At 46.6% G+C, this 57671-nt stretch carries 55 protein-coding genes and 1 pseudogene (2 of these 56 cut by a window edge); 46 read left to right on the top strand and 10 right to left on the bottom strand.

The features are described from left to right. From OO774_RS04060 to OO774_RS04210, 31 genes are all read left to right on the top strand, one after another. A protein-coding gene (locus OO774_RS04060; protein WP_264904937.1) for a flagellar hook-length control protein FliK crosses the window boundary here: on the top strand, nucleotides 1–459 show its 3' end. It extends 1569 nt beyond the left edge of the window; only the last 459 of its 2028 coding nucleotides appear in the window; its start codon lies beyond the left edge, outside the window; its stop codon occupies nucleotides 457–459. Between the two features lie 76 nt (nucleotides 460–535). Beyond that, complete coding sequence (gene fliL / locus OO774_RS04065; protein ID WP_264904938.1) at nucleotides 536–1039, top strand: flagellar basal body-associated protein FliL; 504 nt, start codon at nucleotides 536–538, stop codon at nucleotides 1037–1039. Between the two features lie 7 nt (nucleotides 1040–1046). Beyond that, the gene (fliM, locus tag OO774_RS04070; RefSeq protein ID WP_264904939.1) at nucleotides 1047–2093 is read left to right on the top strand and encodes a flagellar motor switch protein FliM; all 1047 of its coding nucleotides are present in this window, start codon (nucleotides 1047–1049) and stop codon (nucleotides 2091–2093) included. Between the two features lie 57 nt (nucleotides 2094–2150). Then, the gene (fliN, locus tag OO774_RS04075) at nucleotides 2151–2561 is read left to right on the top strand and encodes a flagellar motor switch protein FliN (RefSeq protein ID WP_005448377.1); all 411 of its coding nucleotides are present in this window, start codon (nucleotides 2151–2153) and stop codon (nucleotides 2559–2561) included. After that, nucleotides 2561–2986, top strand: a complete 426-nt coding sequence (gene fliO, locus OO774_RS04080) for a flagellar biosynthetic protein FliO (RefSeq protein ID WP_264904941.1) — start codon at nucleotides 2561–2563, stop codon at nucleotides 2984–2986. The genes fliN and fliO overlap by 1 nt, the downstream gene beginning before the upstream one ends. Beyond that, on the top strand, nucleotides 2973–3842 hold the full coding sequence (gene fliP / locus OO774_RS04085) for a flagellar type III secretion system pore protein FliP (protein ID WP_264904943.1): 870 nt from the start codon (nucleotides 2973–2975) through the stop codon (nucleotides 3840–3842). The genes fliO and fliP overlap by 14 nt, the downstream gene beginning before the upstream one ends. 25 nt (nucleotides 3843–3867) lie before the next feature. Further along, the gene (gene fliQ, locus OO774_RS04090; protein ID WP_264904944.1) at nucleotides 3868–4137 is read left to right on the top strand and encodes a flagellar biosynthesis protein FliQ; all 270 of its coding nucleotides are present in this window, start codon (nucleotides 3868–3870) and stop codon (nucleotides 4135–4137) included. Between the two features lie 8 nt (nucleotides 4138–4145). After that, nucleotides 4146–4928: a flagellar biosynthetic protein FliR gene (gene fliR, locus OO774_RS04095; protein ID WP_264904945.1), complete on the top strand. Its 783-nt coding sequence runs from the start codon at nucleotides 4146–4148 to the stop codon at nucleotides 4926–4928. 1 nt (nucleotide 4929) lies between these two features. Continuing rightward, nucleotides 4930–6060 (top strand): flagellar biosynthesis protein FlhB, encoded by a 1131-nt coding sequence (gene flhB / locus OO774_RS04100; protein ID WP_264904946.1) that lies wholly within the window; start codon nucleotides 4930–4932, stop codon nucleotides 6058–6060. Between the two features lie 205 nt (nucleotides 6061–6265). Further along, a complete protein-coding gene (flhA, locus tag OO774_RS04105) occupies nucleotides 6266–8365 on the top strand; it encodes a flagellar biosynthesis protein FlhA (protein WP_264904948.1) in 2100 nt (699 codons plus the stop codon). A 29-nt stretch (nucleotides 8366–8394) separates the two neighbouring features. Continuing rightward, nucleotides 8395–9915, top strand: coding sequence for a flagellar biosynthesis protein FlhF (gene flhF / locus OO774_RS04110; protein WP_264904950.1), 1521 nt, complete (start codon nucleotides 8395–8397; stop codon nucleotides 9913–9915). 14 nt (nucleotides 9916–9929) lie between these two features. Next, complete coding sequence (locus OO774_RS04115) at nucleotides 9930–10817, top strand: MinD/ParA family protein (RefSeq protein WP_264904951.1); 888 nt, start codon at nucleotides 9930–9932, stop codon at nucleotides 10815–10817. Further along, on the top strand, nucleotides 10810–11544 hold the full coding sequence (locus OO774_RS04120; RefSeq protein ID WP_264904953.1) for an RNA polymerase sigma factor FliA: 735 nt from the start codon (nucleotides 10810–10812) through the stop codon (nucleotides 11542–11544). The genes OO774_RS04115 and OO774_RS04120 overlap by 8 nt, the downstream gene beginning before the upstream one ends. A 45-nt stretch (nucleotides 11545–11589) precedes the next feature. Beyond that, nucleotides 11590–11958 (top strand): chemotaxis response regulator CheY, encoded by a 369-nt coding sequence (gene cheY / locus OO774_RS04125; RefSeq protein ID WP_020333593.1) that lies wholly within the window; start codon nucleotides 11590–11592, stop codon nucleotides 11956–11958. Between the two features lie 115 nt (nucleotides 11959–12073). Then, nucleotides 12074–12814, top strand: a complete 741-nt coding sequence (locus tag OO774_RS04130) for a protein phosphatase CheZ (protein WP_264904954.1) — start codon at nucleotides 12074–12076, stop codon at nucleotides 12812–12814. Nucleotides 12815–12823: 9 nt separating this feature from the next. Further along, nucleotides 12824–15013: a chemotaxis protein CheA gene (locus OO774_RS04135; RefSeq protein WP_264904955.1), complete on the top strand. Its 2190-nt coding sequence runs from the start codon at nucleotides 12824–12826 to the stop codon at nucleotides 15011–15013. A 28-nt stretch (nucleotides 15014–15041) separates the two neighbouring features. After that, a complete protein-coding gene (locus OO774_RS04140) occupies nucleotides 15042–16154 on the top strand; it encodes a chemotaxis response regulator protein-glutamate methylesterase (protein WP_264904957.1) in 1113 nt (370 codons plus the stop codon). An 8-nt stretch (nucleotides 16155–16162) separates the two neighbouring features. Then, nucleotides 16163–16939, top strand: a complete 777-nt coding sequence (locus tag OO774_RS04145) for a ParA family protein (RefSeq protein ID WP_264904959.1) — start codon at nucleotides 16163–16165, stop codon at nucleotides 16937–16939. Further along, entirely contained in the window at nucleotides 16932–17945 is a 1014-nt protein-coding gene (locus tag OO774_RS04150; RefSeq protein WP_264904961.1) for a chemotaxis protein CheW, read from the top strand. The genes OO774_RS04145 and OO774_RS04150 overlap by 8 nt, the downstream gene beginning before the upstream one ends. Nucleotides 17946–17980: 35 nt before the next feature. Further along, nucleotides 17981–18475 (top strand): chemotaxis protein CheW, encoded by a 495-nt coding sequence (locus OO774_RS04155; protein ID WP_264904963.1) that lies wholly within the window; start codon nucleotides 17981–17983, stop codon nucleotides 18473–18475. A gap of 14 nt (nucleotides 18476–18489) precedes the next feature. Further along, nucleotides 18490–18981: a DUF2802 domain-containing protein gene (locus OO774_RS04160; RefSeq protein WP_264904965.1), complete on the top strand. Its 492-nt coding sequence runs from the start codon at nucleotides 18490–18492 to the stop codon at nucleotides 18979–18981. 244 nt (nucleotides 18982–19225) lie between these two features. Further along, a complete protein-coding gene (ccmA, locus tag OO774_RS04165; RefSeq protein WP_264904967.1) occupies nucleotides 19226–19843 on the top strand; it encodes a cytochrome c biogenesis heme-transporting ATPase CcmA in 618 nt (205 codons plus the stop codon). Between the two features lies 1 nt (nucleotide 19844). After that, nucleotides 19845–20513, top strand: coding sequence for a heme exporter protein CcmB (gene ccmB / locus OO774_RS04170; protein WP_264904969.1), 669 nt, complete (start codon nucleotides 19845–19847; stop codon nucleotides 20511–20513). A 119-nt stretch (nucleotides 20514–20632) separates the two neighbouring features. Then, the gene (locus tag OO774_RS04175; RefSeq protein WP_014232641.1) at nucleotides 20633–21376 is read left to right on the top strand and encodes a heme ABC transporter permease; all 744 of its coding nucleotides are present in this window, start codon (nucleotides 20633–20635) and stop codon (nucleotides 21374–21376) included. 11 nt (nucleotides 21377–21387) lie between these two features. After that, on the top strand, nucleotides 21388–21594 hold the full coding sequence (gene ccmD, locus OO774_RS04180; RefSeq protein WP_014232640.1) for a heme exporter protein CcmD: 207 nt from the start codon (nucleotides 21388–21390) through the stop codon (nucleotides 21592–21594). Continuing rightward, nucleotides 21591–22076 carry a cytochrome c maturation protein CcmE gene (ccmE, locus tag OO774_RS04185; RefSeq protein ID WP_264904972.1) on the top strand — a complete coding sequence of 162 codons (486 nt, stop codon included), beginning with the start codon at nucleotides 21591–21593 and terminating at the stop codon, nucleotides 22074–22076. The genes ccmD and ccmE overlap by 4 nt, the downstream gene beginning before the upstream one ends. After that, nucleotides 22073–24058: a heme lyase CcmF/NrfE family subunit gene (locus OO774_RS04190; protein WP_264904974.1), complete on the top strand. Its 1986-nt coding sequence runs from the start codon at nucleotides 22073–22075 to the stop codon at nucleotides 24056–24058. Before ccmE ends, OO774_RS04190 begins: the two co-directional genes overlap by 4 nt. Continuing rightward, nucleotides 24051–24605, top strand: a complete 555-nt coding sequence (locus OO774_RS04195; RefSeq protein WP_020334587.1) for a DsbE family thiol:disulfide interchange protein — start codon at nucleotides 24051–24053, stop codon at nucleotides 24603–24605. The genes OO774_RS04190 and OO774_RS04195 overlap by 8 nt, the downstream gene beginning before the upstream one ends. Further along, nucleotides 24602–25087, top strand: coding sequence for a cytochrome c-type biogenesis protein (locus OO774_RS04200; RefSeq protein WP_264904977.1), 486 nt, complete (start codon nucleotides 24602–24604; stop codon nucleotides 25085–25087). Before OO774_RS04195 ends, OO774_RS04200 begins: the two co-directional genes overlap by 4 nt. Beyond that, the gene (gene ccmI / locus OO774_RS04205; RefSeq protein ID WP_264904979.1) at nucleotides 25087–26301 is read left to right on the top strand and encodes a c-type cytochrome biogenesis protein CcmI; all 1215 of its coding nucleotides are present in this window, start codon (nucleotides 25087–25089) and stop codon (nucleotides 26299–26301) included. Before OO774_RS04200 ends, ccmI begins: the two co-directional genes overlap by 1 nt. Nucleotides 26302–26474: 173 nt before the next feature. After that, the gene (locus OO774_RS04210; RefSeq protein ID WP_264904981.1) at nucleotides 26475–27245 is read left to right on the top strand and encodes an MlaA family lipoprotein; all 771 of its coding nucleotides are present in this window, start codon (nucleotides 26475–26477) and stop codon (nucleotides 27243–27245) included. Nucleotides 27246–27311: 66 nt separating this feature from the next. On the opposite strand, the gene OO774_RS04215 is transcribed toward OO774_RS04210, so the two are convergent. The 4 genes from OO774_RS04215 to OO774_RS04230 all read right to left on the bottom strand — a co-directional run bounded on the left by OO774_RS04215 (nucleotide 27312) and on the right by OO774_RS04230 (nucleotide 31808). Continuing rightward, nucleotides 27312–28610, bottom strand: a complete 1299-nt coding sequence (locus OO774_RS04215; RefSeq protein ID WP_264904983.1) for an outer membrane protein transport protein — start codon at nucleotides 28608–28610, stop codon at nucleotides 27312–27314. 309 nt (nucleotides 28611–28919) lie between these two features. Next, nucleotides 28920–30206: an outer membrane protein transport protein gene (locus OO774_RS04220; RefSeq protein ID WP_264904985.1), complete on the bottom strand. Its 1287-nt coding sequence runs from the start codon at nucleotides 30204–30206 to the stop codon at nucleotides 28920–28922. Between the two features lie 305 nt (nucleotides 30207–30511). After that, a complete protein-coding gene (locus OO774_RS04225; protein WP_264904986.1) occupies nucleotides 30512–31240 on the bottom strand; it encodes a DUF3379 domain-containing protein in 729 nt (242 codons plus the stop codon). Continuing rightward, nucleotides 31233–31808 carry a sigma-70 family RNA polymerase sigma factor gene (locus OO774_RS04230; RefSeq protein ID WP_176291671.1) on the bottom strand — a complete coding sequence of 192 codons (576 nt, stop codon included), beginning with the start codon at nucleotides 31806–31808 and terminating at the stop codon, nucleotides 31233–31235. Before OO774_RS04230 ends, OO774_RS04225 begins: the two co-directional genes overlap by 8 nt. A gap of 739 nt (nucleotides 31809–32547) precedes the next feature. Between OO774_RS04230 and fadI the strand changes: the two genes are divergently transcribed. Together fadI and fadJ are read left to right on the top strand one after the other, a co-directional pair. Next, a complete protein-coding gene (gene fadI, locus OO774_RS04235) occupies nucleotides 32548–33855 on the top strand; it encodes an acetyl-CoA C-acyltransferase FadI (RefSeq protein ID WP_264904988.1) in 1308 nt (435 codons plus the stop codon). Continuing rightward, the gene (fadJ, locus tag OO774_RS04240) at nucleotides 33855–35966 is read left to right on the top strand and encodes a fatty acid oxidation complex subunit alpha FadJ (RefSeq protein WP_264904990.1); all 2112 of its coding nucleotides are present in this window, start codon (nucleotides 33855–33857) and stop codon (nucleotides 35964–35966) included. The genes fadI and fadJ overlap by 1 nt, the downstream gene beginning before the upstream one ends. An 88-nt stretch (nucleotides 35967–36054) precedes the next feature. Here the strand turns inward: fadJ and OO774_RS04245 are convergent, their stop codons facing one another. Beyond that, complete coding sequence (locus OO774_RS04245) at nucleotides 36055–38832, bottom strand: insulinase family protein (protein ID WP_264904991.1); 2778 nt, start codon at nucleotides 38830–38832, stop codon at nucleotides 36055–36057. Nucleotides 38833–39207: 375 nt separating this feature from the next. Between OO774_RS04245 and sixA the strand changes: the two genes are divergently transcribed. Continuing rightward, a complete protein-coding gene (gene sixA, locus OO774_RS04250; RefSeq protein ID WP_264904993.1) occupies nucleotides 39208–39672 on the top strand; it encodes a phosphohistidine phosphatase SixA in 465 nt (154 codons plus the stop codon). Nucleotides 39673–39740: 68 nt separating this feature from the next. Here the strand turns inward: sixA and smrB are convergent, their stop codons facing one another. Next, nucleotides 39741–40271, bottom strand: a complete 531-nt coding sequence (gene smrB, locus OO774_RS04255; protein ID WP_065300027.1) for an endonuclease SmrB — start codon at nucleotides 40269–40271, stop codon at nucleotides 39741–39743. A gap of 62 nt (nucleotides 40272–40333) precedes the next feature. On the opposite strand from smrB, the gene prmB reads away from it, so the two are divergent. Then, nucleotides 40334–41266, top strand: a complete 933-nt coding sequence (gene prmB, locus OO774_RS04260) for a 50S ribosomal protein L3 N(5)-glutamine methyltransferase (RefSeq protein ID WP_264904995.1) — start codon at nucleotides 40334–40336, stop codon at nucleotides 41264–41266. A gap of 190 nt (nucleotides 41267–41456) precedes the next feature. Continuing rightward, complete coding sequence (gene aroC / locus OO774_RS04265) at nucleotides 41457–42542, top strand: chorismate synthase (protein ID WP_264904996.1); 1086 nt, start codon at nucleotides 41457–41459, stop codon at nucleotides 42540–42542. 223 nt (nucleotides 42543–42765) lie between these two features. Here the strand turns inward: aroC and OO774_RS04270 are convergent, their stop codons facing one another. Beyond that, entirely contained in the window at nucleotides 42766–43389 is a 624-nt protein-coding gene (locus tag OO774_RS04270; protein WP_264904998.1) for a trimeric intracellular cation channel family protein, read from the bottom strand. Nucleotides 43390–43814: 425 nt separating this feature from the next. On the opposite strand from OO774_RS04270, the gene OO774_RS04275 reads away from it, so the two are divergent. From OO774_RS04275 to OO774_RS04285, 3 genes are all read left to right on the top strand, one after another. Further along, nucleotides 43815–44345 (top strand): elongation factor P hydroxylase, encoded by a 531-nt coding sequence (locus tag OO774_RS04275; RefSeq protein WP_264906066.1) that lies wholly within the window; start codon nucleotides 43815–43817, stop codon nucleotides 44343–44345. A 15-nt stretch (nucleotides 44346–44360) separates the two neighbouring features. Beyond that, nucleotides 44361–44624, top strand: a complete 264-nt coding sequence (locus tag OO774_RS04280) for a YfcL family protein (protein ID WP_014232619.1) — start codon at nucleotides 44361–44363, stop codon at nucleotides 44622–44624. A gap of 147 nt (nucleotides 44625–44771) precedes the next feature. Continuing rightward, nucleotides 44772–45296, top strand: coding sequence for an NADPH-dependent FMN reductase (locus OO774_RS04285; protein WP_264905001.1), 525 nt, complete (start codon nucleotides 44772–44774; stop codon nucleotides 45294–45296). A 194-nt stretch (nucleotides 45297–45490) separates the two neighbouring features. Here OO774_RS04285 and mnmC read toward each other — a convergent pair whose 3' ends face one another. After that, the gene (gene mnmC / locus OO774_RS04290) at nucleotides 45491–47509 is read right to left on the bottom strand and encodes a bifunctional tRNA (5-methylaminomethyl-2-thiouridine)(34)-methyltransferase MnmD/FAD-dependent 5-carboxymethylaminomethyl-2-thiouridine(34) oxidoreductase MnmC (RefSeq protein WP_264905002.1); all 2019 of its coding nucleotides are present in this window, start codon (nucleotides 47507–47509) and stop codon (nucleotides 45491–45493) included. Nucleotides 47510–47638: 129 nt separating this feature from the next. Here mnmC and fabB point away from each other — a divergent pair, with 129 nt between their 5' ends. After that, nucleotides 47639–48850 carry a beta-ketoacyl-ACP synthase I gene (fabB, locus tag OO774_RS04295; RefSeq protein WP_264905003.1) on the top strand — a complete coding sequence of 404 codons (1212 nt, stop codon included), beginning with the start codon at nucleotides 47639–47641 and terminating at the stop codon, nucleotides 48848–48850. Nucleotides 48851–49079: 229 nt separating this feature from the next. Here the strand turns inward: fabB and OO774_RS04300 are convergent, their stop codons facing one another. Next, complete coding sequence (locus tag OO774_RS04300) at nucleotides 49080–50903, bottom strand: alpha-L-fucosidase (protein WP_264905005.1); 1824 nt, start codon at nucleotides 50901–50903, stop codon at nucleotides 49080–49082. Nucleotides 50904–51235: 332 nt separating this feature from the next. Between OO774_RS04300 and OO774_RS04305 the strand changes: the two genes are divergently transcribed. The 4 genes and pseudogenes from OO774_RS04305 to OO774_RS04320 all read left to right on the top strand — a co-directional run. Further along, nucleotides 51236–51988 (top strand): DeoR/GlpR family DNA-binding transcription regulator, encoded by a 753-nt coding sequence (locus tag OO774_RS04305; protein WP_264905006.1) that lies wholly within the window; start codon nucleotides 51236–51238, stop codon nucleotides 51986–51988. A gap of 38 nt (nucleotides 51989–52026) precedes the next feature. After that, entirely contained in the window at nucleotides 52027–53058 is a 1032-nt protein-coding gene (locus OO774_RS04310; protein WP_264905008.1) for a glycoside hydrolase family protein, read from the top strand. 7 nt (nucleotides 53059–53065) lie between these two features. Beyond that, entirely contained in the window at nucleotides 53066–53500 is a 435-nt protein-coding gene (gene fucU, locus OO774_RS04315; protein ID WP_264905010.1) for an L-fucose mutarotase, read from the top strand. Nucleotides 53501–53602: 102 nt separating this feature from the next. Then, a pseudogene (locus tag OO774_RS04320) lies at nucleotides 53603–53758 on the top strand (L-fuculose phosphate aldolase); the annotation flags it as partial. 248 nt (nucleotides 53759–54006) lie between these two features. Here OO774_RS04320 and OO774_RS04325 read toward each other — a convergent pair. Beyond that, a complete protein-coding gene (locus tag OO774_RS04325) occupies nucleotides 54007–55926 on the bottom strand; it encodes an ABC transporter substrate-binding protein (protein ID WP_264905013.1) in 1920 nt (639 codons plus the stop codon). Nucleotides 55927–56405: 479 nt separating this feature from the next. Between OO774_RS04325 and OO774_RS04330 the strand changes: the two genes are divergently transcribed. Then, nucleotides 56406–57539 (top strand): 4-phosphoerythronate dehydrogenase, encoded by a 1134-nt coding sequence (locus OO774_RS04330; protein ID WP_264905014.1) that lies wholly within the window; start codon nucleotides 56406–56408, stop codon nucleotides 57537–57539. Then, nucleotides 57536–57671 carry the start of an aspartate-semialdehyde dehydrogenase gene (locus tag OO774_RS04335; RefSeq protein WP_264905016.1) on the top strand. Its footprint extends 878 nt past the window's final position, so 136 of the gene's 1014 nt are visible here — the first part of the coding sequence; its start codon is at nucleotides 57536–57538; its stop codon lies off the right edge, out of view. Before OO774_RS04330 ends, OO774_RS04335 begins: the two co-directional genes overlap by 4 nt.

Consider the following 57671-nt stretch of genomic DNA (forward strand, 5'->3'; position numbering starts at 1 on the left):
GCCGCACAGCAAGCGCAATTGCCGTTACAGCTGACCAAAGAGTTGGCTAACGATCAGGTCGCGGAAAAAGTGCAAATGATGATGTCGAAGAATTTAAAGAGCCTCGATATCCGCCTTGATCCGCCCGAGCTTGGCCGTATGCAGATTCGTATGACTATGAACAGTGATTTGGCCAATGTGCACTTCACGGTAACCAATCCGCAGGCACGTGACATCATAGAACAAACACTGCCTCGATTAAGAGAAATGCTTGCCCAGCAGGGAGTGCAGTTAGCTGACTCTTCGGTTCAACAGCAAAATAGTGGCCAGCAGCAACATGGATATTCTGCGGCGGAGCAAAATAAGCAGGGTGGTTTTGGGCGAGGTTTCTCACGTCAGACTGAAGAGGAGTTTGATGGCGGCGTTGAACTCAATGTGAAGGTATCCTCGCCGCGTGATGGGATTAGTTTCTACGCATAACATTATTGAAATGGCCTGATGAGCATAAAGATTTTTATCTGCCAGATTACATAAAACAAAACAATAAGAGAAAAGAATGGCTGAAGAACAGTTACAAGGGGTGGGCGCACCAAAAGGCAAAGGTAAGCTACTGATTATCATCGCAGTCGTGGTTCTTTTGTTGGGAGGCGGTGCAGCCGCGTTCTTTTTCATGGGATCGGATGATTCTAAGCAGTCGACAGAATCCGATCCGCAACAAACTCAGGTGGTTGCAGCCGAAGTTCCGATTGCGTACGTAAACATTCCTCAGCCGTTTGTTTTCAACGTGACAGGTGACAGCCGCGATCGGCTGGTACAAATCAAAGCTCAGTTGATGGTACGTGGCTCAGAGAGTGAGCAACTGGCACGTTATCATTTGCCACTGATTGAGAGTTCACTGCTGTCAACGTTCGCTTCGGCAACCGTTGAGCAGTTGCGCTCACCAACGGGACGAGTGGAGTTACGTGATCGTGCGTCTGAAGATATTAAAGCCGCACTGAACGCCGCTGTCGGAAAGTCAGTGATTGAAAAAGTACTGTTTACAGATTTTGTTATTCAATAGGTAAAACGTGACCGATCTATTAAGCCAAGACGAAATTGATGCGCTACTGCATGGCGTTGACGATGTGGATGACGTTGACGAGTCTATCGATGACGATCCCAATGGTGCAGTCAGTTTTGACTTCTCATCTCAAGACCGAATAGTCCGTGGTCGTATGCCGACGCTCGAGCTTATCAACGAGCGTTTTGCGAGGCACATGCGCATTAGCCTGTTCAATATGCTACGCAAAACGGCAGAAGTGTCGATTAACGGCGTTCAGATGATGAAATTCGGCGAGTACCAGAACACCTTGTATGTTCCAACCAGTTTAAACATGGTTCGCTTTCGACCGCTAAAAGGTACGGCGCTGATCACCATGGAAGCGCGCTTGGTATTTATTCTGGTAGAAAATTTTTTTGGTGGCGATGGTCGATTCCACGCCAAAATTGAAGGCCGCGAATTTACGCCTACTGAGCGACGCATTATCCAACTGCTGTTGAAAGTCGTCTTTGAAGATTACAAAGAAGCATGGTCGCCAGTGATGGGGGTGGAGTTTGAATACCTCGACTCGGAAGTCAACCCGAGCATGGCCAACATTGTCAGCCCAACAGAAGTGATTGTGGTCAGTTCTTTTCACATCGAAGTCGATGGCGGTGGCGGTGATTTCCACGTGGTCATGCCGTACTCCATGGTTGAACCGATCCGCGAACTGCTGGATGCCGGTGTGCAGTCAGACAAGATGGAAACCGACGTTCGCTGGAGCTCTGCTCTGCGCGAAGAGATCATGGACTGTCCGGTTAACTTCCGCGTGAACTTGTTGGAAAAGAATATTTCGCTGCGTGATCTGATGGAATTGCAACCGGGAGATATCATCCCAATAGAAATGTCGGAGCATGCAACCATGTTTGTCGAAGATTTGCCGACCTATCGAGTGAAAATGGGCCGTGCCGAAGACAAACTGGCGGTACAGATTTCACAAGAAATTGAGCGCCCTCACGTCGTGAAAACCGATTTAGCCTTCTTGAGTAAAGACATCATGTCAGAACTTGAGAATGACAACCAAACAGAAGATTAAGACACCTTACAGCGCGCATCTGTTGTCGATAAGTAAGGCAAAGCACAGGATAGGAAAATGGAACCAAGTGACGATCAAAAGCTAGCAGATGAATGGGCAGCCGCTCTTGGCGAAGACCCGTCTGCACCGTCAATTGATGTAGATGAAGTGTTGGCAGCACCTCTGGAGGAGTTGAAAGACACCTCAAGCCCAATATCTGATGATGAACGTCGTAAACTCGACACCATCATGGATATTCCGGTAACGATTTCTATGGAAGTGGGTCGTTCGCAAATCAGTATCCGCAATCTATTGCAATTGAACCAGGGATCGGTGGTGGAACTGGATCGTCTGGCGGGTGAATCACTGGATGTGTTGGTGAATGGCACTCTGATTGCTCACGGTGAAGTGGTTGTGGTCAACGACAAGTTCGGTATCCGTTTAACAGACGTAATCAGCCAAACTGAACGCATTAAGAAGCTTCGCTAATGAGCACTAGTTCAAAAAGATGGAAGCAAATGGCTGGTGCACTGAGCTTCACGTTGAGTGCGCCACTGGCGTTTGCTTCTTCTGCTTCGATGTCTGCGCCAAGCAGTTTCGATCTGCTGACCACCCTCGGCTCGCTTGTGCTGGTTATCGGGGTGATATTGCTGCTTGCCTGGTTGCTAAAACGCATGCAAGGTCCGGTATTCGGCCAACAGAAAGGTTTAAAAATTGTCAGCCAACTGCCAGTAGGGACCAAAGAGCGAATTGCTGTTATTCAGGTCGGTGAAGAGCAGCTCTTAGTCGGCATCACGAGCCAATCTATCCAAACGCTTGCCAAACTCGAGAAGCCTCTGAAAGAGGAAGAGTTGGCGAATAATGCTTTTGCCAATCAATTTAGCCAGCTGATAAAGAAAAATGACCAACGCTAACCCAATTCGTCTCATCATGAGCACCTTTATTTTGCTGGCGAGCGTACTGTTTTCTTCACTTTCGCTTGCTCAGGTCGAGGAGTCTTCACTGCCTGCCAACTTGGCAGAAGGGAACAGCGTAACCGTTCAGGCGATGCAGAGTGATACAGGCGCTAGCCGCACGATGTCGGTCACCAATGGCGGTGGAATACCAGCGTTTACCATGACCACCAATCCGGATGGTAGCGAAGATTATTCCATCACGCTGCAAATCCTCGCCTTAATGACCATGCTTGGCTTCTTGCCAGCAATGGTGATTTTGATGACGTCATTTACGCGCATTGTCGTGGTCATGTCGATTCTTCGTCAGGCGATGGGTCTGCAACAAACGCCTTCCAATCAGGTGATCATTGGTATCGCACTTTTCCTTACCTTCTTTGTGATGTCACCGGTGCTGAACGAGATAAACGATACCGCCATTCAGCCTTATATGAATGAGCAAGTGACTGCCAGAGAAGCGTTTGATGCCGCGCAGGTGCCAATGAAAGCGTTCATGCTCAAACAGACTCGAATCAAAGACCTAGAAACCTTCGTCAATATGTCGGGAGAGCAGGTGACAAATCCAGAGGACGTTTCGATGGCCGTACTGATTCCTGCGTTTATTACCTCTGAGCTGAAAACCGCCTTCCAAATTGGCTTTATGTTGTTCTTGCCGTTTTTGATCATCGACCTTGTCGTCGCTTCAGTACTTATGGCGATGGGTATGATGATGTTGTCTCCGATGATTGTATCGTTGCCGTTTAAGCTGATGCTGTTCGTACTGGTCGATGGCTGGAATTTGATATTGTCGACGCTCGCTGGCAGTTTTGCCCTTTAGATTGGCGCAGGTTAGAGGATAAGACATGACTCCAGAAATGTTTGTCGAGCTGTTCCGTGAAGCGTTGTGGATGGTGTTGATCATGGTCTGCGCCATTATCATTCCAAGCTTGCTTATCGGCCTTGTTGTGGCCATTTTTCAGGCGGCGACGTCTATTAACGAACAGACTCTAAGCTTTTTACCGCGTTTGATCATCACTTTGCTTGCTCTGATGCTCTTTGGTCACTGGATGACACAAATGTTGATGGAGTACTTCTACGGCTTGATTGAGCGTCTGCCTCAAGTGCTGTACTAGGGACGCGCATGGAATACCCATCTGGTATCATTTTGGAGTGGATAGCCAATTACTTTTGGCCGTATGTTCGCATCTCCTCTATGTTGATGGTGATGACCGTCACTGGGGCACGTTTTGTGTCGCCTCGAATTCGCCTCTACCTGGGGCTCGCAATCACGTTTGCAGTTATGCCTGCCATTCCTACTGTTCCGCAAGATATAGAGCTGGTCTCATTTCGCGGTTTTATGACCATTGCCGAGCAGATGATTATCGGCATTGCGATGGGCATGGTGACTCAATTTATGATTCAGACCTTTGTCTTGTTAGGTCAAATTCTCGGTATGCAATCCAGTTTGGGCTTTGCTTCGATGGTTGACCCGGCTAACGGACAAAGTACCCCGTTGCTCGGTCAGCTGTTTATGTTCTTAACCACCATGTTCTTTCTTGCCACAGACGGGCACTTGAAAATGTTGCAGCTGGTGGTTTTCAGTTTTAAAACACTGCCAATCGGCTCTGGCACATTAACGGCAGTGGATTTCCGTGAGTTGGCGGGGTGGCTGAGCATCATGTTCAAAACGGCATTAAGTATGTCTCTATCAGGCATTATTGCTCTGTTGACCATCAACTTATCGTTCGGTGTCATGACACGTGCCGCGCCGCAGTTAAATATCTTTTCACTTGGCTTCGCGTTTGCCTTGATGGTCGGTTTGTTAATTTGTTGGTACATCTTGGCTGGCTTGTACAGCCATTACGAGTTGTACTGGGCTGTGGGTGAGGAGCAGATTTGTCGCCTCATTCGCTTGGAGTGCTAATTTGGCAGAGTCAGACGGTCAGGAACGCACCGAAGAAGCCACGCCCCGACGGTTACAACAAGCCAGAGAAAAGGGGCAGGTTGCTCGGTCTAAAGAGCTCGCGTCAGCGTCGGTACTGATAGTTGGTGCCATTTCGCTGATGTGGTTTGGTGAGGCATTAGCGCGTGCACTATTTTCCATCATGAGTCGCCTATTTAACCTGACCCGTGATGAAATTTTTGATACCGCAAAGTTGTTTGATGTCGCGCTAGGCGCAATGACGGAATTACTTTTCCCACTCTTTCTTATTTTGGCCACCTTGTTTGTCGCCGCGATGATAGGTGCAGCGGGTGTAGGTGGCATCAGTTTTTCTGCCCAGGCGGCCATGCCTAAGCCGTCAAAAATGAACCCGCTTAGTGGCCTTAAACGTATGGTTGGCATGCAAAGTTGGGTTGAGCTGATCAAATCGATCTTAAAAGTCGTATTGGTCACCGGATTCGCTATCTATTTGATTCAGGCGTCTCAAGCCGATTTGATTCAATTGAGTATGGATGTTTATCCGCAGAACATTTTCCATGCCCTTGAAATCTTGCTCAACTTTATCTTACTGATCAGTTGCTCATTGCTGATAGTGGTTGCCATCGACATTCCATTTCAGATTTGGCAACACTCCGATCAATTGAAAATGACCAAGCAAGAGGTCAAAGATGAATACAAAGAGACGGAAGGGAAACCCGAGGTAAAAGGGCGAATCCGTATGTTGCAGCGGGAAGCAGCACAGCGCCGAATGATGGCTGACGTACCTCAAGCCGATGTTATCATCACCAACCCGGAACACTTCTCGGTCGCGCTGCGCTATAAGCAGAAAACGGATCGTGCCCCTGTAGTTATCGCCAAAGGTACCGACCATATGGCAATGAAAATCCGTGAAGTGGCTCGTGAACATGACATTACCATTGTCCCTGCGCCACCATTAGCTCGTGCGCTCTACCACAGTACGGAACTGGAGCAAGAGATCCCGGATGGTCTGTTTACCGCAGTGGCGCAAGTACTCGCATTTGTCTTCCAGTTAAAACAGTACCGCAAGCGTGGTGGCCAGCGGCCTAAACTTCAGGACTATGATTTGCCTATCCCACCGGAACATCGTCACTAGGCTGAGTTACGCGTCAAATAAAAGTTCTTTGATTCAATGATTTGTGACCTGTTGAGCCTTTAGTCATTATTTTGGCGTAAATCATGGTACGCAGATTGCTAAGAATGAGGTAAATATCAACAATTCCTAAACCTTTAGGCTAAAGCCGTCGCGCATAATCTCGTTATCAACGCGATGCTTTCATTCGATTGAGATACCTTGCAGTATGAAGTTAAACCTGCCATTTGCAGATAAATTGCCACGAATTCCTCAGCGTGAAATGCCAGCCATTGGCGCACCTGTTATGGTCTTGGCCACCCTTGCAATGGTGGTGTTGCCGATACCTGCATTCCTGCTGGATATGTTTTTCACCTTCAATATCGCGCTATCTATGGTGGTGTTGTTAGTGACGGTTTACACCCGGCGTCCGCTCGACTTTGCGGCATTTCCCACCGTACTGCTTATTGCGACGCTACTGCGTCTGGCACTGAACGTAGCATCGACGCGGGTCGTATTGCTGCACGGCCATGAAGGCGGCGATGCGGCAGGTAATGTTATCGAGGCGTTTGGTAACGTGGTGATTGGTGGTAACTACGCCGTTGGTCTGGTTGTTTTCCTCATCTTGATGATCATCAACTTTATGGTGGTCACCAAAGGTGCCGGTCGTATTTCGGAGGTAAGCGCTCGCTTTACTTTGGATGCCTTACCCGGCAAGCAGATGGCGATTGATGCTGACTTGAATGCGGGGCTAATCGATCAGGAACAAGCGCGCGTGCGCCGTTTTGAAGTGACCAAAGAGGCGGATTTTTACGGCTCAATGGACGGTGCATCTAAGTTTGTGAAAGGGGATGCGATTGCCGGCATCCTGATTCTGTTTATCAATATTATCGGTGGTCTTTCCATCGGTATGGCTCAATACGGTTTAGGTTTTGGTGATGCGATTGAAATCTACACCTTGCTGACCATTGGTGACGGCCTTGTCGCACAGATCCCGTCACTATTACTGTCGATTGCCGCTGCAATGATGGTGACGCGCCAGAACACGGATGAAGACATGGGCGAGCAGTTGGTTTTCCAAATGTTCGATAACCCGAAAGCGCTTATGATCACCGCCGCCATTCTTGGTGTAATGGGTATTGTTCCGGGGATGCCACATTTTGCGTTCCTGAGTCTGGCTGTGGTTGCCGGGGCTGCTGCATATTTTATCGATAAGCGTCAAAAACAGAAAGCCAAAGAGCCGGCTCTCCCAGTGACAGCAGACGAGAGCAATGAGCCGTCTTCACTGCGTGAGTTATCATGGGATGACGTACAACCCGTCGATATTATTGGCTTAGAAGTGGGTTACCGATTGATTCCGCTCGTTGACCGTGACCAAGGCGGTGAATTGCTCGAGCGCGTCAAAGGTGTACGCAAAAAGTTATCTCAGGACTTCGGTTTCTTAATCCCTGCCGTGCATATTCGAGATAACCTGGAACTGACCCCAAATAGCTACCGCATCACTTTGATGGGCGTTGCGGTGGGTGAAGCAGAAATTCGCCCAGACCAAGAACTCGCGATTAATCCCGGGCAGGTTTACGGTATGATTGATGGGGAGCCAACCATCGATCCGGCATTTGGACTGGAAGCCGTATGGATCCGTGAGGAGCAGCGCGAGCATGCTCAGGCGTTGGGCTACACAGTAGTGGATTCATCCACGGTTCTGGCAACACACCTTAGTCAGCAACTTACCAACAATGCGTCGCAATTGATTGGTCATGAAGAAGTTCAGAACCTGATGGAAATGCTGGGTCGAAGTGCACCTAAGTTAGTAGAGAACTTTATACCCGATCAGCTACCGCTCGGAGTGGTGGTGAAAGTTTTGCAAAACTTGCTTAATGAAGCGATTCCAATTCGTGATATCCGTACTATCGTGCAAACCTTGGCGGAGTACTCCAGTAAGAGTCAAGAACCTGACATTTTAACCGCGGCAGCTCGTATCAGTCTTAAACGTCTAATTGTTCAGGAAATCAATGGGATAGAGCCGGAGTTGCCAGTCATCACTCTGATTCCTGAGCTGGAACAGATATTGCATCAGACAATGCAGGCGTCAGGCGGCGAATCTGCAGGTATTGAACCTGGGCTTGCCGAACGACTGCAATCTTCACTAAGCCAGGCAACGCAAGAACAAGAATTGAAAGGTGAACCTGCCGTACTGTTAACTTCAGGCGTCCTGCGATCGACACTGGCTAAGTTTGTGAAGAACACAATCCCTAATCTCCGGGTACTCTCCTATCAGGAAATACCGGACGAAAAACAGATCAGAATTGTGCAAGCCGTGGGCAACTGATTCTCACGCCTTTTTAATGGATTGATAGTTTGAAAATAAAGCGATTTTTTGCCAAAGACATGCGAACAGCACTACTCCAAGTAAAAGAGGAGTTGGGTGCGGAAGCGGTAATCATGTCGAATAAGAAAGTGGCTGGCGGGGTGGCTATCGTGGCAGCCATCGATAGTGAAGCAAACGCGTCTTCACCAAACGCTTCCGCGCAACTTAATCGTGGTACCTCTCTACCGAATCGCTACAACGAACATCGTCAAATGTCCTCTTCAGCGGCTGAGCGCTTTCAGGAGCGCAGCTTAGAAGAAGATAAAATCAGCCTGAAGAATAGTAAAACGGATTCTCGTGAAAAGTCAGGCTCAATGACGCAGCGTTTTGCGAGCATGCTTAAGCATTACAGCGGTGGTGCTGATGATACTGATGAGTATGTGGCTGAAAATGAAGATTCACTGTCAGCACTCTTAAAGCGCCAAAACAAGCAACGTGACGAATACAGTCAAGAAAGAGCTGCACCTTATCAGCCAGACTCCCCTTTGGCGAAGCTCATCGCTCAAGATGACCGTTTTGAACGTCCAAAACCAAAACTTGATCCAACGCGCTATGATCGCCGCCGATCCTCAGACGCACGTGAAGAGTCAGAGACCGAACTAGAAAATATGCGCGAAGAGATGACCTCAATTCGACGTCTTTTAGAGCATCAGGTTTCTGGTTTGATGTGGCAGGAAGTAGAACGCCGTGAACCACTAAGAGCCATGTTGATCAAGCGATTAGAGCGGATGGGCGTGTCTTCGGAACTAGCGGATCAAATGGCGTGTTATATCCCAGAAGATACCAAGCCGGCACGAGCCTGGAAGGCATTACTTTCACTCGTGGCGGATCAAATCCATATTCCAAAACAAGATATTTTAAAGCGTGGTGGCGTGGTTGCACTGCTTGGTCCTACGGGGGTCGGAAAAACGACAACCGTGGCGAAGCTGGCGGCTCGGGCAGCGATGGAGTATGGTGCCGACAATGTGGCATTGGTTACAACAGATACTTATCGTATCGGTGCACACGAGCAGCTCTCTATTTATGGAAGAATTATGGGTTGTCCCGTAAGAGTTGCTAAAGATTCTAAAGAGTTAGCCGATGTAATATATCAGCTACGAAACAGAAGATTGATTTTGGTTGATACGGCAGGGATGGGGCAACGAGATGTGAGGCTGACTGAGCAACTCGATACCTTAATGCAAGAGAGTGGAGAAGTGATTCACAGCTACCTTGTTTTGCCAGCTACCGCACAACGTCGCGTTCTGCAAGAAACACTAGAACACTTCAGACGTATCCCTCTGTCAGGTTGTATAATGACTAAACTTGATGAATCCCTGAGTTTAGGGGAGTTCATCAGTGTCGTGATTCAGAATGCACTGCCAGTGGCATACATTGCCAATGGTCAGCGCGTACCCGAAGACATTGTGATAGCACAACCGAAATACATGCTTGCGAAAGCAAATGAACTGTTAGAGAAGTCGATAGAGAACGAACCTCATTTTTGGAACAGCGAAAGTGAAGGACTCTAGGGCGACGGATTACTATGACTGAGAATATGATACACGATCAAGCAAGCGGCCTCCGTCGCTTAACACAGCCATCATTAACCAAAGTAATTGCTGTTACTGGTGGTAAAGGTGGTGTGGGTAAATCAAACGTAACACTGGGCCTCGCGATCTCTATGGCTCGTCAAGGCAAGAAGGTAATGGTGCTCGACGCCGACTTGGGGCTGGCTAATGTTGACGTAATGCTCGGTATTCGTACAAAGCGCAACTTAGGACATGTCCTTGCCGGGGAATGTGAGCTAAAAGATGCGATTGTTGAAGGCCCTTACGGAATCAAAATCATTCCTGCAACATCTGGCGCACAGAACATGACGGAGCTTTCTCATTCTCAACATGCCGGTCTTATTCGTGCATTTGGCAGTTTGGAAGATGAAATGGATGTCCTACTGGTTGATACCGCTGCAGGTATCTCAGACATGGTTATCAGTTTCTCGCGAGCAGCCCAAGATGTCGTGGTCGTGGTGTGCGATGAGCCAACGTCCATTACGGATGCATACGCATTAATCAAGCTACTGAGTAAAGAGCATCAAGTTCAGCGCTTTAAAGTGGTAGCAAATATGGTGCGAAGCTATCGAGAAGGGCGAGAATTGTTTGCAAAACTGACACTTGTCACAGAACGATTCTTGAATGTAAGCCTTGAACTTGTCGCCTGTATTCCGTTAGATGATAAAGTACGCCAAGCGGTGAAACGCCAGAGAATTGTCGTAGACGCGTTTCCACGCTCTCCTGCAGCTTTAGCGATCAGTTCTTTAGCCAATAAAGCATTAACGTGGCCAATACCAAAAACACCAAGCGGACACTTGGAGTTTTTTGTCGAGAGGCTTCTAAATCGTAGCGAATTCACAGAGGACCCATTTGGTGAATAATGCAGTAACCTACGATCAACGCGGGAAAGTTAACAGTCAACAGGCGTTCATAGAGCGTTATTCTGTGTTGGTTAAGCGTATTGCTCATCACCTTTTAGGCCGTTTACCGCCGAGTGTTCAGGTAGAGGATCTAATCCAGGCTGGCATGATCGGCCTTATCGAAGCTCAGCAGAATTATGATGGTTCTAAAGGTGCGAGCTTTGAAACCTATGCTGGTATCCGAATTCGTGGCGCAATGCTAGATGACATGCGTAAAGGCGATTGGGTACCGCGTTCGGTTCATAAAAATAATCGTGAAATCAATCAAGCGATTGCAGAGCTCGAAGGTATTCTCAACCGTGACCCGACAGACTCTGAAGTCGCAGCTCATCTCGAAATGACTTTGGATCAATATCATCATGCACTAACTGATATAAACTGTTCAAAGTTAGTCGGTATTGAGGATTTAGGTGTTTCAGATGATGTGATTTCACCATCCGACGAAAGTGATAACAGCAACCCATTTAAAGGTGTGGCTGATGAATCCTTTCGTAAAGCACTGATTGAATCAATAAAACAGCTTCCAGAGCGTGAAGCGTTGGTACTTTCGCTTTATTATGACGAAGAACTCAATTTAAAAGAGATTGGTGATGTGTTGGGCGTAAGCGAATCTCGCGTAAGTCAAATTCTGAGTCAATCGATGCAACGTTTACGCACCAAGCTAAGTGCGTGGACACAAAATAATTAAAAACACTGACTTTAAGATTCAGTGGAGGCAATTTTGAATAAAAACATGAAGATCCTTATTGTTGATGACTTTTCAACAATGCGCCGTATTGTTAAAAATCTGCTTCGTGACTTGGGTTTCAATAACACTCAAGAAGCGGACGACGGTTTAACTGCATTACCAATGCTGAAAAAAGGTGACTTCGATTTTGTGGTAACTGACTGGAATATGCCAGGTATGCAAGGTATCGATTTGCTGAGACATATCCGCGCGGATGCTGAACTTAAGCACCTTCCTGTTCTTATGATTACGGCTGAAGCGAAACGAGAGCAGATCATCGAAGCGGCTCAAGCTGGTGTCAATGGTTACATTGTTAAGCCATTTACTGCTGCAACATTAAAAGAAAAACTAGAGAAAATTTTCGAGCGTTTATAATTCTCTTACTCTTTGTTAATCGAGCCATTCATATCAAATTAAAATTACCTAACAATGGCTCGATTAGTGTTTCCCAAAGCGATAAGAAGAACTAAACGTAAAAGGTCTATTCAGAATGATCTCACTAGAGCAGGCGAAGTCGCTCGTTCAAATGTTAGAGAACGGGCATCAAGAGCAAGCCAATATGCTCGTTGCCTCGTTATATGAAGGCGTTGAGAATCCAATGCTTCAAGAAATTGGAGCGTTAACTCGCGATCTTCACGATTCACTCAAGCAGTTCAACTTCGATCAACGCATGACCGAAATTGCACAAGATGAAATCCCGGATGCACGGGATCGTCTTAACTATGTGATTGAGAAAACAGAACTGGCAGCGAACAAAACGATGGATGCAGTCGATTGCTGCCTTCCCATCGCCGATAACTTGCATGAAGGCCTTCTGCAAGTCCGTCCCCAATGGAACGAGCTGATGCGCGGTCGCATTGAGCTAAGTGAATTTAAAGCGCTTTGTCATCGCATCGATGAACTATTGGTTCAGGTCGAAGGTGACAGCACCGAATTGCGCGGTCAATTGACCGAAATTCTCATGGCACAAGACTTCCAAGACCTAACCGGCCAAATCATTCGCCGTGTTATCACGCTGGTGAATGAAGTTGAAGGTCGTTTAGTGGACATCCTCACCGTTTTCTCTGTTAACAAACCAGAAGAACAGACTCAAGTTTTACAACAACCGGCAGATAAAAAGAGTAAACCATCAAGTGAAGCCGAGGGTCCGATTCTTCATCCGGAACTGAGAGAAGATGCGGTTTCATCGCAGGACGAAGTCGATGACTTGTTGTCCAGTCTTGGATTTTAAAGGTAACGTATGAGCTACGATTTAGACGAAGATATTCTACAAGACTTTCTCATTGAAGCGGGCGAAATTCTAGAGCTGCTTTCCGAGCAATTGGTCGAACTGGAAAATAATCCAGAAGACAAAGATTTACTCAATGCTATTTTCCGCGGGTTCCATACGGTAAAAGGAGGCGCTGGCTTCCTCTCATTAGCTGAACTGGTCGATACGTGTCATGGCGCGGAAAACGTGTTTGACGTATTACGCAATGGTCAACGCTCAGTCACCCCAAGCCTGATGGATACCATGCTTAAGGCACTTGATACGGTCAATACTCAATTCCAGGCGGTACAAGAACGCGCAGTGCCTGAAGCCGCTGATCCAACACTCCTTGCTGAACTACATCGTTTGTGTAAGCCTGAATCAGAAGACGAGGCAGTAACAAGGGCGATAGAAGAGCCGATCATTCCTGCAGAGCCAGTCATACCTGAGCAAGAGCCAGCAGTACCAGCTGTCGATTCAAGTATTGGTTCTGTGGACGAAATTACGCAAGACGAATTTGAAAAGCTGCTGGATGAGTTACATGGTAAAGGCAGCGCGCCGGGCGTCTCTAAATCTGAGCCTTCTAAACCAACACAAGTAAACGCTGCTGTTAGTGATAGCGGTGATATAACCGACGATGAATTTGAACGTCTTCTGGATGAACTTCATGGTGTAGGCAACAGTCCATCGTCGTCTACTTCTGCACCAGTTGAACTACCAACATCTCCGGAGCCCGTTGTTCCAGCTAGTTCTTCATCAATGACAGATAACGACAGTGATTTGATGACGGATGAAGAGTTTGAAAAACTACTCGATGAACTGCACGGAACGGGTAAAGGACCATCGGTTGAAGAGCTCGATATGGCGACTAAGCCTGCTTCTGCTAACCCAGCCCCAGTAGCACCGAAAGTGGCAGCAGCACCTGCACCACAGCCAACGGCCAAACCCGTCGCGGTGAAGGAAGAAGCCAAAGCTTCGGCACCAGCGGCCAAGAAACCACAGGCAGAAGCCACCGTAAGAGTGGATACCTCAACGCTTGATACCATTATGAATATGGTCGGTGAGTTGGTGCTAGTCCGTAACCGTTTGTTAAGTCTTGGACTTAACAGCAACGATGAAGAAATGTCGAAAGCGGTCGCGAACTTAGACGTTGTAACGGCCGATCTGCAAGGTGCGGTAATGAAAACGCGCATGCAGCCAATCAAAAAAGTGTTTGGTCGCTTCCCGCGTGTTGTTCGCGATCTGGCGCGTAACCTGAATAAAGACATCGTGCTGGAAATGCGCGGTGAAGAAACGGATCTTGATAAAAATTTGGTTGAAGCTTTAGCCGATCCATTGATCCACTTGGTGCGCAACTCGGTCGATCATGGTATTGAAATGCCGGAAGAGCGCGTAAAAGCAGGCAAATCACGCACAGGTAAAGTGCTTCTGTCTGCTTCGCAAGAAGGGGACCACATTGAACTGTCGATCGTCGATGACGGCGGTGGTATGGACCCGAACAAACTTCGTGCTATCGCCGTCAAACGCGGCATGATGGACGAAGATGCCGCTGCTCGCTTGACTGATAAAGAGTGTTTTAACTTGATTTTTGCGCCTGGTTTTTCAAGCAAAGAGAAGATTTCTGATATCTCAGGTCGCGGCGTTGGTATGGATGTGGTGAAAACAGCCATCAATACCCTCAATGGTTCAATAGATATTGATTCGGAGCTTGGCAAAGGCACTAAGATTAATATCAAAGTTCCGCTTACGCTGGCGATTTTACCCACTCTGATGGTTGGCGTCTGTGGTCATCCGTTCGCGCTACCTTTGGCTTCAGTGAATGAAATCTTCCATTTGGATTTAAGCCGTACTAACGTCGTCGACGGTCAGCTGACAATTATTGTTCGTGAAAAGTCTATCCCATTGTTCTATTTGCAAAACTGGCTGGCGACTAAGTCACCACGAGTTCAGGAGCGTACGGGCCATGGTCATGTTGTCATCGTTCAGATTGGCAGCCAACGTGTTGGTTTCGTTGTTGATACGCTAATAGGACAAGAAGAGGTGGTGATCAAACCACTGGATAAACTATTGCAAGGTACGCCTGGTATGGCGGGCGCGACAATCACCAGTGACGGTCACATCGCATTGATTCTTGATGTGCCAGATTTACTAACGCGATACGCCTCGGCTTCACGAATTTAATCGAAGCGGATGTTTAGAAAGGAATAAAATGGCGATTAAAGTACTAGTCGTTGATGATTCAAGTTTTTTCCGTCGTCGCGTTAGCGAAATCATCAACTCAGAATCGCGCCTAGAAGTGATAGACGTTGCGGTGAATGGCAGAGAAGCGGTTGAAAAGGCCAAATCTCTTAAGCCTGACGTCATCACCATGGATATTGAAATGCCCGTGATGGACGGTATCACGGCGGTTCGTGAAATCATGGCATCGTCGCCGACGCCAATCCTGATGTTTTCGTCACTGACTCATGATGGTGCGAAAGCAACACTGGATGCGCTTGATGCGGGCGCTCTGGATTTTTTACCGAAAAAATTCGAGGACATCGCGCGCAACCGTGACGAGGCGGTATCGCTACTTCAGCAACGCATCATTCAGATTGCATCCAAGCGTTCGTTCTTACGTCGTCCTGTTGCTCGCACATCTCCAGCGGCAACATCGTCACTGACTCGACCGCTTGCAACGCGCGATTCGATCCCAGCGACACCAAAGCCTCGCTCTGCGGGGGCGAAGTATCGATCATCCGGAAAGCGATATCAGCTTACGGCCATCGGCACATCCACAGGTGGGCCCGTGGCTTTGCAAAAGATTTTGACGCGTTTGCCCGCGAATTATCCGCATCCGATTGTTCTTATCCAGCATATGCCAGCAACCTTTACAGCGGCATTCGCCAGTCGCCTGAACACGTTGTGCAAGATTCAAGTCAAAGAAGCGCAAGATGGCGATGTATTGCAAGCTGGTGTGGCGTATCTTGCTCCGGGTGGCAAACAGATGATGATTGATGGCCGCGCAGGTGCTGCACGATTGCGCATTCTTGATGGCGGTGACCGCATGAACTATAAGCCGTGTGTTGATGTTACCTTTGGCTCTGCAGCAAAAGTGTACCGAGATAAAGTGCTCTCGCTCGTGCTGACCGGAATGGGTGCAGACGGCCGAGAAGGCGCACGCATGTTGAAAACTGCGGGGTCGACGATTTGGGCACAAGATGAAGAAAGTTGTGTGGTTTACGGTATGCCTCAGGCTGTCGCGAAAGCGGGTATTTCGTCCGAGGACTTACCCCTGGACCGCATTGCTGAACGCATACTGGTCGAAGTGGGGCTAGCGTAGGATAGATCATGATCGTTTGGAGTGTAGCTAACCAAAAAGGTGGGGTAGGTAAAACGACCACCACGGTAACATTAGCGGGTCTTTTAAGTCAGAAGGGCCATCGTGTGCTCATGGTCGATACTGATCCTCATGGTTCACTCACGACCTATCTCGGTTACGACTCTGATAACGTGGCATCAAGCTTGTTTGATCTTTTTCAGCTCAAAGCGTTCACGCATGAAAGCGTAAAGCCGTTGATTCTTAAAACGCAACTGGACGGTATGGATATCATCCCTGCCCACATGTCCCTCGCGACATTAGATCGCGTGATGGGTAATCGCAGCGGCATGGGATTGATTCTCAAGCGAGCACTCAAAGCGGTTTCTCAAGATTACGATTACGTGTTGATCGACTGCCCGCCGATTCTTGGAGTGATGATGGTCAATGCACTTGCTGCAAGCGATCGTATTTTGATCCCGGTTCAGACTGAGTTTCTGGCGATGAAAGGTCTTGAGCGTATGATGCGTACCTTGAGCATCATGAAAAAATCACGTCCGGGTGGTTTTAAAGTCACGATAGTGCCAACCATGTACGACAAGCGAACCAGAGCTTCATTGCAGACGCTGACCCAACTGAAACAGGACTACCCGAGTCAGGTATGGTCATCGGCTGTGCCAATCGATACTAAGTTTCGCGATGCGAGCTTGAAGCATTTGCCTGTTTCGCACTTTGCATCAGGCAGTCGTGGTGTCTTTGCGTATAAGCAGCTATTGATTTATCTGCAGAGGTTAGCGCTCGATGAGTGATCATGACGTTATTTCCAGTGAACAGGCACTTGATGATTACTTCTGCGCATTGCTAGACGAAGACACTGAGCTTGAAGAGCTGGATGAAGAGTTTGACTTACTTGCTCAAGAACTCGCATCTTCAGAGCCAGAGCCAGAGCCAGAGCCAGAGCCAGAATTGCAGTTGCAACCTCTTCAAGAGGAGCCGACTGCATTTCAAGAAACTTGTTCTCTGGAGTTGGAAGCCCCCAACTTAGAAGATGTTGAGCGTTTATTAAGTCAGCTTGAGTCGAGTAATGTGGTTGACGAACTGGATATCGATGAGATTCTGGCCCAGAACACCATGGCTATTGCTCAGCAAGCAAAACCTATATTGGCGGAGGTTTCTCAGCCAGTTGAAATGGCGGAAGAAATTCAGGAATGGGTTACCGAAGCGCCTGCTATCGAAGTAGACCAGCCAGAAATTATTTCGGCTCAACCTGAACTCGAACAAGTTATCGAACCTGAGCCAGGAATGGTAGCGGCCTCCGAGTCCAAAGCTAACTCAGCTTTACCAAATCCATGGGAAAGTACTCAGCGAACGGAAAACTTTCAGGTGCTTTACTTCGATGTGAATGCTGTGACGTTTGCGGTGCCCCTAGACGAGTTAGGTGGTATTCATCGTATCACCGAGCTGAATCATTTAATTGGTAAACCTGACTGGTACTTGGGGCTGCAGACAAATCGCGAGCAAAAGTTTGATGTGGTTGATACCGCAAAGTGGGTGATGGCTGACAAGCTCTGTAGTGAAGAATATAAAGAGAACTACCAATATGTCGTCATGCTTGGTGAAAGCATGTGGGGATTAGCCAGTAACCAGCTAATGGGGACTGAGGTACTCAATGTTGACAATGTTCGCTGGCGTGAACAGGCGGGTAAGCGTCCCTGGCTGGCGGGCATGGTGAAAGAAAAAATGTGTGCTTTAATTCACGTCCAAGCACTTATAGACATGCTAAACGCTGGTTTAGACGTGAAATCAATGAATTAGAATTAAGTCGGCAACGATATTAACGAGGATTAACTATGTCTCAAGCTTTTGCAGTTGAAGTGAAGAAAGATGCCACAAATGACGAAGTGCTTCAGTGGGTAACGTTCCAACTAGAAGAAGAAACGTACGGCATTAATGTAATGCAGGTACGTGAAGTGCTTCGCTATACCGAAATTGCCCCTGTACCTGGCGCACCAGATTACGTGCTGGGTATTATTAATCTTCGTGGTAACGTGGTTACTGTTATCGATACGCGTTCACGCTTCGGCTTAATTGAAGGCGAAGTGACGGACAATACGCGTATCATTGTTATCGAATCTGAACATCAGGTGATTGGTATTCTGGTCGACAGCGTTGCAGAAGTGGTTTACCTGCGTTCTTCTGAGATCGATACTACCCCTTCTGTTGGAACTGACGAGAGTGCGAAGTTCATTCAAGGCGTCAGCAATCGTGATGGTAAGCTACTTATCCTGGTTGATTTGAACAAGCTGTTAACCGAAGACGAATGGGATGATATGGCTCATCTATAATGGGCTGAATGAACATGGCTGAAGTGAATTTTTTATCTATCCCCTTCATCGCTGGTGGTGTGGTTTTCGTTGTGCTCTTGCTGCTCGCTTTGCAACTGCGTATTCGCTCAGGTTTGCAAAAGAAAATCGATTTTCAGAGAGTCCAAACTCGACATGCTGATAAAGAAGTACAGAAACTGAGCAAACAGTTGTTGGAAGTCCGCTCTGTGGTTGTCGGTTTAGGGCAGAAGGTGACAGAACAACAAGATGTTATTCAACATCTAAACGAACGTATCCGTGAGCTGGAAAATACTGATACGGACGGGCGTTTGTATAGCCGAGCCTCTAAAATGGTTCAATTAGGTGCTGATATTAACGAGCTGATCGAAGAGTGTGAATTACCCAAAGCCGAAGCTGAACTGATGCTATCGCTACAGAAAAAGCTGGCAGGTAAAGAGAAAATCCCACCACTCAGCAGCCGACCTTCTGAAGCGTCGAGCTATCCGTCACAAGGAAGACGACGTTAGATTAAAAAAAAGAAGCTTCGGCTTCTTTTTTTATCCCTCGCCTAAAACGGTATGTTTTACTTCTTATGAAATAGCGGTCCCATCCTTATTAATCTATATAACCATTTATGGTTAAATTTATCGAATTGTGTAAGGAAGTTAACAAAAATTCATGAACTTACTTACATCTATGGTCTCTTGTCCTGTTTCGTCTTAACTAAGCTGTGCTAATATAGCTGCTCGTTTATTATTTAGTTGAAGCCCTATGTTAGAAGTGTCTAACCTTACTGCGATCCGTGACGAAAGGGTCCTGTTTGAAAACCTGAAATTTACTATAAAACCAGGCGAGCTAGTCCAGATTGAAGGGCGAAACGGAACGGGCAAAACAACGTTATTACGCATTGTGACAGGGTTGGGTGACAGAGAAGACGGCATCATCAAATGGAAGGGAGAAGAGGTTGAAAAATCTCGTGACATCTTTCATCGAGATTTACTGTTTTTAGGCCACCAAACAGGCGTAAAACGTGAACTTACTGCATTAGAAAACTTACGCTTTTACCAGTCTATTCATAACAATCACACCTCTGATGACGACATTTTTTCCGCTTTAACTCAAGTTGGCTTAGCGGGGAGAGAAGATATTCCTGTTGCGCAACTTTCAGCTGGTCAGCAACGACGCGTAGCGCTCGCGAGACTGTGGCTGAGTAAGCAAATCTTGTGGATTCTGGATGAACCACTGACGGCGATCGATAAGCAAGGTGTCAAAGTGTTAGAAGCCTTGTTTGCTAATCATGCTGACAATGGTGGGATTGTGATTTTGACCACGCACCAAGACATGTTTTCTGATAGCCCGAAACTTAGAAAAATAAAATTGGGTGAGTAATATGATATCGGCCATGACCACTGTTATCCGTCGTGAACTCTTGATTGCCTATCGCCGTCAAGCCGACATTTTGAACCCACTTTGGTTCTTTATAATTGTTATTACTTTGTTTCCACTCAGTATTGGTCCTGAGCCAAATTTGTTAGCGCGTATTTCAGCAGGCATTGTTTGGGTTGCTGCATTGTTGTCTGCATTATTATCATTAGAGCGCCTATTTCGTGATGACTTTCAAGATGGTGCATTAGAGCAAATGATGCTCATGCCAATTCCATTGCAACTTGTGGTGATTTCGAAGGTCATAGCCCACTGGTTGTTAACAGGATTACCGCTGATTTTGATCAGTCCTCTATTGGCGGTATTACTTTCTCTGGATTTCAATACTTGGTTGGCGGTTGTGTTTACGTTGTGTATCGGTACACCGGCGTTAAGTTTTATTGGTGCCATCGGGGTGGCACTGACAGTTGGGTTGCAAAAGGGAGGCGTTCTTTTAAGTTTGCTTGTGCTTCCGCTCTATATCCCAATTCTGATTTTTGCAACGTCTGCAATTGATGCGGCAGCGCTCGGTGTAGCGTATAACGGCCAACTGGCGGTGTTAGGAGCGATGCTCATGGGAGCAATGACACTCACACCCTTTGCAATCAGCGCAGCGTTGCGAGTTAGTGTTAACTAACATTAACCACTAGTCCTTTTCTAAAGTTGGTATTAGACGGACTTAAATAATGATTAAAGCACAGCGATGGCTTCGACCTGAGAGACTGTGCCTCTATATAGCAAGAGTGAGATTGAAAAATGTGGAAATGGCTACATCCTTATGCCAAGCCTGAAGCTGCCTACCGTCTTAGTGGTAAGTTTCTGCCTTGGTTTTCTGTATTGGCCCTCGTTTTTTTAACGGCAGGTACCATTTGGGGGCTAGCGTTTGCGCCTTCAGATTACCAACAGGGTGACAGTTTCCGTATCATCTATATTCATGTTCCTTCCGCAATGTGGTCGATGGGCGCTTACTTGTCGATGGCGATTGCTGCCTTTATTGGTTTGGTATGGCAAGTTCGGCTTTCCGATATGGCAGCCTTAGCGATGGCGCCAATCGGAGCAGTATATACCTTTATCGCGCTTGTGACTGGCGCAGTATGGGGTAAGCCAATGTGGGGTACCTGGTGGGTATGGGATGCACGCCTGACTTCTGAACTTATTCTTCTGTTTTTATACTTGGGGGTGATTGCGCTGTACCATGCTTTTGACGATCAAAAGACTGCTGCCAAAGCCGCAGGTATTTTAGCGATCGTTGGCGTGGTTAACTTACCAATCATTCACTTTTCTGTGGAATGGTGGAATACGCTACACCAAGGTGCAACCATCACAAAATTCGAACAACCATCCATCTCAGCTGACATGCTCTGGCCTCTGCTGCTGAATATCTTTGGTTTTGCGTTCTTCTTTGGCGCTGTGACGATGGTGCGTTTCAGAAATGAAATCATCAGCAAAGAGAGTCACCGCCCTTGGGTACGTCAAATTGCAACCGAAAAAACTCAGTGAGGTAGTGAATTATGTATTTTGAATCTCTGAGCGACTTTTTTGCCATGGGTGGCTATGCATCATACGTATGGAGCTCGTTTGGCATCACTTTTCTATCGATGCTGATTCTCTTAATCACCAGCCTTCGTCGTGGTGATGCGTTATTGAATGAAGTGAAAGCAAAAATTGACCGTCAAGCTCGTATTGACGCAGCGAAGAATATGGAGAACACCCTATGAACCCGAGACGTAAAAAGAGGCTAGGTATTGTACTGGCTATCTTTGTCGGTATTAGTGCCACCATTGGTTTGATGCTTTACGCGCTTAACCAGAATATGGACCTATTCTACACGCCTACGGAATTGGTCAATGGTAAGCCTGATGGTACTAAACCGGAAGTCGGCCAACGTCTGAGAATCGGTGGCATGGTAGTAAACGGCTCAGTTCGTCGTGATCCTAACTCTTTGAAAGTCAGTTTTGACCTACACGATATCGGCCCGAAAGTGACCGTTGTTTATGAAGGTATTCTTCCGGATTTATTTCGTGAGGGGCAGGGTATTGTTGCACAAGGTGTTTTACGTGATGCGACCACTGTCGAAGCGTTTGAAGTGCTAGCAAAACACGATGAAGATTACATGCCACCAGAAATCGCAGAAGCGATGGAAAAAACGCATCAACCAATGAAGTATAGCGCTGAGCAAACACAAGGAAGTGGCCAATGATTGCAGAAATTGGTCACTTTGCCCTGATACTATCGCTTGCCATGGCTGTACTGCTGAGCATACTGCCGCTTTGGGGGGCATCAAAAAACAACACCATGCTGATGAACACCGCTCGTCCTCTGTCCTGGTCGATGTTTCTCATGCTGTTGTTCTCGTTCGTTATTTTATGTTGGGGCTTTTATACCAACGATTTTACCCTGCAATATGTAGCCAGTAACTCAAACAGCCAGTTGCCCTGGTACTACCGTTTGACAGCAGTGTGGGGCGCGCACGAAGGCTCACTACTTCTTTGGGTGTTGATTCAGGCAGCTTGGACCGTTGCTGTTGCAACATTCAGCCGTGGTATGCCACAAGAATCTGTCGCGCGCGTACTGGCAGTAATGGGGATGATTTCGGTCGGCTTCCTGATGTTTATTATTTTCACATCAAGCCCATTCTTGCGTACCTTGCCGTTCTTCCCTGTTGATGGTCGCGACTTGAACCCACTTCTACAAGACCCGGGGCTGATTGTTCACCCTCCGATGCTTTATATGGGGTATGTAGGTTTCTCGGTTGCGTTCTCATTTGCTATTGCTTCTTTGATGACGGGCCGTTTAGATACCGCCTGGGCTCGCTGGTCGCGTCCTTGGACAACTGCGGCGTGGGTATTTCTAACTCTAGGTATCGCGCTAGGTTCTTGGTGGGCATATTACGAACTTGGCTGGGGTGGCTGGTGGTTCTGGGATCCAGTAGAAAACGCCTCCTTTATGCCTTGGTTGGCTGGTACCGCATTGATGCACTCTTTGGCCGTCACCGAAAAACGCGGCACCTTTAAAGCGTGGACTGTACTGCTTGCTATCTCTGCATTCTCATTGAGTCTGCTGGGGACGTTCCTGGTGCGTTCAGGTATTTTGGTTTCAGTGCATGCGTTCGCCTCTGATCCTGCTCGCGGCATGTTTATTCTTGCCTTCCTGGTATTTGTTATCGGCGGCTCATTGCTACTGTTTGCGGTAAAAGGTGCATCGGTTCGTGTACGTGGTAACTTCGATTTAGTGTCGCGAGAGAATGTATTACTTGGCAACAACGTACTGTTGATCGCAGCGCTGGTTGTTGTGTTAGTCGGTACATTGTTACCGCTGGTGCATAAGCAAATTGGCCTTGGTTCTGTCTCAATTGGCGCGCCATTCTTCGACATGCTGTTTGCATGGTTGATGATGCCATTTGCCTTCTTATTGGGTATTGGTCCGCTTATCCGCTGGAAACGAGATCAATTGTCTTCAATCGTTAAGCCTATGCTGATCTCTGGGGTCACTGCACTAGTTTTAGCGGCGGTTTGTGTCTATCTATTCGCAGATTTCTTCCAAATTATGGCCTACATCGGCTGGGTAATGGCAATTTGGATCATCGTCATGCACGGTTTCGAGCTGCATGAGCGTGCGACTCACCGACACAGCTTCGTGGAAGGTGTAGGTAAGTTGCAGCGCAGTCACTGGGCAATGATGTTAGGTCATATTGGTTTGGCGGTCACCATTATCGGTATCGCGATGGTGCAGAACTACAGCATTGAGCGTGATGTGCGTTTGGCTCCGGGAGAACACTTCCAAATCCAGGGTTATGACTTCTATTTCTCTGGCTTGCGAGACAAAGATGGCCCTAACTACGATGGTTATATCGCGGATTTTGAAGTGACGCATAACGGCAACTACGTCAATACGCTGCATGCCGAGAAGCGTTTTTACCGTACTGCTAAGTCTATGATGACAGAAGCGGCAATTGATCGCGGCGTGACCCGAGACCTGTACATTGCGATGGGTGAGCGTTTAGAAGACAACCGCTCATGGGCTGTACGTATTTACTACAAACCGTTCGTTCGTTGGATTTGGGCTGGTGCTTTGATCATGGCAATTGGTGGTGGTCTGGCTATTTCAGATAAGCGTTACCGCTTCCGCAAGTCATCTAAGAAGAGCGCGAAGGCAAAGGAGCAGGTCGCACAATATGAATAAGAAAGTCTTGTTTATCCCGTTAGTTGCTTTCATGGTCCTGGCGGGGATCTTTGCAACCCAGTTGATGCGTAACCAAGAGGGTGATGACCCGACAAAACTTGAGTCGGTATTAGTGGGAAAACCTGTACCAGCCTTCCACCTTGAAGATTTGGCTGAGCCGGGTAAAGAATACGATCAATCTATTTTCAAAGGCGAGCCTTTACTGCTCAACGTTTGGGCTACCTGGTGTCCAACCTGTTATGCAGAGCATAAGTATCTGAATGAACTGGCTGGTAAAGGTGTCAAGATCATCGGTATGAACTACAAAGATGATCGCACTAAAGCAGTAGGTTGGTTGAATGATTTGGGTAATCCTTACCTGATCAGTTTGTTTGATGGCAGCGGTATGTTAGGCCTGGACTTAGGGGTTTACGGGGCTCCGGAAACGTTTATTATCGATGCTAATGGTGTTGTTCGTTATCGCCATGTCGGGGATGTCAATCCACGCAATTGGGCTGATACATTAGAACCGCTTTACAATCAGTTGGTTGAGGAGGCGAAGCTATGAGAAAGGTAATTTTAGCCGTATTTGCAGCGCTGACACTCTCGTTAGCGGCCCATGCCGCCATTGAGGTGTATGAGTTTGATAACCTCAAGCAAGAACAGCAGTTCAAAGAGCTAAGCCACACTCTGCGCTGCCCTAAATGTCAGAACAACACGATCTCTGATTCTAATGCCGAGCTTGCTCAAGACTTACGCCATAAAGTGTATGAAATGACCAAAGAGGGCAAGTCTAAGGAAGAGATCGTCGATTACATGGTGGCGCGCTACGGTAACTTTGTGACTTACAATCCGCCGTTCACCATTGCTACGGCTATCTTATGGCTGGGGCCTCTTGCTGTTGTACTGGGTGGCTTTGCTTTGATCGTATTACGTAGTCGCAAAACCAAGGCAAAAGTCGTCGCAAATAGTGATGAACAATGGGACGAACAAAAAGAAGCTCGCCTCAAAGCACTACTTGAAGAAGAGAACGACGGAGATAAGAAGTAATGACACTATTTTGGATATCTACTGTTGTTCTTACGCTGATCGCTTGTGCTTTAGTAGCCATGCCGTTACTAAAACAAAAAGCGAACAACGATGAAGTACTACGCGATGAACTTAATAAAGCGTTTTACAAAGATCGTTTATCAGAGTTACAAGAAGAGACCGAAGAAGGATTGGTTGAAAGCCAGGAAGACTTGATTTCGGATCTTAAACAATCATTGCTAGATGATATTCCGGGAGGTAACGGACACAAAGAAACAAAAATTTCTCCTGTCGCTGTTTTGATTCCATCCGTCATTTTGACCGTCGTATTAAGCTATGGTTTGTACTACCAATTTGGCGCCTCTCAGGAAGTGGTTCGATGGCAGGAAGTGTCAGCAAACTTACCAGAGTTATCGAAGAAACTGATGTCGTCATCAGCAGAACCTATGAGTGATGAAGAGATGGCGGATTTGACCTTAGCGTTGCGTACTCGTCTGCATTATCAACCGGAAGATTCAACGGGGTGGTTGCTGTTGGGGCGCATTGCTTTGGCTAATCGTGATGTTTCCACTGCGATCGATTCGATGGAAAAGTCGTTCAACCTTGAGCCTAAAGACCCGGATATTATGCTGGGGTACGCGCAAGCTCTGATGCTTTCTCAGGAAGAAATGGATCAGAACACGGCCCGTTCTCTTCTCGGACAACTAGTGCAACAAGACCGAGTTGACCTGCGTGTCTTCTCGCTGCTTGCGTTCGATGCGTTTGAACGTCAAGACTACCCAGCAGCGATCAAATACTGGGGTGTAATGCAACAGATGATCGGTCCTGAAGATAGCCGCTATGAGATGCTTTCTCGCAGCATTGATAGCGCACGTAAACAGATGGGCGAAGCGGTGTCTCCGGATAAAAGCGTGGCGGTTACCATCAGTCTTGCTCCTGAAGCTCAGGTCGATCCTAACGGGGTACTTATCGTGTCTGTCCACCGTGCTGATGGCTCTCCAATGCCAGTAGCCGCTGCTCGTTACCCGTTAGCATCATTCCCGAGAACCGTGGTTCTGGATGATGGCAATGCCATGATGCAAGGCTCAAAGTTGTCTTCATTGGATAAGCTTTTGGTACGTGTACGTGTCGATTCGGATGGCAACGTGGCAACCCGTGATCATGACTGGCACGGCGAAAGTGGTGTTGTCGAATTCGGGCAACCTGTTGAAGTTATTATCAATAAGCAATTTTAATAGTTGCGAGTCATATCCATATAGTGGTACGGCTCTAAACTATCGAGTAGAATGAAAAAGGCCAGCTAATGCTGGCCTTGTTTTTATACTTAAGTGATTTTTAAACCGTATTAGATTAGTGCGGTTTATAGCAAGGTGACTTAAGTATATTAATAGTCGTTATGGAACATAGAATGTATAACAAGGGTAAATCCATCTTCTTAATGCTGTTAGCACTTGGACTGGTTGGCTGTTCAAGCGCACCTGAGGAAGCAGCGACAGAAGAAACAAATCAAACGACTTCTGATGCGTACGACCCGTTAGAAGGCTTTAACCGTGCCATGTGGGATATTAACTACGATTACTTGGATCCGTACTTAGTGCGCCCGGTGTCGTTAGCGTATGTGGAATATACACCTACACCGGTTCGCTATGGTATTGCTAACTTTCTGGCAAACTTAGACGAACCAGCAAGTATGGTGAACAACCTGCTTATGGGTAACGGCAGTAAAGCCGTTGATCACTTCAACCGATTCTGGCTTAACTCGACATTTGGTCTTCTTGGTTTGGTTGATGTCGCGACCGCTGCGGGCATTACCAAATACGATGAAAAAGTTTTCAGTGACGCCGTTGGCCATTACGGTGTCGGCAACGGTCCTTACTTTATGGTTCCGGGTTATGGTCCATATACGCTGCGCGAAGTGACTGATACGGTAGACAGTATGTATGTACCGCTGACCTATCTGAATTTCTGGGCAAGTCTTGGTAAATGGGCTTTCGAAGGTATGGAAAAACGCGCGTTGCTTGTTCCTCAGGAAGCTCAGTTAGATAACTCGCCTGATCCATATGTCTTAACGCGTGATATTTATATCCAGCGCCAAAACTTTAAAGCAGAAGTAGAGACCGTCAAAGAAGTCGACGCAGAAGAAGAAGCTTATCTGGACGAATATTTGGACGAGTTTTAAGATAAGACAATAGATATTAAAAAGGCTTAGCAGTTGCTAAGCCTTTTTCGTTAATGATGTATTCGGTTAGAAACGGTAGTTTGCCTGAAGGCCAATCAACCAAACATTACCCGTTGTTTCACCGACAAACTGACCACCAACTTGCTCTGCTGTATTGTCCGAATCATAACCACGAGACTCTTTAATTGAGGCATCTTTGGCGATGATGTAAGTGAAACCAGCATCTAAGCTGAAATCTTTTGTCCAGTCGTAGGTTGCACCAATACTTAGCCAGGTACGATCGGTTTCTGGAATCGTTATCGTACGGTTTTTATCGCTCACGGCTGATGTGTCGTACGCAATACCTGTTCTTAATGCCAGTTGTGGCTGAAGCTGGTAAGTTGCACCCAAAGCAAAACGGTAGTTATCTTCCCAGTTTTCAACTTTAACCATGTGCGTACCTGCGGTATCAAGGTGTGCTTCCAGTTTTTCGAATGAGCTCCAGTCAGTCCAGTTAAAGCTCGTGTGAAGGGCAAGCAGCTCGGTAACTTGGTGGTAGCTGGCCAGCTCCGCAGTCGCTGGTAACGTCAGGTACATGTAACCGTCATCGCGGGTTTGTGGTAGTTGAGGAGTGCCAAAACCAAAACCAAGACCTTCAGCATGGCCCTGCAACTTAAGCTCTACTTCTGATTTGTATGCGAAGCCTACGCGGTGATTGTCGTTGATCTGCCATGCAGTACCGACTTGCCAACCCCAAGCCGTATCATCACCTTCCATGTATTTCAGCGTGGTATCTTGAGGAAGTCCCAATGCGTTGTTTGCTGGTGTTGTTGCGCCAAAGCTACCTTCACCAAGAATATAGCGAACGCCACCGCCAATACTTACAGCGTCGTTAATCTTGTAGGCTGCATTCAGGTTGGCTTCTATTGTAGTCACGCTGGCTTCGTTGCCGAAGTGTGATGCCGCAAAGCCTGTACCAAGATCCGTTTCCATGCCGTAGTTTGTTCCCAGCGCTAATCCGACCGCGAATTCATCGTTATACTGATGCGATAGGTAGAAGTTAGGAATGATGGCATCGTGAGCGAAATCATCAGAAGACGCTGGAGTGTTATTGCCATAGAAATTGACGTCACCTTCTACATCTAGGTTTGGATTCACGTAGATAGCACCAACAGAGACTTGTGTGCCTTCTAAATAAGTGAGCATCGCCGGGTTTCGCCACTGTGAACTCGCATTATCTGCCATTGCTGCTTCACCAGCGTAGGCACGGCCTAAGCCTGTTGCAGAGAACTCCGCAAGTTGGAAACCGGCTGCATGAGTCGTGCTTGCTGTGCCCAGTAGACTGAGTGCTACCGTTATAGAAAGAAGGGTCTTGTTGGTTTTCATTTTGTGTTCGCTGAATTGTTTAAAACGTGGGGTGAAATTTTAAAGATAGAGCTTTTACTTTAGAAATGAAAATCCGGAACGGGAACGATTTTGGTATTAAATTCTAACTAGACTGGCTTTAAAAGACTAAAAGCCTGGCTGTAAAAGAGTTGTGAAAGATGTTCAGCGAACAGGTGTGCGTCCTAATATAGGTTTTTAGATACACGTGTTCACTGAAATCGAGCGTAGAATAACTCGCAGGTAAGAAAAAAAGGCTGGAAATCCAGCCTTTTATATAGAAAATTTGTGCAATAGCGACTAGTGTGTTAATCAGAAGCTACGGCTGTACTGTAAGCCAACTAGAATCGCGTCTGCTTTTGTTGTTGCGGTGACAGAAGTCGCAGTAAATCCGTCAACGGTGATGGACTCTTCAACTTTCGTATCGTCACCCATCAAATAAGTGAAACCAAAGTCAATGTTAGACTTGCTGTCGATATGGTATGTAAAGCCCGTTGACAGCCATTGACGATCTGAATCTGGTACAGAAATTGACCTTAAGTTATCTTGTGCACTGGTGTCGTACATGTAGCCTGCACGCAGCGTCCAATCGTTGTTCAGATAGTAAGTACCGCCAATCGCGTAGTGCCAGCCATCTTGCCATTCGTATTTCTTGTCGTATGAACCGTTGCCGCTAAGAGTACCGATAGGTGAAGAAGCAGTGTCTAGATTACGGAAATCGATTTGATCAAACGCTTTCCAGCCAATGTATTGTACGCTGTAGTGTACCGCGAACTTGGTATCTTCGATTTTGTGGTAACCAGAGAACTCCGCTATATCTGGTAGCGGTAGCGTGATCTTTTGGCCTTTATCGTCTTCTGCTTCAAATTCTGGGCTGTAGTGGTAGGCAAAACCAAAACGGTTGTTTTCATCTAGCTCGTAAACTGTACCAAGGTTAAAGCCAACTGCGAAACCATCTGCTTTATCAACGTTTAATGCGTAAGGAGCGGCACCGAATAAACCAGGGTTTCCACGTTTCATAGTGCCTTGGCCGTAGATTAGGTCTAAACCTGCACCAAAGATCCATTGATCGTTTAAACGGTAAGAGCCTGCTAAACCAAAGTTAAAACTCTTAACGTCGGTAAGACCGCCGTATTCAGTTGCAATATAGTTATCAGCAAATTCGGTTTTTGTACCGAAGTTAGAGTAGGCATTGACACCCCAGGCAAACTTGTCGTTTACAGGAACAATCAGGTGAATATTTGGAGCAATTGAAGTATCACCCACATCATCGGTGTCAGGAACGTTGGCTACGATTGGTGAACCGCCCTGAAGCATAGGAAGGTTGTTTTGATATGTGGCATCTTTCACTTCGATCAGTGATGTAATGGTTTCAAAACCGACAGACAGTTCCATTTTGTCAAATAGAGCCATCGCAGCTGGGTTACGCGCCATTACCGATGCGTTATCTGCAATTACCGCGTCACCAGCAAATGCACGACCAAGACCTGTGGCCGATTGAGCATTAATTTGGAAACCTGCGGCCATTGTTTGGCCTGAGGCAAAAGCTACCGTTACTGCTAAGAGAGTCTTTTTGAACAGACGCTTATTATGAGTCATGTATTTTTCCTTATTAGATTCGTCTCTTTGGACGATAATTTGAGCTTTTGCTCAGTGGCGCAGATAGTAGTCACAAGAATGTTATTAACAAATCCGACCATTGGATAAAATTTAGGAAAAATTACAAAAATGATGCTAAATGCAGGGAAATGACATCTAAACTGCAATATTTAGAGTTTATACTCTAAAGGGCCTGCGGCGGGTTGTAGGCGGTAAACGTTTGCGTCCTACAAATACGAAACTGCCGCTTAGAGGTCACACTAGGCGGCAGTTGACGGGCTTTACACTAATTTTGTTTCATTTTATTACATAGGCTGGATCAGTGGCGTCAGTTGACTAGCGATCGCATTGATATCCTCACCTTGCTGACCGACCAAGACCATACTTGCACTACCAATAGGTTGAACGATGCCGCTCATGCCTTCTTTATTGAAGTCTGTGGCTTTCTCGCTCGGGATGCGGGTAATGAACATAGTGACTTTACCTTGTAATCCCTGGAAAACCATGTGCACCGCATTTGATTCTCCGAATCCACAATGATTTAAGTAATAGACGTGGTAAGGAAAGTTCTGGTTAAACTGAAAAAGCAGCGGAGACATTTTAGCGTTAATGAATGTGCTTGGTACATCTTCGTCCAAGTGGCGAATAAAAGGCTCTTCATGGATGACATGTTGAATAGCAGTATCCGCAAGCGTTGCATGTGCAGGCGAGACGATGAGTTTACTCCAGTTTATTTGGCCAACTAACAAACCCGCAGTAAATGCCACCGATGCGGCCAACGCCATTGCTTTTCGGGCAAAGGTTGGGCGAACAACGTTTTGTTGCAGCGAACTCGAACTTTGGCTGAACAAAATTTTGTCAGCAAGATCATCAGGTACCTCGACATTCATGGCCTGTTTGATTTTTTCATCGAGATCCAAAACGTCTTCAACAAACTTATGGTTGGCGTTATTCTCTGCCAAAGCTTGCAGTATCTCTTCATCCTTCTGTTTTGGATCCGACAAAATACGACGACGAAATTCTAAATCATCCATTTTTTTGTCCTCTCTTTGTATCTTGAGAATCCAACATCTCTTTCAATTGATTACGAGCACGAAATAGGCGTGTCATAACGGTATTTTTGTTCAGTTCTAGTATGTCGCCGATCTCTTCTCCACTGAAACCGCCGACGACTTGCAGAAATAAAGGTTCACGATATTCGACATCTAATTTCATGATCTGTGCCTGAAGCCACTCTTGCTGGTGATGAGGGTCGTCGCTGACCTTCGCATCATTGCCATAGTCATCGATATCTACTAAATCAAATTGTTTGCGTTCGAACCGGCGTGCGTTTTCTCGTCTTAATATGGTGATAAGCCAAGATTTTGCCGCTTTTTCGTCCAGCAAGCTATCCAGAGATTTCCATGCACGAAGACAGGTTTCTTGCACCAAATCTTCGGCAACCGCTTTATCTTTACATAGCCAGTAAGCATAGCGATATAAATCACGATGATAGCCCCTAACGAGCGATTCATATTTTCTTTGTTTGTCCATATCAGAGTTGACCGGACTGTTGGAATTTTTCTTTCCAAACATTTTTAACATGGCTGCAAGAGCCTCCATTTGTTATTTAACCAGTACTGTGTGGTCACTTGGATAGACATACAGAGTTTAGCAGCATCAATTGTTTTGTCTCACAGTAGTCAGGTCCAGGTTTTATTATTACGACTCAGATAGAAAACCAGTAGCCATGCATTTATTTGGAAGATTGAAAAAATAGATCGCTTGATAAGCGCTAAATCAATATAAAATTGATCTATTTCAAAAACTCGATCAGGGAAGCGGTTATAGTTACTCCTGTCATCTCGTTGGTCCTTGTGACTAACATGTTGAGCAAGATGACACTTCCTTTTGAAGGCTGACTTTACTTTCTCCTAATCAGGAAACTGATTATGTTCAATTGGCGTAAGTTAATTGTTTTATAGATATTCCGACCACACAGTTCTGTGTGGTTTTTTTTTACCTAAATTTCGCTTTTCTAACCCAGTTCTTATTCAACTATCTTCATTGTTCATAGTCGGTTAATCGCGCCGTGAGCATAATGTATTTCATATCAATCAAAGCCAAAAGCTAGTATTTATCTAAGTATCCGGTTTGTGAACAATCTTTATTACACTTAGCGAAAAGTTTACTTAACTCCAAATATTTGGGTATAGCCATTGTAACGTTTTAAAATCGCTGTGAGTGGTGGTTTAGAGTAATTGATCTACTAGCTTCACGTTTATCTAAATGCACCTTTGATAAATTTAACAAGTTGATTACAATGCATCAGGTCAGACCTCTTGTTAATTAAGGAGAAACAATGGGCAAGCAGGAAGTAAAGACGCGTCATGGTGAACGCGTTGCTATTGTCGCGGGGCTTCGAACTCCCTTTGCTCGTCAAAGCACGGAATTTAGCCAAGTGCCAGCAGTCGATTTAGGGAAAATGGTAGTAAGTGAAATGCTTGCTCGAACCGATCTTGATCCGAATTTAATACAACAAGTGGTATTTGGACAAGTTGTGCAAATGCCAGAAGCCCCCAATATTGCGCGTGAAATCGTCTTGGGGACAGGAATGAATGCCCATACCGATGCTTACAGTGTGACGCGCGCATGTGCCACGAGTTTTCAGGCCGCCGTTAATATAGCGGAAAGCATTATGGCTGGCACAATTGATATCGGTATTGCTGGTGGCGCTGATTCCTCATCAGTATTACCGATTGGTGTTTCTAAAAAACTTGCGGCTAACCTGCTCACTCTTAGTAAGACTAAAACGCTCGGCCAAAAGCTCAATGTGCTTAGAAACCTTAGTTTCAAAGATTTAATGCCAGTTCCTCCTGCGGTTGCTGAGTACTCTACTGGTCTGTCTATGGGACAAACCGCCGAGCAGATGGCGAAAACTCACGGTATTTCTCGTGCAGAACAAGATGCCCTTGCACATCGCTCTCATACTCTGGCGTCGCAAGCGTGGAAAGAGGGCAAGATTCAAGGTGAAGTCATGACCGCTTTCCCTGAACCTTACAAAAAGTGGATTTCAGAAGACAATAACGTTCGTCATGACTCAACGTTAGAAGGATACGCAAAACTTCGCCCGGCATTTGATCGTCAATATGGCAGCGTAACCGCAGCAAATAGTACACCTCTAACTGATGGCGGTGCGGCTGTGATGCTCATGCGCGAAGGTAAAGCGAAAGAGCTTGGTATGGAAATCCTCGGCTACATTCGTGGTTACGCCTTTTCTGCTATTGGCGTAGAAACCGATATGTTAATGGGCCCTTCTTACGCGACGGCGAAGGTATTGGAAAATACTGGGCTGGAATTGTCGGATCTGACTCTGATTGATATGCATGAGGCCTTTGCGGCTCAGGCGCTGGCCAACGTGAAGATGTTCGCTTCTGATAAGTTTGCTCAAGAAAACCTAGGCCGTTCGAAAGCCATTGGTGAAATCGACATGGATAAATTTAACGTACTTGGTGGTTCGATTGCTTATGGTCACCCATTTGCAGCGACTGGCGCGCGTATGATGACGCAAACACTGCGCGAGCTAAAACGTCGAGGTGGTGGTACTGCATTGAACACCGCGTGTGCGGCGGGTGGTCTTGGTGCGGCAATGATTCTGGAGGTTGAGTAATGAGCGAACAGAAAGCATTTAGTCTGAAGATTGACGATCAGAACATCGCGTGGTTGGCAATTGATGTGCCTAATGAAAAGATGAACACGCTGCAGGCGGCTTTTGCTGATGAAATGAAAGAAATTTTTGCTCAGCTAAAAGACACAAGTGGCATTAAAGGGATGATTATACACTCCCTGAAGCCAGACAACTTTGTGGCTGGTGCCGACGTTCGTATGTTGGAGGCTTGTACCACAGCGAATGAAGCAGAAGCGTTGGCAAAACAAGGCCAAGAGTTATTCCAACAGCTGTCTGAACTGCCTTATCCGGTTGTAGCAGCCATTCATGGCCCTTGTCTTGGGGGAGGTTTAGAACTGGCTCTGGCGTGTGACTACCGCGTTTGTACGGAATCTGATATCACACGTTTAGGTCTGCCAGAAGTACAACTAGGCTTGCTTCCAGGCTCTGGTGGTACACAACGACTTCCTCGACTAATTGGTCTTTTACCTTCACTGGATTTAATCCTGACGGGTAAACAGCTTCGCGCTAAAAAAGCGGAAAAGCTTGGAGTAGTAGATGCCTGTGTACCAGAGACTATTCTGCTTGATGTCGCTAAGCAATTTATCGACAAAGGCAAAAGCAAAGGTAAGAAAAAGCAGTCGACCAAAGAAAAGCTGATGTCGGGCAGCGGGTTAGGGCGCAAGTTTGTGTTTGAGCAAGCCGCGAAGAAAACCAACGAAAAAACCCGAGGCAATTATCCTGCGACAGTGGCTATTTTGGAAGTGATCCGGCATGGTTTGGAGAAAGGGTTCGTTAAAGGCCAAGAGCTAGAAGCGAAGCGCTTCGGCGAACTGGTTATGAGCTCGGAATCGAAAGCGCTGCGTTCCATCTTCTTTGCCACCACAGAGATGAAGAAAGAACACGGCACGGATGCTAAGCCGGCAACGGTGAAAAAAGTCGGCGTACTTGGTGGCGGTCTAATGGGCGCTGGTATCAGTCATGTCTCCGTTGCGAAAGCCAAAGTGCCAGTTCGTATTAAAGATGTGAGTAGTGACGGTGTCTTAAATGCGCTGAATTACAACTACAAGTTGTTCGAAAAGCAACGTAAGCGTCGCATTCTCTCTAAAGCGGATCTCCAAGCAAAAATGATGCAGCTTTCGGGTGGCGTAGACTTCACCAGCTTTAACCAGATTGATGTGGTCATTGAGGCGGTGTTTGAAGACCTTGATTTGAAACAGCAGATGGTTGCGGATATCGAAGAAAACGCGAAACCAGAAACTATCTTTGCGACCAATACGTCTTCGCTACCAATCCACAAAATTGCGGAAAAAGCAGAGCGCCCAGAAAACATCGTTGGTTTGCACTATTTCAGCCCGGTAGAGAAAATGCCGCTGGTGGAGGTTATCCCACATGAAACCACATCAGACGAAACTATTTCTACGGTTGTTGCGTTAGCCAAGAAACAGGGTAAAACGCCAATCGTAGTCAAGGACAAAGCTGGCTTCTACGTAAATCGCATTCTTGCACCTTACATGAACGAAGCTGCGCATATCTTGCTGGCAAACGAGCCGATAGAAAAGATAGATAACGCGTTACTGGATTTTGGCTTCCCGGTTGGGCCAATCACACTGCTTGATGAAGTAGGCGTGGATATTGGCGCTAAAATCATGCCGATTCTGGTCAATGAATTGGGCGAGCGATTCAAAGGTCCGGATGTATTCGATACTTTGCTCAACGACGGCCGTAAAGGTCGTAAGAGTGGCAAGGGTTTTTACACCTACAAAGGCAAGAAGAAAGAAGTCGATAAGTCTGTCTATAAGCTATTGAAACTTGAACCAGAGTCTAAGCTCAGTGACAATGATATTGCCCTACGTTGTGTATTACCAATGCTAAATGAAGCCGTGCGCTGTTTAGATGACGGTATCATTCGCTCGCCGCGTGATGGTGATATCGGCGCGATTTTCGGTATCGGGTTCCCGCCGTTCTTAGGCGGACCTTTCCGCTATATGGATCAGTATGGCTTGAAAGAGTTGGTTGATAAAATGAACGAATTTGCATCGAAATACGGTGATCGTTATGCACCATGTGACGGTTTACTAACCCGAGCGGGTGAAGAGCGCACGTTTTATTAGTACTAAGCGCTGAACAACGTTAAAAACAAAAAAGGCTTGCACCTCGCAAGCCTTTTTAATGGGTAAAAGAGATTAGTTCTTCTTGTCCTTACCCCAATCCACAATCTTTTGGTCTTAGTTGAAACTCTTCAATAGAGCCTACTTCTTGCCCTAGGTGGATACGAGGTTCGTCAGCGTGAGCCTGACCTTGCGAATGCATCACCAATCGATTGGCTGTTCTCGGTTTTAACTCATTGACTACGAAACGAATCATATCTGCGCGAGTCAGTTTTTTCAGTTCCGCCAGCACTTTTTCCCGCTGGTTGAACTCGGTGTCCTTGTTACCTATTGCGACCCAAAGGCGTTGAGCGCGACCGCGCAATGTGGTGTCCGGTGTTGCTATCTGATTCCACAAGCCACGTTTACTGGTGTGCCACTGATAATCATTGAGCTCTAAAAGCACCATGTAAAACGCGTTTAAGAATTCATCAATAGAAGTGACGAGCTCAGCAGGCGCGGCGTTTGGCGACTGGACATAAAGAACGATACCCGGGTGGCGGTTAAGTGGCATGTTTCCCGTGCCGACCATATAGCCTAATTGTTGTTTAGTGCGTATTTCGTGAAAGAATGTCGCTGACATCAAATGGTTTGCCAGAGAGTAAAGCGCAATACTGCATGGCTCAATATCCTCACATTGATGATAAATGACGACCGCGGAATCCTGTTGGTTACAGTGCACTTCACGTTGAAAGCTGCCGTTTTGACCTAGCATCACAAGTGGTCTTAGTGCTTCTTCATAACGCTGCTCTTTGACCCGTAGAGCGTCTTTCAATGTGGTAGCCATGTCGTGAGCCTGCTGACGTTGCCAGTCACCATAGACGAACATTTCTATATGCAGTTCGGCGAGAATGGATTCTACGAACACGGATAATTCGTCGACTTCAATCTGCTCCAGTGCTTCCGCAAGCGTTGCAAACGGTGGATTGTTTGGCTGTAACAAACCGGTTAACGAGTTGAACAGTTGTGAAATAGGGCGGTCTTGCGCAGAGTTTCGCCAGTTTCTGAGCAATTGCTGTTTGATGGTGTCAAATCGAGTTTGGCTGAACTCGCGAGCGGCGAAGCGGCGCAAAATCATCTCTAACAACTGGGGAAGTTTTTGGCTAAAGCCGGATAAAGTCAGCGTTACGCCACCTTGGTGGGCATACATGTTGTAACCCATTCCCGCGATTTCTGCCTGATAAGTTTCTTGCGCTAACGAGTCAAGAAACATCTCAACACAGAGGCGGGTCTTGACGATGTTTTTTGGTGAAGCGACGGCATGAGAACTGTCTATTGCCACGTATAGTACGCCCTTAGGTACCCGGAATTCATCGTCTTGTAAATGCCAAAGACGGAAACCTTCTAAGTCCTCAATTAACTCCGGCAGAGAATGACCATTTTCCAGCGGCATAGGATCAAGGTTGTAGCAGATATACGGATTCTTTTCGGGCAGTACAAATTGCCAACGCGGGTCTATTTGATGGAAGAAGCGTTTTTGCTCGTTGGTAAATGGCGTCACTGAGTACGGAGTGAAATACCACTCTGCGGTACGATCATAGTCTAACCCTTTGGCAATCAGCGTCACTCTTACATTGTCGATGCTCAAGTAATTCAACAAATCGCGTTGCAGTGCTTCGTCGTAGCCTGCCATTTTGTAGTCGCCGTAGATGGTATCGTCCGGTTGATAGTGCTGCATATTGACGACAAGGTGACTGACAAAATCCAGCGGCCTTGACGGTTCCTGAAAACGAAATGCAGATTCGAGCACTGCCTGTTTTTCAAGGTAGCGCCACTCATCCATCCCTTCTTGTCGGATCAAAGATAAATACTGAAAGACCGCTTGAACGACATCATCAACGTGATCCAGTCCAGTCGGTGTAAGGGTACAACTTACGGTGAAGTCGCGATAATTACTGCCGCTTGCACCGCCACCAGCAGAAAGCGAAGTGATCCATCCCTTAGTCTTGAGCTGAACCATTAGGCTACCTTCCCCTTCATAACCCAGTAGATGGGCAAAATAGGAGAGGGGTTTTGTGCCGTAATACTCGTCCATTCCCGGCATGGGAAAAGTCAAAATTAACTTGCGGAACTCTTTGATAGGCTCTATCTGAACAAAGATTCCGGTGCTGTTCTCCGTCCCAATTGGCACATCGATAGACTTGCCCTTTAATTGATGATTCGGGATATCCGCAAACATGCGCTCTACCCACGCTTGCTGCTCATCAAGGGATTGGGGGCCAAACAGCGTTAGCGTCATCAAATCAGCAGAGTATTGAGAATGATGGAACTCGACGATTTCGTCACGAATCGACTTGCCGTCTCTGTCGCCGAGTGTCTCAAGATTACCAACAGAAAATTTTGAAAATGGGTGTTCGGGATTGATGACTTCTTTATTGACCTGATAAAGACGACGAGAGTCATCATTCAGTTTTAGCTTGTATTCTGAATCGACGGCCTGACGCTCTTTGTCCAATGCTTCCTCGTTAAACAATGGTGCGGCAAAGAATTGACTAAAGCGATCGAGTGCGGTTTCAAAAGCATTTGGGGTGACATCGAAAAAGAAACAGGTGTGCTCTGTTCCTGTCCAGGCGTTATTTGTGCCCCCATGTTGACTAATATAGCTTTGAAATTCGCCTACTTTAGGGTATTTTTCCGTACCCAAAAAAAGCATGTGCTCTAAATAGTGCGCTAAACCTTGGCGATCATCGGGATCGTCAAAGTGTCCAACGTTCACTGCTAGAGCGGCAGCAGACTGTTGAGCTGTATCGGAATGAATCACCAACACGCGTAAATCATTACTTAGCGTAATGTAACGGTATTGATTTGAATCGTTAGGACTTAGGTGCACGATGCGTCTCCAGATTTCGCATTACAGTAATTATGAACCCTGAGAGGGGCAGCGCAAATGTTGCGCTTCGACAAATACTGCTCCCTGCGTTTTTGTTATTCGTAAGACTACTGCATAGGCCCATCGCTTTTGCGTATGGGTAGGGCTGTTTGAAGGAATGCACTGAGTTCATGGCATAGCCAAAGTGGTGATGAACTGAGTATATTCTTTTTTAATAGATTGTTAAGAAAGTCGCTATCTTTGGCAAGCTAATTGGTATAATGAACAGACAATTATATCAGTATTTATGTTTCGACATTATTAAAATTAGCCCCGAATATCTTATAAAGATAGCAGTCAACCTTTTGGTAGCGTTAGCTATCCATAGGAAATAACATGAAAATATTCATTATGCGTCATGGCGAAGCCGAACACTTTGCGGATTCTGACGCAACTAGACAACTGACCCAAAGAGGCAGAGATGAGTCAGAGGCTGTCGCCCGAGCGTGCAAAGAGCAAGGTTGTGCTCAATTCGACAAAGTACTTGTGAGCCCGTACATTCGAGCCCAGCAAACCTGGCAAGAAGTCAGCGAACACTTTTCGGCAAAAAGTATTGAAACGTTAGAAGATATCACACCATACGGACAATCTGAATGCGTGTACGATTATGCCAACGCGCTCATCGAAGTTGAAAAACTAGAGTCGCTGCTGTTTGTTTCCCATTTACCATTAGTCGGATATTTAACCGCAGAATTTGTGCGAGACATGGCACCACCCATGTTCCCGACATCCGGCTTGGTTTGTGTCGAATACGATCCAGAAAACCAGCAGGGTGAAGTGTTGTGGCATATCACGCCATAAGCATTAAACCAGATTTAAGCAAAAGGCAGGAACCTATTTCCTGCCTTTGTTGTTCTAGAACGAACCTTTTACTTCTCTGGAATCGAGAGAAGGACGAGCAGCGCACCGTCACCCCCAAACTCTAAAGGCGCTTGGTGAAAGGCCATCACATCAGGGTGTTGAGCCAGCCATAGTGGCGTTTTTTGCTTGAGGATATGCTTGCCAATCCCGTGCTGAACGCAAGCACAGTGAATTTCGTTCTTTACGCAGTACGCGATCATCGCGCCTAATTCGCGCTTTGCTTCCTGCTGAGTCATACCATGCATGTCGAGGAATACGTCGGGCACATACACTCCACGACGTAGACGCTTTACTTCATAAGTGGAAACGTCATCTCGTGCGTAGCGAGTTGGTCCTTCTTCATTGAGAAGAGGGACAAACTCATCAGAAAAGTAAAATTCAGAATCACTTGCTTCGCGGTTTGAGCGCTTGATTTCTTTTTGCTTAGTATTTTTTTTTGGTTGCTGGATTATGGTATCCTGTCGCAACTTTTTTACGCCCTGTACTGCTTCCTGAAACAAGGCGAAATCGTCATCGTGTTCGGTGTCTTTTTTGCTCATTAGGTAAACAAATTCATTAATAAATGTTATTAGCAGTATTGTAGCGCTTTTCGGAGGCAATTTTGGATAAGATTTTTGTAGAAGAAGCGGTATCTGAGCTACATACCCTTCAAGATATGATTCGTTGGACGGTAAGCCGCTTTAATGCTGCGAACCTGTTTTACGGTCACGGTACTGATAACGCGTGGGATGAAGCTGTGCAGCTTATCCTGCCAACGTTATACTTGCCGATCGATGTGCCTCCACACGTATTGAATTCTCGCCTGACAACCAGCGAGCGCATGCGTATTGTTGAGCGTGTAGTAAAGCGTATCAACGATCGTACACCTACCGCGTACCTGACCAACAAAGCGTGGTTCTGTGGTCTTGAGTTCTTCGTGGATGAGCGTGTACTTGTGCCGCGTTCTCCAATCGGTGAGCTGATCCAAGCAGAATTCCAACCTTGGTTAGTGGAAGAGCCAGTTCGTATCATGGACATGTGTACGGGTAGTGGTTGTATTGCGATTGCTTGTGCGCACGCGTTCCCAGAAGCTGAAGTTGATGCTATCGATATCTCGACGGACGCACTGCAAGTGGCTGAACAAAACGTTCAGGATCACGGTATGGAACAGCAAGTGTTCCCAATCCGTTCGGATCTATTCCGTGACTTGCCGAAAGAGAAGTACAACCTGATCGTGTCGAACCCGCCGTACGTGGACGAAGAAGACATGAACAGCCTGCCAGACGAGTTCACGCATGAGCCGGAGCTTGGCCTAGCTGCGGGTACGGATGGTCTGAAATTGGTTCGTCGTATTCTGGCTAATGCACCTGACTATCTAACGGATAACGGCATCCTGATTTGTGAAGTGGGTAACTCTATGATTCATATGATGGATCAATACCCACAGATTCCATTTACCTGGATTGAATTTGAAAATGGCGGCCACGGTGTATTCATGTTGACTCGTGATCAACTAGTGGAATGTGCAGAAGAGTTCAAACTGTACAAAGACTAATAGTCATACCCATCATTTTCTAAAACACCGAGCTTAGTGCTCGGTGTTTTTTTATGCGCAATTCATCAAGATTAAGTGAATATTTACTCTTTACATCAAAACGTAATAGAGCCACTATGAATCCACGAAGAATTGATAAGCAGTTGCGCCTCGATTTGAGAAGGCGTGGCGACAATAACTTGAGGAAGTAATGGCAGGAAACAGTATCGGACAACATTTCCGAGTGACGACATTCGGGGAAAGTCACGGTATCGCACTGGGATGTATCGTAGACGGGTGCCCGCCGGGGTTAGAAATTACAGAAGCAGATCTGCAAGTCGATCTGGACCGTCGTCGTCCTGGCACATCACGTTACACTACGCAGCGTCGTGAGCCGGATGAAGTAAAAATTCTTTCTGGCGTGTTTGAAGGTAAAACAACAGGTACATCAATTGGTCTGTTGATTGAGAACACCGATCAACGCTCGAAAGATTACTCTGAGATTAAAGATAAGTTCCGTCCGGGACACGCAGATTACACTTACCATCAGAAATATGGCATTCGCGATTATCGTGGTGGCGGCCGTTCGTCAGCTCGTGAAACGGCAATGCGTGTTGCGGCAGGTGCGATTGCGAAAAAATACCTGAAGGACGAATTCGGCGTAGAAATCCGCGCTTACCTATCACAAATGGGTGATGTGTCTATCGATAAAGTGGATTGGGATGAAATTGAAAACAACGCATTCTTCTGTCCTGATGTTGATAAAGTCGAAGCGTTTGACCAGCTTATCCGTGACCTGAAAAAAGAAGGCGACTCAATTGGTGCGAAGATTCAGGTTGTGGCAACCAATGTGCCTGTTGGTCTTGGTGAGCCAGTCTTTGATCGTTTAGATGCAGATATCGCGCATGCGCTGATGAGCATCAACGCGGTGAAAGGTGTTGAAGTAGGTGATGGTTTTGATGTCGTGAACCAACGCGGCAGCCAGCACCGTGATACGCTTTCTCCACAAGGTTTTGGCAGTAACCATGCTGGCGGTATTCTTGGTGGTATTTCTACTGGCCAGGATATTGTGGCAAATATTGCGCTTAAGCCAACCTCAAGCATCACGGTTCCGGGTGACACGATCACCAAAGAAGGTGAGCCAACTCAGTTGATCACTAAAGGTCGTCATGACCCATGTGTTGGCATCCGCGCGGTACCTATTGCTGAAGCAATGCTGGCGATTGTTGTGATGGATCACTTGCTTCGTCACCGTGGTCAGAACTATGGTGTGACGACAGAGACGCCAAAGATTTAAGAGCTCTGTGTCATTCCAGCGAGCCTTAGCGAGACTAGGAATCTAATTTCAGCGCGATGAAAAGAGAAATAAATACCTCTGGCAACAGAGTGCTCGGACAATAGATCCTGAATCACGCTCCTTCGTCGCTGTTCAGGATGACTGAATATAAAAATATGCCACTCACTGAATAGCGGGTGGCATAACTTTATCAGGCAATTTTTTTTGATTTAGTAGGTTCTGCTTAGTGCAGTGAGCTTTCGGTTTCCAGATGGAAAGATGGCAAACGCCATTTAAATCGAACCGCTGCCATGCGTAACACATAACCAACCACCAGCGTCATGATAGTGGCCGTGACGTCCGGCACATTAAATTCTAATAATGCTAGGTACAGTCCTGAGGCAATTAAGGCTACGGATGCGTAGAGCTCTTGGTGCAGTACTAACGGAGGCTGACGACAAATCAGGTCACGAAGTAGTCCGCCAAATACGCCAGTCACTAATGCAGATACCATACAGATACCAGGGTGAAGCCCCATATCCAGCGCGATTTTAGTGCCGATAATACTAAAGACGATCAAGCCTAACGCATCGAGACGAATAAACAGACCTTTTAATTTGATCACCCACTTCGCTAGCCCTGTTGTTAAGATCCCAGCAAGACACGTGATGGCAAGAAACTCTGGGTTCTTTACCCAGCCGAGAGGATAGTGCCCCAACAAGATGTCACGGACGGTGCCGCCACCGATGGCAGTGGCACTCGCGACCAACATAACTCCAAACCAATCCATTTTTCTTCGTCCGGCACTTAACGCACCAGTCATGGCTTCAGCCGTGATACCAATGACATACAACACACTTAGCAGCATAAGGGACACTCACCATCAAATACAACCAGGCTTGAAGCGATGGGAAAGTGCCTCAAACCTATCAATACGCTCTAGTCATCTGAGAGCATAAAATATTGCGAGAGTGTAGTGGGAAATGTGATCTGTGACGAATGAGAAATTGTATCGAGAAGTAAGGTTTCAGATTAATCCAGCTAATAACCAAACCTGTTGTGTGGCTTTACGAGCTGGACAAAAACAGCGACAATACTCATACCAATTCCAGTAATTATCTCACCATTCTTGCTGGTTAAAATCGCTGATAGCTGCGTTAGAATTTTTATAATTAGAACCACTAGTTACCGCAAATTCTTCCTGGCTCTAAGCGATTTTTCCTGCGCAATCTTCTGATGATTAATTCACTGGCATTGGTATAGCGCATGTTAATTTGAAGTATATAATCGATGATGACCCACGACTATCAAGACCTTATCACCCTATTTAACGACACATTCCTAGAACCTTTTAACACCAAACTAGAGCTGGGTGGAGATGAACCTATCTACCTTCCTGCTGATGAAGAGCAACCTCACCACCGGATTATTTTTGCTCGTGGTTTCTATGCGTCTGCACTTCATGAAATCTCGCATTGGTGTGTAGCTGGCCCTGAGCGTCGTTTGTTGGAGGATTTTGGGTATTGGTACCAGCCGGATGGCCGAACTGCAGAGGTACAGGCTGAGTTTGAGAAAGTAGAAGTTCGCCCTCAGGCATACGAGTGGATACTGTCTAAAAGTGCTGGCTTCCCTTTTACTGTCAGTTGTGACAATCTACACGGCGATTTTGAACCAGATAGGCTTGCTTTTATGCGTAAAGTGCATAACGAAGTGTTAGCTATTCTGGAGGCAGGATTACCACAACGAGTGAAAATGCTGTCTGAAGCGCTACGCTCTTTTTACCAAACTAAGCCGCTGGAAGCGTCTGACTTTATCGTTAAATAACCTCAGAGATACTCCATGATTATTGAATTTGAAGAAAAACTACTGGAACTGATTGATGCTCGAATTGAAACAGCATCAGATGACGAGCTGTTTGCTGGTGGTTATCTGCGTGGTCACATCTCTTTATCTGCTGCATCGTGTGAAGACGAAGGCATCAATGATATTGAAGAGCTGAAAGCTCGCATCGCCAACAGTTTAGATGAAGCTCGTACAGAGCTAAGTCCATCCGATCGCATTATTGTTAGCGATCTGTGGCAAGAGCTACAGGCTCAAGCTTAATTATTCCTACCCCATTTCTAATTGTTCCGAAGTAGGCTTGCGTACTACTTCGAAAAATTTGAATCTCTCCGTAAAATTTTTGTGGTTGTTGGCAAACTGTTTAACTTTTATTCTGATGGCATAAAGAGTGAACAAAAGGATACAACCATGAAAATTGTCGCATTTGCTGCTTCTACCAGCTCAACATCTATCAACAAAGTACTTGCTACTTACGCAGCCAATCAAGTTGAAGGCGCGCAAGTGAACGTATTGGACCTAAACAACTATCAAGTTCCAATGTTTAGCGAAGATACAGAGAAAGAGATCGGCCAGACAGAGGGCGCGATTGCCTTCTTAAGAGATCTAGAACAAGCGGATGCAATCGTGGTTTCTTTTGCTGAACACAACGGTTCTTACGCTGCTGCGTACAAAAACCTGTTTGACTGGGCGACGCGTATTGAACGTAATGTATTCCAAAACAAGCCAGTGGTTTATCTAGCTACATCTCCAGGCCCTGGTGGGGCACAAAGCGTATTGGCAGCGGCAACTGGTTCTGCTCAGTTCTTTGGTGCAGATGTAAAGGCGTCTGTGTCAGTGCCAAACTTCTACGAGAATTTTGATGTAGAAACGGGTGCAAGCCTAAATGCAGACATCGCTGAGCAAGTACAACAAGCAGTTGCTCAATTGGCATAAAGCCGCCTAGATTTCTTGCTACGATTGTTAGTCATTTTTTGTAATGAAACAGGGGGTTAGTGAGTGGTACAGGCCCCCCACTGTTCTCGAAACCCTGTCCTTCCTTCGAGATAAAGCGTGGTTATGTAGCAAGTCTCCCAACTTCGTTAGTAAGAGATTCCCGGCCACGCTTTTTCGTCACTACCTTCACTTGCCTAAAGTTCAGTAATCGCTTTGCCTTTGCGTAGTTTCCGCACCCACATCCGACTTGGATGCAATTCAGCTAACACTTCTACAGGCAGTGGCAGAGGGTCACCACAAATTTGTGAAGCCAGCAATTCCGCCATCAGTGGCGCAGAACTCAATCCGCGAGAACCCAGCCCTAAAAAGCAAAACAGGTTAGGGAACTGGTGAATCGCTTCGACTTCCTCTTCCTTCTTACCTTGCAAGTCAGCGTACTGCTTTTTAATCGCCTCAAAATCACTTACATTACCAATAAATGGCAGGTGGTCGCGACTCACACAGCGAATCCCCTGGCGTGATAAGTTGCCCGTTGTGTCGACTTCATGTACCCACGCCTGATTGGGTATGCATTTGATGAGTTTGTCTGCGTTGTCTTGTTGCGCTTGCGGATCAAACTCGCAATCTAAGTGGCTGCGATCGTAACTCGCGCCAATACACAGATGTTGATTGTTTGGGTTTACTGGCGTCATGTAGCCATCGTAGCAAAGTACCGTTTTCAGCTTAGATAACGTTTCTGTTGCTGGTGCGTGGCTCACCTGACCTTTCACTTGTCCCATTGGCAGGTCGGCGGTTTGGCGCAAAGTTTGGAACTCATGACCATTGGCAATCACGACTGTCGAGTGCTCAAAGTTTTGACCATTCGATGTTAGTGCCCAGCTTTGATTTTCTTCATTCCAGGTGAGCGCGTCGATTTTGTGTTCAAACTTGGCTTCGAAATTGTCATTTTTTTCAAGCTGAGCGATCAGCCCACGAGTTAACTCAGCAGGACAAAGCCAACCGCCCAAAGGGTAGTTCACTGAAGGCATATCGATAGGTAAGCCGATAGCTTCAGCCGTTTCTTGTGCTGAAAGCTTCTGGATGAGTTTGGGGGTGAAGTTGCCTTCTAAAATTCTTTCTAACTTGGCCGTGGATTTTTCATCCCACATTAGTTGGGTTACGCCACACCAGTCATGGTCAAAACTTATCTCTTCCGCCGCTTGCTCGACAAACTGACGCGCAAATAGAAATGCCGGAGCAAACACACGCGATACGCCGGTATGTGGACCATTAAGTAGTGGATAAACGGCGCCTTGGCGGTTGCCTGATGCCCCTTCTGCTGGTCGAGCATCTTTGCAATACAGTGTGACGTTTTGACCACGTCGACTCAGCGTTTTTGCTAGGGCTGCGCTGGCTATACCGCCACCAACGATGGCGATTGAATCAGGCTTGCTTGCCGCCGTTCTGTTAAACCATGGCAAGTGATTTGAGTGCATTTGTCGCTGTTCCATTGAGCCAGCAATCATTTCCCGCTTGGTACCAAAACCTTTTACTTTCGTCATATTAAAGCCAGCTTCGATCAAGCCGCGACGTACAAAACCCGCTGCAGTAAATGTCGCGACAGTGCAATCTTGCTTAGCCAGTTTTGCCATGCCGTTGAATAAATTCTGATTCCACATCTCTGGATTTTTACTTGGTGCAAAACCGTCAAGGAACCAGGCATCAACTAAGCCTGCTTCACCGTAAGGTACTTGTGGCATGCAGTCTTTGATGTCACCAAACCAAAGGTCGAGGGTGATTGCGCCATCTTCTAATACGATTCGGTGGCACTCTGGTACGGTGGCGGGGTAGTGCTTTTGCAGCTTCTCTGCGTACTCCGCCAGCTCTGGCCACGCTTGATGGGCTTTTTTAAGATCAGCCCGGCTGAGAGGATATTTTTCAAAGCTGACAAAATGCAGCTCTTTTAATGTCGCATCAGGATTTTCACGACGGAATTCATTAAACCACTGCCATACCGCCAGGAAGTTTAATCCAGTGCCAAATCCGGTTTCACCGATAATAAAGCGCCTTTGGTCAAATTCCTGCCATCTTTCTGGGAGATGATTTTTTTTGAGGAAAACGTAGCGTGTCTCTTCAAGACCGTTTACGTTAGAGAAGTAAACATCATCAAATTGGTCAGAAACAGGCGTACCAGATTCGTTCCAACCCAGTTCTGCGTTTTTTATTGAAGTCATATTGATTGTAATTTTGTGATTTGGCGCGGTAACAATAGGACGATTGTACGAATTTATAGGAAAGCTGACCACTTTTGTTGACTATCTTAGTTATTATCTAGCAGATTTTTGAATTATAGGAATGTCATAATGAAACGAGTCGTAATCACCGGTATGGGTATTGTTTCAAGTATCGGTAACAACGTCGAAGAAGTTCTAGCGTCTCTTAAAGCGGGCAAATCTGGCATCACTGCATCTGAGCAGTTCAAAGAACACGGTCTTCGTTCGCAAGTATGGGGTGATCTAAAAATCAACCCAGCGGAGCACATCGACCGTAAACAGATGCGCTTTATGGGTGATGCGGCTGCTTATGCATACCTATCAATGCAGCAGGCAATTGAAGACGCAGGCCTAACCGACGATCAAGTTTCTAACGATCGCACAGGTATCGTTGCGGGTTCCGGAGGTGCTTCTGCGTTAAACCAAACAATCGCAACAGATACTATGCGTGAGAAAGGCGTGAAGCGTATTGGTCCATACATGGTTCCACGTACCATGTCTTCTACTGTTTCTGCATGTCTTGCTACGCCATTTAAAATTCGTGGTGTGAACTACACCATGAGTTCAGCTTGTGCGACGTCTGCACACTGTATCGGTCACGCGATGGAGCTAATCCAGCTTGGTAAACAAGACATCGTATTTGCGGGTGGTGGTGAAGAGCTAGATTGGTCTCAAACGATGATGTTTGATGCGATGGGCGCACTTTCTACCAAGTACAACGACACTCCAGAAAAAGCATCTCGTACGTACGATGCTGACCGTGACGGTTTCGTTATCTCTGGTGGCGGCGGTATGCTGGTTGTCGAAGAGCTAGAACATGCTCTAGCACGTGGCGCGAAAATCTACGGTGAGATCGTAGGTTACGGCGCGACTTCTGATGGCTACGACATGGTAGCGCCATCAGGTGAAGGTGCGGTACGTTGTATGAAGATGGCAATGCAAGACGTTGACCACATCGATTACATCAACACTCACGGTACTTCTACGCCTGTAGGTGATGTGAAAGAGCTTGGCGCGATTCAAGAGCTATTTGGTGAAAACAGCCCTGCAATCTCTGCGACAAAAGCGATGACTGGTCACGCACTAGGTGCGGCTGGTGTTCACGAAGCGATTTACTCAACGCTAATGCTAGACAACCACTTCATTGCTCCAAGCATCAACATTGAAAATTTGGATGAAGCAGCGAAAGGTCTGGATATCGTGACTGAAACTCGTGATGCAGAGATCGATACCGTAATGTCAAACAGCTTTGGCTTTGGCGGTACTAACGCAACGCTAGTTATCAAGAAATACCAAGGTTAGTCAGTACCCAAGCTAATCGAAATTGTTGGGGTAAATCACCATACGGTGTGAGCTCCAACAACCAGTTTCCAGGGCTTGATCAGTCTAACTGGTCGAACAGACGCAGACTTTATCCCATGGAGAGCGGGATAAGATCCTTTTGTTCTGGAACTTTGCCCGGCTTAATGCCGGGCTTTTTATTTTGTGTAATAAGAGCCACACCTCACCGAGTTATCAGCAAATTTCAGGCTCACGCCAAGCGGGGGCCCAACTGTAGATATTCTAGATTAATGTAATCGTGACCATATTTTTCAGACTGATCGATAGCCAGCGGCAACTCGCTGATTTCCAGTGTATATTCACCGGCTTGGGGAAAATACATCTCGCCTAAGCGACTGTGTACGTTTTTCCACGGTACCTGAGCATCGTTAGCATCTGTTTTGTCGAGGTTTAGCTCAAACGGCCAGGACTGATCTGCACAACTTACGCGACCAGTTTTACCGTTGTGCACCCATAACGGATCTTTATGATGCATGGTTTCCAGCGAAACCAGATCTAAGGCGAACCAGCCTGGGCGCTGGATTTGGAAGGTCCAGCGGTAATTGAGTTTGACAGGATCAAAATGAACGATATTGAGTGTATCCAGGCGCACTTTGGCCAGGCGGTCCTGATGTACGATAGGGTTAATATCCAACTCTCCTTCATACTCCAGCTCGATCACTAGAGGCATCAGATCATAATTATGCTCGAGTTGCAGGTTGAGGGTGCTAGCAGTAATGCCCGTATCGGTGTCTGTTTTCTGCAAATAGGAAACATGCCCACTGATTTGATTATCGAGCAATCGTGCCTGTTTGATTCGATTGTTGAGGCTATGTAAGCAGATAACGTTTTGTTCAGGCTGACGCTGCACATGGAGATACAACTTACTGGTGTCTGGTTTATGCGTTACCACACCCCAGTTGAAACCGGTTTGCAGCGGGGTAGCTTCGGTATCGATCACCGCTTCCTGGTTTACCTGCATCCATTGGCCTATCTCACTAAGTAACCGTACAAGGGGATGTGGAATACGCCCGTTATGATCCAGGGTTATATTGAGCAGAAAGTTGCCGCCCCGACTGACTACGGAACATAGCTGGTTTATCAGATCCTTACTGGATTTGGTATTATTGTCGTTGTGGCTATAACCCCAGTTGTCGTTACTGGTAGCTATGCCTTCCCAGTAATATGGTTTGATATAAAGTGGCTCCATATAGTTGTCGTGACCGGTTTTGATATCCCAATCCAACAAGTACTCACATTCCGGTGCCGTAACCCTGCTGTTAACCACAGCATCAGGTTGTTTTTTCCGGATTAATGCCATCAGGTCGCCGATCCGACGTACGTGGTCAGCTTCTTCTTGTACATCAAAGCCTCCCATATCAAACCACAGAGAACACAGATCTCCGTACTTTTCGAGCAACTCATTAACCTGAGGTACACACTTGTTATTCCAGTATTCCTGATAGTTAGCTTGGGCTGGGTTGAAATCCCAGTCGTTGGGGGCTTTCGTCACCGCATTTTCGTTCTCCCAATCGATCACATGTGAATAATAGAGGCCAAAATCCAAGTCTTTATGACAACAGCTGTGACTGAGTTCAGCGATCGGATCGCGTTTAAACGGTGTAGCGTCCGTGATGTTGAATGGATGTGATGGGCTGTGATACATGGCAAACCCGTCGTGATGTTTGGCAGTGACAACCAGATAATTCATTCCGGCTGCTTTGGCCAATGCCGTTACCTGATCGGCATCAAACTCGGTAGGGTTAAAGCTAGAAGCGTACCCTTTATAGTCATGCATAGGAATACGGGCAAAGTGCGGCAGCCATTCGCTAATGATGTCGTAGTATTGTCCCTGATAATACCCGGCCAGATCCCGGTGGCAATAAAGTCCCCAGTGGATAAACATACCAAAGGTATTTTTTTTCCATCGGTTCAGCCCCTGCTTACTGACGCCAGTAAAGGCATTGCGATTGTCCAACTGGCTGGTAGCCTGGCTGCTTGTTCCTGTCAGTTCACCTGCTGTGGGCTTGGTCATGATACACCTATCAATTATTATGAAATCGCTTTTCATAATAATTGGTTTGCCTGGTTCAACTGAGTTGGATGCATTTAGATGTGAGCTTTCTCACGCTATCTTTGGTTCGTTGCTGTAAATACGGTCTTATCTAATGCACATTCATGCCCGTTTTAAACATTACCACTTTAAATCAGTCATTAACTCATTGTAATCCTTCAACCCAAATGCCCACTTTGCCCGGACTTGCGTGATATTAATCGCACAAACAGTTTGAACGTGTGCTGTGCTTATAATTTTCAACTTAACATCTGCTCTATTGAAATGATGTTTCATTAAATGATGTTTAGAGAATGAACAACAGACATAATTACATTGTTGATCAAGTCAGAAAGCAAGGTGAGGTTAAGGTTGAGGAGTTAGCTGGCAAGTACGGCGTCTCTGTCGAGACTATACGCCGCGATCTAAATACCCTAGCAAAACACAATCTGTTATGCCGTACCCATGGTGGTGCAGTTAGCCTGCAGACACGTGACATAGGCCAGACATTCTCTTCACGACAGAAGTTAAACGCACAAGCTAAGAATGTGATGGCAAAGCACGCACAGCACTACCTTATCGAGAGAAGCGTCATTGGAATGGATGCCAGTTCTACCTGTCTGCATGTTGCTCGACAGATGCCGAATATGGCTTGCACTTTGGTAACCAACTCCACTGGCATAATGCAAAGTATGGCATCAAAAGAACAGGTGTCAGTCATTGTCACTGGAGGCAGTTTTTCCGTCAAATACTCTGCCTTTCACGGCCCCATTGCTGAACAGGCATTGTCCCGCCTGAATCTGGATGTGGTTTTACTGTCCTGCAGTGGAGTCGATGAAAACGGAGCGGTCTGGGAATCTAACGAACTGAATGCCTCCATCAAGCGTCGCATGCTGGGTTGCGCGGCTCAGGTGGTACTGCTTGCCGATACGAGCAAAATAGGCAAGAAGGGGCTGATCAAGATTTGTGACGCCACAGAGATAGATATCTTTATCAGTGATAGCCGAGTAACCAGTAAGTTACGGCAGTGCCTGAAGAAAAACCAGGTTTTAATTATTGATGGATAAGCTAACCGACATAAAACAAACAACGAAAGCAGAATGATATGACAAACAGTATTTTAGAGAGAATAGGCGAGCTGGACCCGGATAGCGGCTTTTCTATGGATGATTATTGGATATGGGGCAGCTCCGTAGTGAAAGGAGACGACGGCAAATACCATATGTTTGCTTCCCGCTGGAGCAAGAAAAAGCCGTTTTTCACCACCTGGATCACGGATAGTGAGATTGTGCATGCTGTGGCGGACAGTGCCGACGGTGCTTATGTCTTCTCCGATGTCGCCCTGGGCAAGCGGGGCGCCCAGTTTTGGGACGGGCAGTCGGCGCATAATCCCAAAATATTCCGCCATAAGGGGAAGTATATTCTCTTTTATATGGGCTCTACTCACCCGTTTGAGCCTTTCCCGGACGGCGATGATGCCGACGTTACGGGCAAGCACTGTGTTGTGGCGCGCAGCAACAAGAGAGTCGGTGTAGCGGTGGCAGACAGCCCCTACGGTCCCTGGCAAAGGTTTGACAGCCCAATTTTACCGACCAAGCCAAACACCTTTTACAGTTTCCTGACCTCCAACCCGTCGCCGATCATTCACGACGACGGCAGTGTACTGCTGATGTTTAAGGCCCGTGCCTATGATGGGGATGTCCACGGCAGGATGACGATCGGCATCGCCAAGGCCGACCACTACCTGGGACCATACAGGGTCATAAACTCTGAGCCGATCTTTGGCCCGGATAAGGTGGGTGAAATTGAAGATCCATCCATCTGGCTGGATAACGACGGCTATCACATGCTGGCGAAAGATATGGGCAGCTCGATTTGCGGTGAGCACCACGCGGGTATTTTGTGCCATTCAGACAATGGCCTCGATTGGCGTCTCGATGAAGATCCTTTGGCCTATTCCAAGCAGGTGCAGTGGCGGGACAGCTGCGAGGGTGTTCTGGGGCAGATGGAAAGACCTTTCCCGTTGGTGGAGGATGGAGTAGTGACCACTCTGTTTTTTGCGGCAATGGACGGCCCCGGCGGCTTTAACAACGGTACAAGATCCTGGAATCAGGCTGTTCCCTTAAAGAAAAAGTGAGTAATAGATGCTAAAGGGTATTCATCCTGCGATCAGCCCCTCGCTTCTAGCCGCTTTGGCGGAAATGGGCCATGGTGACGAAATCTTATTGGCAGATGCGCACTTTCCCGCCCATTCCTTCTGCAGCAAAGTGATCCGCGCAGATGGTGTGACGGTAGACACTCTGCTGACGGGCATCGCACCGCTGTTTCAGCTGGATCAATACGTTGAGCAGCCTCTCGTGATGATGCAGGCCGTACCTGGGGATGCCTTAGATCCCCAGGTTGAGGCTCGTTATCTACAAGCACTGAATAGTGCAACGCAGGTAGAAACACATCACATAGAGCGAATGGAACGGTTCACTTTCTATGAACGCGTTAAGCAATGTTATGCCGTTGTTCTCAGCGGAGAAACGGCCAAATACGGCAATATTATCATCAAAAAAGGCGTTACAGACGTTTAGCTAATAGCAATGAACAGAGTAGCGCTATCCAAATTATTGATACTTGTCTGGAGATGAACCGTCTGGGTCTGAATCAGGGCACAGCGGGCAATGTCAGCGTGCGTTATGAAGGCGCTGTGGTTGGCTCATGAGTCTGAGGTGTTGGCTGAACTTTACGTCAAACTGCTGGCAACTACCGATAATGTGCCGGTATTGTCGGATGAAGAGCTTGCCGTTGTGCTGGATAAATTCAAGTTCTATGGCTTGAGAGTTGAGTAATACCGACTTTTTATAGGGAGTGCTTCTCAACTCCCTTTTGAGTAGATTTAGCCGCCCTAGTGGCGGCTATTTTAATTCTGTCAAATCACGTCGTGCGCCACATGGTGTAGCTATCTTTCTTTATTCCTCCCTACTAATAAATCTGCAGATGAACTGCAAATGGTCCCTTCGCAATCGCCCTAGGAGCATCTATTGGTTTTACATACAAAAAAACCGGCATGGCCGGCTTTTTTCATACTTTAGTTATCTTATTTTGACTCTTTCCACAACTGCGAAGTACGCATAGGGCCAGGAGAGCCGATGGAGTAAGATTCAGGCACCACTGTATCGCTATTACGTACATTGTTTTTGATTACAACGCCTTCATCCAAAGCAGATACTGTACCGATGGTGTAGAAGTTCTCTTTAGAGATCTGGATGATCTCTTCCATCAGCTTGTTTTGCTCGCCCTGAGAAGCAGTGTCACCCATTTTTCTGTATAGCTCTATTTGCTTCTTCACATGTGCGGGTGGCTCAACCGCAGTTGCATGGTTTTTGTCGCTCATCCAGTAGTAGTAACCAACACCCCAGGTAGAGGCAGGGTTTTGCACCGCATAGTTCGCGAACGTATCCATTATGCCAATACCGCCATCGCCGCCAGCCGGCAATAGGTCGTAGTTGTTTTCGAGACGTTGCGTTTGCATATATGAACCTTCAACAACGCGGATATCCAGGAAGATACCCACGTCGCGCCAGTCATTTTTAACCAGCTCAAGGATGTCAGTTTGCTCACCTACAAAAGCTTGATTCATCAAGGCCTCAATACGAATACGCTTACCTGTTTTATCCAGGCGATAGCCGTCTTCGTCACGTTTACTCAAGCCGATCGCGTCTAGCATTTGATTGGCTTTAGCTGGGGAATACTCAGTAAATTGAGTGGCGAACTCTTCATCATAGAAAGCGGAACCTTCAGACGGTGCCGCCTGATAAGGTTTTACTACGCCCGAATACATGGTTTCGCTGATTGCATCACGGTCAATAGCGTGAGACAAAGCGATGCGGAAATCTTTATTTCTAAACAGTTCGCGCTTAACCAGATCTTTATGCGTTTGGTTAAGAGGTAGGACTAGGGCGTTCATGCTGGCGCTAGGGCGGAAATCGTATTTGTAGTCACCCTTTTCTTCATTTTCCATCATCATGGAGCGATAGGTTGATTTACCGATATGGCGTGTTTGGAAGTCGGTCTCACCGGCCGCTGCACGTAAGATCATCTCTTCTTTGTTCTCGGAATAGGAGAAGAATACACGGTCTAAATATGGCAGCTGGTTGCCGGCTGTATCCACCATCCAGTAGTAAGGGTTACGTTCCCAAACTGCGTACTGAGTTTCCGGTCCCGGGATTACTTTCACTTTCCAGGCGTTAACTGTTGGGCGATCAGGGTTGGTGTAGTGCTCAAAGAAGTAGTGAGCGCGGCACTTGGTCTGGAAGTATTGCTGCCAGCTATCAAAGCCTGCTTCCTTGGCTCTTGCTTCGGCCTTATTGTTGAATTCGGGCAGGAACTGTTGGCAATAATGTTTAGGGAATTGAACGATGTTGGAGCCGTCGGTGTTGGCCAGCTTGCGGATGAACATACCGTCTGGTTTAGACAGGGTGAACTTGATAGTATTGGTGTTGAGCACTTCTGCTTTGGCGTCGCCTACATTACGGGCAAAAAACGGACGGTTACCAGACCAGTCGTCACGGTTCATCAGATCGATATAAAAGGCGATATCTTCAGCGGTAAATGGGTGACCATCAGACCACTTCACGCCTTTGCGCAGGGTGATGGTGTATTCGGTCAGCTCTTTGTTAACCGTGTAGCTAGTCGCTAGGTTTGGTTCAATGCCAGTGTAAGTGCGGTTGAAGTTGAACAGGTTGTCATATTTGAGCATACGCATACGGTGGCCATTATCTCTCTTCAGACCCAGAAGTCGTAATTCCCCACCGTATTGGCCGATAGATTCAATCGGTTCAACCACCAACGGGTTTTCTGGTAGCCGTTCTTCCACTGTTGGCAGCGTACCGTTGTTAACTAATTCCGCTAATTGCGGCGCTTCATCATATGTGGTCGCTTGACTGGAAAAGGAGATTGCGAGCGCAACACTTGCTGCAACTTGGGTAACAAAGAGGGGGAGGGCAGTATTTTTCACAGGGCACCTTTATTATTTATTTCACGTCGAAAGTACAGTCACGGGTTGTCCGTGTTCGCCAAGGAATGGGTTAGCAATGATGCTTAATCAAACATTCCGAAACGATGTTTCAACTAATTTATTAGAGCCTGATTGTAATGCAGTGGAACGACAGGTGTTCTGCGAGTATTCTCTCAAAAAAAGGTTAAATAGACCCATCTTTCATGCCCACCCTTATTTATTTTTGCCCGTTTACTGGGTGGTTAAGTTTATTCGGGCAATGGAAAATAGGGCCGCGAATGGTCCAAATTAACAAAATTAGGCTCAATCCTTTCTATCAAAAAATGTTTTACCTCGTAACTATCCATTGATGAGCTGTGACAAACTCACGCTCTCCTTCGACAGGGGCTGGAAGTCATTTGGGTATATTTCTTGAGATTTCTCGGGAAAAAGGCACAATCACTGCAATTTTTAAAAATGGATCTTAAAACGCTGGCGCTATGAAAATTATTGTTGATGAAAATATGCCGTACGCTGAAGAACTTTTCAGCCAGATCGGTGAAGTGATTCTAAAACCGGGCCGCTCACTGACGGCTGATGATCTGATTGATGTTGATGCACTTATGATTCGCTCTGTTACCAAGGTCAATGCGGAGCTGATCAGTAAAGCAAACAAACTTAAATTTGTTGGTACCGCGACTGCAGGTATGGATCATGTTGATCAATCACTTCTAAAAGAAAAAGGTATTTTCTTTACGGCAGCGCCGGGCTGTAACAAAGTTGGTGTTGCAGAGTATGCGTTCAGCGTCATGATGGTATTGGCTCAGCAACAAGGTTTCTCTGTCTTTGATAAAACCGTCGGGATTATCGGAGCAGGGCAGGTTGGCAGCTACTTGGAAAAATGCTTAAAAGGCATGGGCATCAAAGTGCTGCTTAACGATCCGTTCAAGCAAGAAGAGGGTGACCCGCGTAGCTTTACGCCACTTGCAGAACTGATTGAAGCATCAGATATCATCAGCGTACACACGCCGATTACTAAAGACGGCAAGTACCCAACCCATCATATGTTTGATGAAGCGGTACTAAACGGTCTACGTGCAGATCAGATCCTTATCAATGCCGCGCGAGGTCCAATTGTTGACAACAGCGCATTAAAGCACCGATTACAGAAAAATGATGGCTTCACTGCGGCTCTGGATGTATTTGAATTTGAGCCAGAGGTTGATATGGAGCTTCTGCCTCTGCTAGCATTCGCCACCCCTCACGTTGCAGGCTATGGTCTGGAAGGGAAAGCTCGCGGTACAACAATGATTTTCAATAGCTACTGTGAGTTCTTAAATAACGAATTACGTGCGCATGCCAGCGATTTATTGCCAACCGCGCCAGTGCCAACCATGATGTTGGACAGAGCATGGGATGAAGCAACACTGCATAACATCACGCAGTTAATCTATGATGTGCGTAAAGATGACGCTCTTTTCCGTCGCGAAATCGGTAAGCCAGGTGCTTTTGACCTGATGCGTAAAAATTACTGGGATCGCCGTGAATACAGCGCTGTCACTCTAATGGGTAATGAATCTTGCAATCTTGCACCATTAGTAGAACTAGGTTTTCAGATTGAGGTAAGTCAATGAGCCAACAATATAATGTTGCCATTTTAGGCGCGACCGGTGCGGTCGGTGAAACAATTTTAGAAGTGCTTCAAGAACGCAAATTTCCAGTAGGTGAACTGTACCTTTTGGCGAGTGAGCGTAGTGAAGGCAAGA

The sequence above is a fragment of the Vibrio sp. STUT-A11 genome, assembly GCF_026000435.1.
In the GTDB taxonomy this organism is placed as follows: domain Bacteria; phylum Pseudomonadota; class Gammaproteobacteria; order Enterobacterales; family Vibrionaceae; genus Vibrio.

Excerpts from the sequence above, each read along its gene's own strand:
- OO774_RS04270 (WP_264904998.1), bottom strand. The coding sequence starts at position 43,389 with ATGCTGCTAAGTGTGTTGTATGTCATTGGTATCACGGCTGAAGCCATG.
- fadJ (WP_264904990.1), top strand. The coding sequence starts at position 33,855 with ATGAGCGAACAGAAAGCATTTAGTCTGAAGATTGACGATCAGAACATC.
- OO774_RS04140 (WP_264904957.1), top strand. The coding sequence starts at position 15,042 with ATGGCGATTAAAGTACTAGTCGTTGATGATTCAAGTTTTTTCCGTCGT.
- sixA (WP_264904993.1), top strand. The coding sequence starts at position 39,208 with ATGAAAATATTCATTATGCGTCATGGCGAAGCCGAACACTTTGCGGAT.
- flhA (WP_264904948.1), top strand. The coding sequence starts at position 6,266 with ATGAAGTTAAACCTGCCATTTGCAGATAAATTGCCACGAATTCCTCAG.
- OO774_RS04130 (WP_264904954.1), top strand. The coding sequence starts at position 12,074 with ATGATCTCACTAGAGCAGGCGAAGTCGCTCGTTCAAATGTTAGAGAAC.
- ccmI (WP_264904979.1), top strand. The coding sequence starts at position 25,087 with ATGACACTATTTTGGATATCTACTGTTGTTCTTACGCTGATCGCTTGT.
- fliL (WP_264904938.1), top strand. The coding sequence starts at position 536 with ATGGCTGAAGAACAGTTACAAGGGGTGGGCGCACCAAAAGGCAAAGGT.
- fliN (WP_005448377.1), top strand. The coding sequence starts at position 2,151 with ATGGAACCAAGTGACGATCAAAAGCTAGCAGATGAATGGGCAGCCGCT.
- OO774_RS04210 (WP_264904981.1), top strand. The coding sequence starts at position 26,475 with ATGTATAACAAGGGTAAATCCATCTTCTTAATGCTGTTAGCACTTGGA.
- OO774_RS04330 (WP_264905014.1), top strand. The coding sequence starts at position 56,406 with ATGAAAATTATTGTTGATGAAAATATGCCGTACGCTGAAGAACTTTTC.
- OO774_RS04145 (WP_264904959.1), top strand. The coding sequence starts at position 16,163 with ATGATCGTTTGGAGTGTAGCTAACCAAAAAGGTGGGGTAGGTAAAACG.
- OO774_RS04115 (WP_264904951.1), top strand. The coding sequence starts at position 9,930 with ATGACTGAGAATATGATACACGATCAAGCAAGCGGCCTCCGTCGCTTA.
- fliO (WP_264904941.1), top strand. The coding sequence starts at position 2,561 with ATGAGCACTAGTTCAAAAAGATGGAAGCAAATGGCTGGTGCACTGAGC.
- OO774_RS04200 (WP_264904977.1), top strand. The coding sequence starts at position 24,602 with ATGAGAAAGGTAATTTTAGCCGTATTTGCAGCGCTGACACTCTCGTTA.
- OO774_RS04300 (WP_264905005.1), bottom strand. The coding sequence starts at position 50,903 with ATGACCAAGCCCACAGCAGGTGAACTGACAGGAACAAGCAGCCAGGCT.
- ccmB (WP_264904969.1), top strand. The coding sequence starts at position 19,845 with ATGATATCGGCCATGACCACTGTTATCCGTCGTGAACTCTTGATTGCC.
- OO774_RS04230 (WP_176291671.1), bottom strand. The coding sequence starts at position 31,808 with ATGGAGGCTCTTGCAGCCATGTTAAAAATGTTTGGAAAGAAAAATTCC.
- OO774_RS04160 (WP_264904965.1), top strand. The coding sequence starts at position 18,490 with ATGGCTGAAGTGAATTTTTTATCTATCCCCTTCATCGCTGGTGGTGTG.
- OO774_RS04155 (WP_264904963.1), top strand. The coding sequence starts at position 17,981 with ATGTCTCAAGCTTTTGCAGTTGAAGTGAAGAAAGATGCCACAAATGAC.
- fadI (WP_264904988.1), top strand. The coding sequence starts at position 32,548 with ATGGGCAAGCAGGAAGTAAAGACGCGTCATGGTGAACGCGTTGCTATT.
- OO774_RS04285 (WP_264905001.1), top strand. The coding sequence starts at position 44,772 with ATGAAAATTGTCGCATTTGCTGCTTCTACCAGCTCAACATCTATCAAC.
- OO774_RS04220 (WP_264904985.1), bottom strand. The coding sequence starts at position 30,206 with ATGACTCATAATAAGCGTCTGTTCAAAAAGACTCTCTTAGCAGTAACG.
- aroC (WP_264904996.1), top strand. The coding sequence starts at position 41,457 with ATGGCAGGAAACAGTATCGGACAACATTTCCGAGTGACGACATTCGGG.
- fliP (WP_264904943.1), top strand. The coding sequence starts at position 2,973 with ATGACCAACGCTAACCCAATTCGTCTCATCATGAGCACCTTTATTTTG.
- OO774_RS04215 (WP_264904983.1), bottom strand. The coding sequence starts at position 28,610 with ATGAAAACCAACAAGACCCTTCTTTCTATAACGGTAGCACTCAGTCTA.
- fliR (WP_264904945.1), top strand. The coding sequence starts at position 4,146 with ATGGAATACCCATCTGGTATCATTTTGGAGTGGATAGCCAATTACTTT.
- smrB (WP_065300027.1), bottom strand. The coding sequence starts at position 40,271 with ATGAGCAAAAAAGACACCGAACACGATGACGATTTCGCCTTGTTTCAG.
- fabB (WP_264905003.1), top strand. The coding sequence starts at position 47,639 with ATGAAACGAGTCGTAATCACCGGTATGGGTATTGTTTCAAGTATCGGT.
- OO774_RS04280 (WP_014232619.1), top strand. The coding sequence starts at position 44,361 with ATGATTATTGAATTTGAAGAAAAACTACTGGAACTGATTGATGCTCGA.
- fliQ (WP_264904944.1), top strand. The coding sequence starts at position 3,868 with ATGACTCCAGAAATGTTTGTCGAGCTGTTCCGTGAAGCGTTGTGGATG.
- OO774_RS04195 (WP_020334587.1), top strand. The coding sequence starts at position 24,051 with ATGAATAAGAAAGTCTTGTTTATCCCGTTAGTTGCTTTCATGGTCCTG.
- OO774_RS04175 (WP_014232641.1), top strand. The coding sequence starts at position 20,633 with ATGTGGAAATGGCTACATCCTTATGCCAAGCCTGAAGCTGCCTACCGT.
- OO774_RS04310 (WP_264905008.1), top strand. The coding sequence starts at position 52,027 with ATGACAAACAGTATTTTAGAGAGAATAGGCGAGCTGGACCCGGATAGC.
- ccmD (WP_014232640.1), top strand. The coding sequence starts at position 21,388 with ATGTATTTTGAATCTCTGAGCGACTTTTTTGCCATGGGTGGCTATGCA.
- ccmA (WP_264904967.1), top strand. The coding sequence starts at position 19,226 with ATGTTAGAAGTGTCTAACCTTACTGCGATCCGTGACGAAAGGGTCCTG.
- OO774_RS04190 (WP_264904974.1), top strand. The coding sequence starts at position 22,073 with ATGATTGCAGAAATTGGTCACTTTGCCCTGATACTATCGCTTGCCATG.
- OO774_RS04150 (WP_264904961.1), top strand. The coding sequence starts at position 16,932 with ATGAGTGATCATGACGTTATTTCCAGTGAACAGGCACTTGATGATTAC.
- OO774_RS04135 (WP_264904955.1), top strand. The coding sequence starts at position 12,824 with ATGAGCTACGATTTAGACGAAGATATTCTACAAGACTTTCTCATTGAA.
- cheY (WP_020333593.1), top strand. The coding sequence starts at position 11,590 with ATGAAGATCCTTATTGTTGATGACTTTTCAACAATGCGCCGTATTGTT.
- ccmE (WP_264904972.1), top strand. The coding sequence starts at position 21,591 with ATGAACCCGAGACGTAAAAAGAGGCTAGGTATTGTACTGGCTATCTTT.
- OO774_RS04225 (WP_264904986.1), bottom strand. The coding sequence starts at position 31,240 with ATGGATGATTTAGAATTTCGTCGTCGTATTTTGTCGGATCCAAAACAG.
- OO774_RS04305 (WP_264905006.1), top strand. The coding sequence starts at position 51,236 with ATGAACAACAGACATAATTACATTGTTGATCAAGTCAGAAAGCAAGGT.
- OO774_RS04275 (WP_264906066.1), top strand. The coding sequence starts at position 43,815 with ATGACCCACGACTATCAAGACCTTATCACCCTATTTAACGACACATTC.
- mnmC (WP_264905002.1), bottom strand. The coding sequence starts at position 47,509 with ATGACTTCAATAAAAAACGCAGAACTGGGTTGGAACGAATCTGGTACG.
- fucU (WP_264905010.1), top strand. The coding sequence starts at position 53,066 with ATGCTAAAGGGTATTCATCCTGCGATCAGCCCCTCGCTTCTAGCCGCT.